General features: G+C 42.4%; 56 protein-coding genes (2 of these 56 cut by a window edge). 23 read left to right on the forward strand and 33 right to left on the reverse strand.

What is annotated here, in order from left to right:
- Positions 1-1,447 carry the final stretch of an efflux RND transporter permease subunit gene (locus JMA39_RS11755; protein ID WP_202722058.1) on the forward strand. It extends 1,646 nt beyond the left edge of the window, so 1,447 of the gene's 3,093 nt are visible here — the last part of the coding sequence; its start codon lies off the left edge, out of view; its stop codon occupies positions 1,445-1,447.
- Between the two features lie 117 nt (positions 1,448-1,564).
- Here JMA39_RS11755 and JMA39_RS11760 read toward each other — a convergent pair whose 3' ends face one another.
- The 14 genes from JMA39_RS11760 to JMA39_RS11825 all read right to left on the reverse strand — a co-directional run bounded on the left by JMA39_RS11760 (position 1,565) and on the right by JMA39_RS11825 (position 14,003).
- Positions 1,565-1,813: a DUF2897 family protein gene (locus JMA39_RS11760; RefSeq protein WP_202722059.1), complete on the reverse strand. Its 249-nt coding sequence runs from the start codon at positions 1,811-1,813 to the stop codon at positions 1,565-1,567.
- Positions 1,814-1,826: 13 nt separating this feature from the next.
- Positions 1,827-2,564: a 3-deoxy-manno-octulosonate cytidylyltransferase gene (kdsB, locus tag JMA39_RS11765; RefSeq protein ID WP_202722060.1), complete on the reverse strand. Its 738-nt coding sequence runs from the start codon at positions 2,562-2,564 to the stop codon at positions 1,827-1,829.
- Positions 2,565-2,632: 68 nt separating this feature from the next.
- Positions 2,633-3,703 (reverse strand): 3-deoxy-alpha-D-manno-octulosonate 8-oxidase KdnB, encoded by a 1,071-nt coding sequence (gene kdnB / locus JMA39_RS11770; protein WP_202722061.1) that lies wholly within the window; start codon positions 3,701-3,703, stop codon positions 2,633-2,635.
- Between the two features lie 80 nt (positions 3,704-3,783).
- Positions 3,784-4,968, reverse strand: coding sequence for an 8-amino-3,8-dideoxy-alpha-D-manno-octulosonate transaminase KdnA (gene kdnA / locus JMA39_RS11775; RefSeq protein WP_202722062.1), 1,185 nt, complete (start codon positions 4,966-4,968; stop codon positions 3,784-3,786).
- 201 nt (positions 4,969-5,169) lie between these two features.
- Positions 5,170-5,784 carry a carbonate dehydratase gene (can, locus tag JMA39_RS11780; protein ID WP_202722063.1) on the reverse strand — a complete coding sequence of 205 codons (615 nt, stop codon included), beginning with the start codon at positions 5,782-5,784 and terminating at the stop codon, positions 5,170-5,172.
- Positions 5,785-6,034: 250 nt separating this feature from the next.
- Positions 6,035-6,856, reverse strand: coding sequence for an alpha/beta fold hydrolase (locus tag JMA39_RS11785; RefSeq protein WP_202722279.1), 822 nt, complete (start codon positions 6,854-6,856; stop codon positions 6,035-6,037).
- Between the two features lie 65 nt (positions 6,857-6,921).
- On the reverse strand, positions 6,922-7,605 hold the full coding sequence (locus JMA39_RS11790; protein ID WP_244999882.1) for a M15 family metallopeptidase: 684 nt from the start codon (positions 7,603-7,605) through the stop codon (positions 6,922-6,924).
- Positions 7,596-8,741: a succinyl-diaminopimelate desuccinylase gene (dapE, locus tag JMA39_RS11795; protein WP_202722064.1), complete on the reverse strand. Its 1,146-nt coding sequence runs from the start codon at positions 8,739-8,741 to the stop codon at positions 7,596-7,598. The genes JMA39_RS11790 and dapE overlap by 10 nt, the downstream gene beginning before the upstream one ends.
- Positions 8,738-9,082: an ArsC family reductase gene (locus tag JMA39_RS11800; RefSeq protein ID WP_237732797.1), complete on the reverse strand. Its 345-nt coding sequence runs from the start codon at positions 9,080-9,082 to the stop codon at positions 8,738-8,740. The genes dapE and JMA39_RS11800 overlap by 4 nt, the downstream gene beginning before the upstream one ends.
- 170 nt (positions 9,083-9,252) lie before the next feature.
- Entirely contained in the window at positions 9,253-9,762 is a 510-nt protein-coding gene (gene crr, locus JMA39_RS11805; RefSeq protein ID WP_202722066.1) for a PTS glucose transporter subunit IIA, read from the reverse strand.
- Between the two features lie 63 nt (positions 9,763-9,825).
- Complete coding sequence (gene ptsP / locus JMA39_RS11810) at positions 9,826-11,529, reverse strand: phosphoenolpyruvate--protein phosphotransferase (protein WP_202722067.1); 1,704 nt, start codon at positions 11,527-11,529, stop codon at positions 9,826-9,828.
- Positions 11,530-11,539: 10 nt separating this feature from the next.
- The gene (locus JMA39_RS11815; RefSeq protein ID WP_202722281.1) at positions 11,540-11,797 is read right to left on the reverse strand and encodes an HPr family phosphocarrier protein; all 258 of its coding nucleotides are present in this window, start codon (positions 11,795-11,797) and stop codon (positions 11,540-11,542) included.
- 79 nt (positions 11,798-11,876) lie between these two features.
- Entirely contained in the window at positions 11,877-12,263 is a 387-nt protein-coding gene (locus JMA39_RS11820; RefSeq protein ID WP_202722068.1) for an ACT domain-containing protein, read from the reverse strand.
- A gap of 99 nt (positions 12,264-12,362) precedes the next feature.
- Entirely contained in the window at positions 12,363-14,003 is a 1,641-nt protein-coding gene (locus tag JMA39_RS11825) for a methyl-accepting chemotaxis protein (RefSeq protein WP_202722069.1), read from the reverse strand.
- A gap of 362 nt (positions 14,004-14,365) precedes the next feature.
- Here JMA39_RS11825 and JMA39_RS11830 point away from each other — a divergent pair, with 362 nt between their 5' ends.
- The gene (locus tag JMA39_RS11830; protein WP_202722070.1) at positions 14,366-15,070 is read left to right on the forward strand and encodes a DUF3334 family protein; all 705 of its coding nucleotides are present in this window, start codon (positions 14,366-14,368) and stop codon (positions 15,068-15,070) included.
- A gap of 67 nt (positions 15,071-15,137) precedes the next feature.
- Here the strand turns inward: JMA39_RS11830 and JMA39_RS11835 are convergent, their stop codons facing one another.
- Complete coding sequence (locus JMA39_RS11835) at positions 15,138-15,788, reverse strand: 3'-5' exonuclease (protein ID WP_202722071.1); 651 nt, start codon at positions 15,786-15,788, stop codon at positions 15,138-15,140.
- A 188-nt stretch (positions 15,789-15,976) separates the two neighbouring features.
- On the opposite strand from JMA39_RS11835, the gene JMA39_RS11840 reads away from it, so the two are divergent.
- Entirely contained in the window at positions 15,977-17,122 is a 1,146-nt protein-coding gene (locus JMA39_RS11840; RefSeq protein WP_202722072.1) for a ribosomal protein uL16 3-hydroxylase, read from the forward strand.
- Between the two features lie 119 nt (positions 17,123-17,241).
- Here JMA39_RS11840 and JMA39_RS11845 read toward each other — a convergent pair whose 3' ends face one another.
- Positions 17,242-18,198: a transporter gene (locus tag JMA39_RS11845; protein WP_237732798.1), complete on the reverse strand. Its 957-nt coding sequence runs from the start codon at positions 18,196-18,198 to the stop codon at positions 17,242-17,244.
- Between the two features lie 231 nt (positions 18,199-18,429).
- Between JMA39_RS11845 and JMA39_RS21410 the strand changes: the two genes are divergently transcribed.
- Entirely contained in the window at positions 18,430-18,927 is a 498-nt protein-coding gene (locus tag JMA39_RS21410; protein WP_202722073.1) for a GreA/GreB family elongation factor, read from the forward strand.
- Between the two features lie 116 nt (positions 18,928-19,043).
- A complete protein-coding gene (locus tag JMA39_RS11855; RefSeq protein ID WP_237732799.1) occupies positions 19,044-19,406 on the forward strand; it encodes a hypothetical protein in 363 nt (120 codons plus the stop codon).
- Between the two features lie 86 nt (positions 19,407-19,492).
- On the opposite strand, the gene JMA39_RS11860 is transcribed toward JMA39_RS11855, so the two are convergent.
- Entirely contained in the window at positions 19,493-21,028 is a 1,536-nt protein-coding gene (locus tag JMA39_RS11860; protein WP_202722074.1) for a DUF3612 domain-containing protein, read from the reverse strand.
- A gap of 150 nt (positions 21,029-21,178) precedes the next feature.
- Between JMA39_RS11860 and JMA39_RS11865 the strand changes: the two genes are divergently transcribed.
- Positions 21,179-21,697: an aldolase/citrate lyase/malate synthase family protein gene (locus tag JMA39_RS11865; RefSeq protein WP_202722075.1), complete on the forward strand. Its 519-nt coding sequence runs from the start codon at positions 21,179-21,181 to the stop codon at positions 21,695-21,697.
- Positions 21,698-21,985: 288 nt separating this feature from the next.
- Complete coding sequence (locus tag JMA39_RS11870; protein ID WP_202722076.1) at positions 21,986-23,203, forward strand: RsmB/NOP family class I SAM-dependent RNA methyltransferase; 1,218 nt, start codon at positions 21,986-21,988, stop codon at positions 23,201-23,203.
- Positions 23,204-23,257: 54 nt separating this feature from the next.
- On the opposite strand, the gene JMA39_RS11875 is transcribed toward JMA39_RS11870, so the two are convergent.
- The 6 genes from JMA39_RS11875 to JMA39_RS11900 all read right to left on the reverse strand — a co-directional run bounded on the left by JMA39_RS11875 (position 23,258) and on the right by JMA39_RS11900 (position 31,402).
- On the reverse strand, positions 23,258-23,677 hold the full coding sequence (locus JMA39_RS11875) for a secondary thiamine-phosphate synthase enzyme YjbQ (RefSeq protein ID WP_202722077.1): 420 nt from the start codon (positions 23,675-23,677) through the stop codon (positions 23,258-23,260).
- A gap of 333 nt (positions 23,678-24,010) precedes the next feature.
- Positions 24,011-24,928 (reverse strand): lysylphosphatidylglycerol synthase domain-containing protein, encoded by a 918-nt coding sequence (locus JMA39_RS11880; protein WP_202722078.1) that lies wholly within the window; start codon positions 24,926-24,928, stop codon positions 24,011-24,013.
- A gap of 32 nt (positions 24,929-24,960) precedes the next feature.
- Positions 24,961-26,277, reverse strand: coding sequence for a glycosyltransferase (locus tag JMA39_RS11885; protein WP_202722079.1), 1,317 nt, complete (start codon positions 26,275-26,277; stop codon positions 24,961-24,963).
- Between the two features lie 46 nt (positions 26,278-26,323).
- Positions 26,324-27,355 (reverse strand): glycosyltransferase family 2 protein, encoded by a 1,032-nt coding sequence (locus JMA39_RS11890; RefSeq protein WP_202722080.1) that lies wholly within the window; start codon positions 27,353-27,355, stop codon positions 26,324-26,326.
- Positions 27,356-27,393: 38 nt separating this feature from the next.
- A complete protein-coding gene (locus tag JMA39_RS11895) occupies positions 27,394-29,139 on the reverse strand; it encodes an ArnT family glycosyltransferase (RefSeq protein WP_202722081.1) in 1,746 nt (581 codons plus the stop codon).
- A gap of 187 nt (positions 29,140-29,326) precedes the next feature.
- Positions 29,327-31,402: a sulfatase-like hydrolase/transferase gene (locus tag JMA39_RS11900; protein WP_202722082.1), complete on the reverse strand. Its 2,076-nt coding sequence runs from the start codon at positions 31,400-31,402 to the stop codon at positions 29,327-29,329.
- A 588-nt stretch (positions 31,403-31,990) separates the two neighbouring features.
- Between JMA39_RS11900 and JMA39_RS11905 the strand changes: the two genes are divergently transcribed.
- The 16 genes from JMA39_RS11905 to JMA39_RS11980 all read left to right on the forward strand — a co-directional run bounded on the left by JMA39_RS11905 (position 31,991) and on the right by JMA39_RS11980 (position 47,014).
- Positions 31,991-33,325 (forward strand): L,D-transpeptidase family protein, encoded by a 1,335-nt coding sequence (locus JMA39_RS11905; protein WP_202722083.1) that lies wholly within the window; start codon positions 31,991-31,993, stop codon positions 33,323-33,325.
- Complete coding sequence (locus tag JMA39_RS11910; protein ID WP_202722084.1) at positions 33,318-33,719, forward strand: helix-turn-helix domain-containing protein; 402 nt, start codon at positions 33,318-33,320, stop codon at positions 33,717-33,719. The genes JMA39_RS11905 and JMA39_RS11910 overlap by 8 nt, the downstream gene beginning before the upstream one ends.
- Positions 33,720-34,261: 542 nt before the next feature.
- A complete protein-coding gene (locus JMA39_RS11915) occupies positions 34,262-34,459 on the forward strand; it encodes a Flp family type IVb pilin (protein WP_202722284.1) in 198 nt (65 codons plus the stop codon).
- Positions 34,460-34,536: 77 nt separating this feature from the next.
- Entirely contained in the window at positions 34,537-35,103 is a 567-nt protein-coding gene (locus JMA39_RS11920) for an A24 family peptidase (protein WP_202722085.1), read from the forward strand.
- A 9-nt stretch (positions 35,104-35,112) separates the two neighbouring features.
- Positions 35,113-36,435 (forward strand): ATP-binding protein, encoded by a 1,323-nt coding sequence (locus JMA39_RS11925; protein ID WP_202722086.1) that lies wholly within the window; start codon positions 35,113-35,115, stop codon positions 36,433-36,435.
- 28 nt (positions 36,436-36,463) lie between these two features.
- On the forward strand, positions 36,464-37,273 hold the full coding sequence (cpaB, locus tag JMA39_RS11930) for a Flp pilus assembly protein CpaB (protein ID WP_202722087.1): 810 nt from the start codon (positions 36,464-36,466) through the stop codon (positions 37,271-37,273).
- A 48-nt stretch (positions 37,274-37,321) separates the two neighbouring features.
- Positions 37,322-38,758 (forward strand): type II and III secretion system protein family protein, encoded by a 1,437-nt coding sequence (locus tag JMA39_RS11935; protein ID WP_202722088.1) that lies wholly within the window; start codon positions 37,322-37,324, stop codon positions 38,756-38,758.
- Between the two features lie 22 nt (positions 38,759-38,780).
- Complete coding sequence (locus JMA39_RS11940; protein WP_237732800.1) at positions 38,781-39,077, forward strand: hypothetical protein; 297 nt, start codon at positions 38,781-38,783, stop codon at positions 39,075-39,077.
- Between the two features lie 18 nt (positions 39,078-39,095).
- The gene (locus JMA39_RS11945) at positions 39,096-40,409 is read left to right on the forward strand and encodes a TadE/TadG family type IV pilus assembly protein (RefSeq protein WP_202722089.1); all 1,314 of its coding nucleotides are present in this window, start codon (positions 39,096-39,098) and stop codon (positions 40,407-40,409) included.
- Positions 40,410-40,417: 8 nt separating this feature from the next.
- Complete coding sequence (locus JMA39_RS11950) at positions 40,418-40,888, forward strand: TadE family protein (RefSeq protein ID WP_202722090.1); 471 nt, start codon at positions 40,418-40,420, stop codon at positions 40,886-40,888.
- Positions 40,885-41,322, forward strand: coding sequence for a TadE/TadG family type IV pilus assembly protein (locus JMA39_RS11955; RefSeq protein ID WP_202722091.1), 438 nt, complete (start codon positions 40,885-40,887; stop codon positions 41,320-41,322). The genes JMA39_RS11950 and JMA39_RS11955 overlap by 4 nt, the downstream gene beginning before the upstream one ends.
- Positions 41,323-41,410: 88 nt before the next feature.
- Positions 41,411-42,643, forward strand: a complete 1,233-nt coding sequence (locus JMA39_RS11960) for an AAA family ATPase (protein WP_202722092.1) — start codon at positions 41,411-41,413, stop codon at positions 42,641-42,643.
- Between the two features lies 1 nt (position 42,644).
- Positions 42,645-43,973 (forward strand): CpaF family protein, encoded by a 1,329-nt coding sequence (locus tag JMA39_RS11965; RefSeq protein WP_202722093.1) that lies wholly within the window; start codon positions 42,645-42,647, stop codon positions 43,971-43,973.
- A gap of 11 nt (positions 43,974-43,984) precedes the next feature.
- Positions 43,985-44,962 (forward strand): type II secretion system F family protein, encoded by a 978-nt coding sequence (locus tag JMA39_RS11970; RefSeq protein WP_202722094.1) that lies wholly within the window; start codon positions 43,985-43,987, stop codon positions 44,960-44,962.
- 1 nt (position 44,963) lies between these two features.
- Positions 44,964-45,923, forward strand: a complete 960-nt coding sequence (locus JMA39_RS11975; RefSeq protein ID WP_202722095.1) for a type II secretion system F family protein — start codon at positions 44,964-44,966, stop codon at positions 45,921-45,923.
- 32 nt (positions 45,924-45,955) lie between these two features.
- Entirely contained in the window at positions 45,956-47,014 is a 1,059-nt protein-coding gene (locus tag JMA39_RS11980; protein ID WP_202722096.1) for a tetratricopeptide repeat protein, read from the forward strand.
- A gap of 107 nt (positions 47,015-47,121) precedes the next feature.
- Here JMA39_RS11980 and JMA39_RS11985 read toward each other — a convergent pair whose 3' ends face one another.
- From JMA39_RS11985 to hyaB, 10 genes are all read right to left on the reverse strand, one after another.
- The gene (locus tag JMA39_RS11985; RefSeq protein WP_202722097.1) at positions 47,122-47,469 is read right to left on the reverse strand and encodes a hydrogenase maturation nickel metallochaperone HypA/HybF; all 348 of its coding nucleotides are present in this window, start codon (positions 47,467-47,469) and stop codon (positions 47,122-47,124) included.
- On the reverse strand, positions 47,469-48,485 hold the full coding sequence (gene hypE / locus JMA39_RS11990) for a hydrogenase expression/formation protein HypE (RefSeq protein WP_202722098.1): 1,017 nt from the start codon (positions 48,483-48,485) through the stop codon (positions 47,469-47,471). The genes JMA39_RS11985 and hypE overlap by 1 nt, the downstream gene beginning before the upstream one ends.
- A complete protein-coding gene (gene hypD / locus JMA39_RS11995; RefSeq protein ID WP_202722099.1) occupies positions 48,482-49,603 on the reverse strand; it encodes a hydrogenase formation protein HypD in 1,122 nt (373 codons plus the stop codon). The genes hypE and hypD overlap by 4 nt, the downstream gene beginning before the upstream one ends.
- Positions 49,603-49,851 carry a HypC/HybG/HupF family hydrogenase formation chaperone gene (locus tag JMA39_RS12000; protein WP_202722100.1) on the reverse strand — a complete coding sequence of 83 codons (249 nt, stop codon included), beginning with the start codon at positions 49,849-49,851 and terminating at the stop codon, positions 49,603-49,605. Before JMA39_RS12000 ends, hypD begins: the two co-directional genes overlap by 1 nt.
- Complete coding sequence (gene hypB, locus JMA39_RS12005) at positions 49,851-50,612, reverse strand: hydrogenase nickel incorporation protein HypB (RefSeq protein ID WP_202722101.1); 762 nt, start codon at positions 50,610-50,612, stop codon at positions 49,851-49,853. The genes JMA39_RS12000 and hypB overlap by 1 nt, the downstream gene beginning before the upstream one ends.
- 100 nt (positions 50,613-50,712) lie before the next feature.
- On the reverse strand, positions 50,713-53,100 hold the full coding sequence (hypF, locus tag JMA39_RS12010; protein ID WP_202722102.1) for a carbamoyltransferase HypF: 2,388 nt from the start codon (positions 53,098-53,100) through the stop codon (positions 50,713-50,715).
- Positions 53,101-53,118: 18 nt separating this feature from the next.
- The gene (locus JMA39_RS12015) at positions 53,119-54,873 is read right to left on the reverse strand and encodes a Kae1-like domain-containing protein (RefSeq protein ID WP_202722103.1); all 1,755 of its coding nucleotides are present in this window, start codon (positions 54,871-54,873) and stop codon (positions 53,119-53,121) included.
- Positions 54,860-55,417: a HyaD/HybD family hydrogenase maturation endopeptidase gene (locus tag JMA39_RS12020; protein WP_202722104.1), complete on the reverse strand. Its 558-nt coding sequence runs from the start codon at positions 55,415-55,417 to the stop codon at positions 54,860-54,862. Before JMA39_RS12020 ends, JMA39_RS12015 begins: the two co-directional genes overlap by 14 nt.
- Positions 55,418-55,429: 12 nt before the next feature.
- Positions 55,430-56,098: a Ni/Fe-hydrogenase, b-type cytochrome subunit gene (cybH, locus tag JMA39_RS12025; RefSeq protein ID WP_202722105.1), complete on the reverse strand. Its 669-nt coding sequence runs from the start codon at positions 56,096-56,098 to the stop codon at positions 55,430-55,432.
- Positions 56,099-56,112: 14 nt separating this feature from the next.
- Positions 56,113-57,671 carry the 3' portion of a nickel-dependent hydrogenase large subunit gene (gene hyaB, locus JMA39_RS12030; protein WP_202722106.1) on the reverse strand. Its footprint extends 145 nt past the window's final position, so 1,559 of the gene's 1,704 nt are visible here — the last part of the coding sequence; its start codon lies off the right edge, out of view; its stop codon occupies positions 56,113-56,115.

The following is a 57,671-nucleotide window of genomic DNA, read 5'->3' on the forward strand; positions in this document are numbered from 1 at the left end:
ATTTGCACCGAGAGAAGATAGAGGCTCAATGTTCTTAATCGTTAATGGCCCCCAAGGGGCGAGCTTTGAATATATTGAGTCCTATATGGATGAGATTGAAAATCGCTTGATGCCGCTAGTTGAGGCGGGGGAAATTAAGCGCCTGCTTATTCGTGCTCCCCGTGGATTTGGCCGTAGCGCAAACTTCTCAAATGGTATGGCGATTATCGTCTTGGAGGATTGGGCGGTCAGACGTAGTGCTTTTGAGATTATCGGTGATATCCGCGGTCGCTTGTCAGATTTAGCCGGTGTGCGCGCCTTTCCTGTAATGCGACAAGCCTTTGGACGAGGAGTGGGTAAACCTGTGCAGTTTGTCCTAGGTGGTCCAAGTTATGAAGAACTGGCTAGGTGGCGTGACATTATTATTGAGAAAGCGAAAGAAAATCCAAATCTAGTGGGTTTAGATCATGATTATAATGAGACGAAACCGCAGCTTAGAGTGGTGATCGATAAAGATAGAGCCGCAGCACTGGGTGTGTCGATTTCCCATATCGGTCGTACACTTGAATCGATGTTAGGCTCACGCTTAGTGACGACTTTTATGAGAGATGGTGAAGAGTATGATGTGATTATCGAAGGTAACCGAGATAATCAAAATACCGCCAATGATCTAGAAAATATCTATGTGCGTTCCGATAGGAGCAAGGAGCTTATTCCTCTATCCAACCTTATCTCTATAGAGGAGTTTGCGGATGCCAGTCAGCTAAATCGTTACAACCGGATGCGGGCTATTACCATTGAGGCCAACTTGGCCGATGGCTACAGCCTAGGCGAAGCGTTAGATTACCTCAATGATTTGACCCATGCGTATCTGCCTACCGAGGCGATTGTTAGCTATAAAGGGCAATCACTGGATTATCAAGACTCAGGCAATTCGATGTACTTTGTGTTTATCTTAGCCTTAGGCATCGTATTCTTAGTGCTTGCGGCGCAGTTTGAAAGTTACATTCATCCACTGGTGATTATGTTGACAGTGCCCTTGGCTACGCTTGGGGCCTTAATTGGCTTATGGCTAACAGATCAGAGTCTCAATATTTACAGTCAGATAGGCATTATTATGCTGGTGGGCCTGGCTGCAAAGAATGGTATTTTAATTGTCGAATTTGCGAATCAGCTAAGAGATAAAGGATTTGAATTTCAGCAAGCGATCATTCAGGCTTCGAGCCAACGGCTTAGACCCATCTTAATGACGGGGATTACCACTGCTGCGGGTGCTGTGCCGCTAGTACTTGCCGAGGGGGCGGGGGCGGAAACTCGCTTTGTTATTGGTGTGGTTGTGCTTTCTGGGATCACCTTAGCGACATTTTTTACACTGTTTGTCATTCCTGTCGCTTATTCGTTATTAGCTAAAAATACCAGTTCTCCAGAGGCGATAGCCAAGCAACTTGAAAAGGAGTTGTCTCAATAGCGTCGAGTTAACCCAAGATGAGTTTTTGAGAAAGAAAAAAGGCGCTATGAGCGCCTTTTTTGTGAATAAAAATTTAACTGGCTACTATTTGTTGCCTAGTTACAATGACTTATCTCTTTATGACTTGCCTGTCTTATCGCTCTGACCTGAGTGATTATTAGTGGGCGTATCATTACTTGTTGTGGTATCACGGCTTTGAACACTTTCTTCCTGTTCAGATCCTTCTTTTTCAGAAAGTTTTTTGTCGTGATGATTTTTACCAAATTGCGTCATCTTGTGTTTAGCACTGTACTTTAAGACCGCAAGGTTACTGGCGATCACTCCGAGCACCAGTAAAATCAATAAACCCACTTCAAGATCTGACATCACTTAACCTCAATTAGTCTACAGCAAGTCTAGCTTCGCAAATGCGGATATCTTCAGGGGTATCTACTTCAGGTGAATCGAAGGCGCTGATGGCAACTTTGATTTTGTAGCCGTATTCGAGCGCTCTAAGCTGTTCAAGTTTTTCAAGATCTTCTAAGCGGCCAAGTGGAAGCTTTGCGAATGTCTGAACAAATTTGCGTGTATATGCGTAAATACCTAGATGCTTGTATACCGGGTAATCGCTGTTGTCACGACCAAAGGGAATCGTTGCACGAGAAAAATAGAGCGCATTAAAATTATTATCGAATACCATTTTCACATGGTTAGGATCATTAATCTGAGCTTCGTCAGTAATCGCAACACCTAATGTTGCCATATCAAATTCGCCTGGGTGGCGTTCACAAAGGCTAACAAGTTGCTCAATAGAGATTGGATCAATAAGTGGTTGATCGCCTTGCAAGTTAATGACGAGATCATCATCAGCAAGACCTAGCTGAGTAATTGCATCGTCGATACGGTCTGTACCCGATGCGGCATCTGCACCTGTCATAACAACTTTGCCACCAAAACCTTCTACAGCGTCTTTAATGCGCTCATCATCGGTGGCGACATAGATGTCTTTAAGCCCTTTTGCTAAAGCAGCGCGCTCGTAGACATGCTGGATCATTGGCTTGCCGTTAATCGGCGCCAATGGCTTGCCAGGGAAACGGCTAGAGCCGTAACGAGCAGGGATTAATAAGGTTACATTCATTCAATTTACCTACTTAAAAAAGTATCATGGGCTTCTTTTTGAAGCCCATTCTATGCTTACGCTAGAGTTTAGATACGACGGAATAGCTTAGTCAGCATTTCGTCGGTGACTTTTTCTTCCCAGCCCTCACCGTAAACATTGTCCCAAAGTGGCCCCATGCTCTTGGTGACGGCAACCATCTTAGCGATAGTTTCGTCAGGAAGATCCTTACAGATGTTCTTCGGCAGAACGATATTGTGTTTATCCATCATCTTACGGAATTCAGCAACACCTTCTGGGTAGAACTCTTCAAGTACATCAAATGCTAGGCAATTACCGATCCCATGATGGTAGCCTAGTACATAGCCTAGACCATAAGATACGGCATGACACGCGCCAACTTGGCTATAGGCGATACTCATACCACCCATATAAGATGCCATCATCAGCTTGTCGTCTTTCTCTTCATGATCGTCTAGGAAGACTTCACGGCAAAGATCCATCGATTTTTCGGCAAATGCTTTAGCAAATTCGTTTAAATATGTGCCTTCGAGTGACTCAACGCAGTGGATATAGCAATCCATACCTGTGTAGAACCACTGGTCTGTTGGCACGCCAGCGATAAGCTCAGAATCCATAATGATCTGATCAAACACTGTGTAATCAGAGTTTAAGCCTAGTTTACGTACTGGTCCACAAAGTACCGCAGTACGTGATGCTTCTGCGCCTGTTCCCGATACCGTTGGAATACCAATATGGTGAATAGCGGGGTTCTTAATGAGATCCCAACCTTGGTATTCGGCACTTCCGCCGGGGTTTGTTAGCATCAGCGATACAGCCTTTGCCAAGTCTAGGGTCGAACCACCACCAAGGCCAACAATACTGACTGGTAACTTGTTATTAAAGGCTTGAACTTGCTCAGTTAGAGCATCAACTTGTTTTGTCGTGGGTTCGTCGTCCACATTGACATAAATGAGTAAGTCTTGTGCTTTGGCTGGAACACGATGACCTAGTGGTTTTGATTGATGTGCATCATCAACTAAAAATACCACAAAATCATCTTCTAGCTTACGCTCTTCTGCTAGCACTTGATCTAGCTGAACAAATGAACCGCGACCAAAAATCATTTTTGGTACACATTTGAAATTCTTAAAACTCATTCCGACATTCTCCGTTGGGCCATTAATTTAAAATGTGCCATCGCGTCGAAATCCTCGGCGCGACGGATACTCGTTGTTGCTTAAGCGAAAGCGCGTTTAATATTTTCGATGCGCTGCTTAATTTCTTCCTCAGTCCATGACAGTTTGATAAGCATTGAGATAGTACGACTCATAATTGCATCAGACTTAGGCACAGACACGTTAGTATAATCCGGTCTGTCTTCAATAAGTGTTATCGGGAGCGCAGAAGGAGATTTAAGCTCCTGGATATGCTTCCAATTTGATAAATAATGCCAGTTGTTGATATACCAGTAGAAGCAACCATCGACGCCATTTTCAGCCAATCTCTTATTGACTTCGATAGTACGTTCTTCAGTTGGCATAAAGAAGGTTAGGAAGCCTGCTGAATCGCCTTCAACATCGGGGATCTCGCGGAAAGACACTTCGGAGATCTCAGCCATCGCATCTTTAATTAACTTTTTGTTGGTGCGCTGGATGTCGATGATCTTGTCTAGCTTACGTAACTGCGCTAGACCCATTGCCGAGTTCATCTCAGAGATACGGAAGTTCAGTCCCATAATGGGGTGGCCTTCGGCGCCGCGGTCATTACCAACGTGATCGTGACCATGATCAGAAAACATATGCGCATAGTTGTAAATGGTTTCATTGTTGGTAATAACGGCACCACCCTCACCGCAGGTGATGGTTTTCACCGAGTCAAAAGAGTAACAGCCGACATCACCGATAGTACCGAGTGCTTGACCTCTGTAACTGCCACCAATAGCTTGGCAGGCATCTTCGAGTAGCACTAAGTTGTGCTTGGCACAGATGGCTTTGATCTCATCCATTTTAGCCATAGAGCCACACATATGAACTAAGTTAACCGCCTTAGTTTTTGGTGTGATTGCCGCTTCGATACCTTCTGGAGAAAGACATAGTGTTTCATCGATCTCAGCAAATACTGGAACAGCCCCCGCCATAAAGACGGCTTCAACTGATGCGACAAAGGTAAATGGCGGCACGATAACTTCGTCGCGGGCACCAATACCAGCTGCAGCCATTGCCGTTTGTAAGGCAGCTGTACCACTAGAGACTAAATGCGCATGCTTGGCATTCATCTTTTCGCACAGCAGAGCTTCCATTTCACGGGTTTTCCAGCGGTCGTTGCGCATATGATCAAAGTTATAACGGAAGGTAAAGCCATTCTCCATTACATCCGCGACTTCTTGTTTCTCTTCAGGACCAAATAATTCAAAACCAGGCATGGATATTTCCTTAGTGTTCACTGCGCTAAATTACGCCAAAAATAAATAACCGATTATAACTGTGTAGGAGAGGTAACTGCGAGAATTCTTACGATTTTTCTCATATTTAGTAAAAATTTAGTAACGATTGCTAAAAAAAAGGGCTATCTCAGCAAATCGCTTGAGATAACCCTTTTTATTATGTTTAAAAACTAGGCGTTGCTAGCTATCTTGTTTAGCGGTTTCTTTATTAACGGTAACATCTAAATCGGAAAGCAAACCGTTTTCTACGCTGTAGATCCAACCATGGATGGCGACATCTTGACCTCTTGCCCACGCTTCTTGAACAATCGTGGTGCTGGTTACATTGGCAACCTGTTCCATAACGTTCAGTTCGCACAAGCGATCGAAGCGCTCAGACTCGTCCATATTATCAAGATCGGCGTTATGCAAGCGATATACGTCGCGAATATGACCTAGCCAGTTATCGATAAGGCCTAATCTGTCGGTGCCCATTGAGGCCTTAATACCGCCACAGCCATAGTGGCCAACAACCATAATATGCTTTACTTTAAGCACCTCGACAGCATACTGCAGTACCGATAAGCAGTTTAAATCGGTATGAATGACCATATTGGCGATATTACGGTGGACAAAAACTTCGCCTGGCATCAAGTCAATGATCTGATTGGAAGGGACACGACTATCGGAGCAGCCAATCCATAAATACTCAGGCGTTTGCTGTTTGGCGAGTTGTTCGAAGAATTTTGGATCTTCTTCTAAGATCCGGCCTGCCCAGCGACGATTATTTTCAAAAAGCGGTTTTAGTAGTTTCATTTGGGCCTTATATTTGCTCAGTTAAGATTAACTTGAATGCAGGCTAAGTTTATCACTGTAACCTAACCTAACCTAGCTGGTCTATTCAGTACTATAGAATAGTAATCTTAAATATTTGTTAATAATGTTGCTTTTGGTGTGCGAGTGTTGCAAATATCTTAATATAACATTGTGCTTAGGCTTGTTTGAAAATGCCTTGCTAAAACTGAACCTAAGCACTGAGTGAAAGCGTTGCTAGCCGCAATTGTGCTCAGGAATTAGTCGATAAAAAATGGCTAAGACGTTGATTAATAAATTCTGCTTGCTCTAAGCTTGAAATATGACCGCAATCGGGAATATGTACGTATTCGCTACCATCGATGGCATCATGCATCAAATAACCTTCTAATACGCTGCGCGCTTTATCTTCGACTCCAGTCATGATTAAACAAGGTAGGGTAAGCAGGTGGGCATCATCCATGGTGTCACGGCGTCCGAAAATCATTCTGCCTATCTGGTATAGGTTGTCGATATTACCGCTGTCGAAGTGCGTTAACTTCTGCTTGAAAGTCTCGACTAATTCGACTTTGGCTTGATTAGCAAAGAAGAGCGGCGTAATCGTGTCGATGATTTTGTTTGAAATTGTTTGTTCATTCTTGATGACTTCGAGCATGGCGTAATATTTATCACGTGTGATTTCAGGCTCATAACCGATAAAGCTGCCTAACATAACTAAGCTTTGCACGCGAGTAGGGGCTTTAAGCGCAAGTTCTGCTCCCCACATGGCACCAACTGATAAGCCAATTACTGAGAATTTTTCGATTTGAAGATGATCCATAAGCAACAGCATATGGTCGGCTATATCTCTTAGGTTACGAGTGTTGCTAGGTAGCGCGCCTGAAAAGCCATGTCCCCAAAGGTCCGGTACGATACAGCGGAAGTGCTGACTGAGGTGAGCTATCTGCGGCGCCCACATATCGCTATCCCACAGGTAACTGTGCCCCAAAAGCAATACAGGTCCTTGGCCTATATCGAGGAAGCTTAGCTCGCTGCCATCAATGGTTAATTGTTGTCTGTATTGAGCGTACGGGATGGTTGTTTCTGTCATGTTCACAGTGTGATCTCAAATATGTGTGAATAATTTAAATTTAAAAGGCTTTACTGGCTGTTAGGGATAGGAGCGACTCTGATGACGTATTCGTTAATGAGTGACTCTAGCTGGGCCAATATCGTCTCTTTTTCTAGGATGTCTGAAGATGCCAGCACCGATTTAACCGACTGCAAATCATAAGCTTCAAGATAAGCAGCAGAAATAGGAAAATAGCTTAAGTGCCAAGGTTCGGGGCTTACGCCACTGAGCTGTGGTTGATAAGGACGGTAAAACCCGTAATCTTGTGCGTGCTTGTTTAGCCACTGGTTTAATTCAAAACAGGGGCCATTAACCTGATACTCGGAGGGAATCAGACGAAGTTGTTCACGGCTTATTTTATTGGCATCAAAAATATCGATATCTGTTCCCCAGTGATGACGGGACATTCCTGGAATAGCAGACCAAATAAGGATAAGGTTGATCAACTGATTTGAAGATAGGCTCTCTATTGATACAGGTTGAGACTCTCTATTTAATAAGACTCTTTTACCGCTTGCCTTGGCATTCCAAATGGATAGTTGCTTTTCGAAATTACGATAGCCGGAGCAGATTTGAAGGTCGATACCATCGCTAACGGCTGCACGCTGCATTGTTAAAAATGCAGCGGCAGTATTGGTTTCCAGAAGATGCCCTAAGCAATTGACAAGTCCTTGTTTGTCAAGGCCGTATAAATGGGACTGAGTTACTTGCACAGTAGGTTTTCCAATATCGCTTCATAGCAGTCGGTGAGTAGCTCAAGATCTGAGACTTTCACGCACTCGTTCACTTTATGGATGGTGGCATTGACCGGGCCTAGTTCGATAACTTGTGCGCCAGTTGGTGCAATAAAGCGTCCATCAGAGGTGCCGCCAGAAGTTTGAGGATCGGTATCTGAGCCTGTCACTTTTTTAACCGCAGCCTTTGTTGCTTCTAATAGAGGGCCTTCTCCGGTTAAGAAAGGTAAACCGTTATAGACCCAATTGATATCATAATCTAGGCCATGAGCATCTAGTATATTGAGTACACGCTCAATTAAAATCTCAGCGGTAACTTCAGTGGAGTAACGGAAGTTAAACATCACCTCTAGTGCGCCAGGAATAACATTTGATGCGCCTGTGCCGCCATTAATATTGGCTATTTGGAAGCTAGTCGGTGGAAAGAACTCATTGCCATTATCCCACTTCATTCGGGCTAATTCATCCAGTGCCGGAGCGGCCTTATGAATAGGGTTATCGGCTAGGTGAGGGTAGGCAACGTGCCCCTGGATCCCTTTCACTGTTAGGTTACCTGTGAGGCTGCCACGGCGACCATTTTTAACAATATCACCGAGCTTATGGGTCGAAGAGGGCTCGCCGACCAGTGACCAAGTGATTTTTTCGTTGCGCGCTTCTAGAGTATCGATGACGCGAGTGGTGCCATTGATAAACGGCCCTTCTTCGTCACTGGTAATTAGAAATGCAATAGAGCCTTGATGATCAGGGTGTTTGCTCACGAAGCGCTCTGTGGCTACAACCATGGCTGCCAATGAACCTTTCATATCGGCTGCGCCACGACCATGAAGATAGTCGTCAATAACGACTGGATCAAATGGTGGCGTGTGCCAGCGGTTTAGATCACCGACAGGAACCACATCGGTATGGCCCGCAAAGCAAAAGAGTGGAGACTGTGTTCCTCGGCGAGCCCACATGTTAGTGGTATCTTCAAACACCATGGACTCAATTTCGAAGCCAACTTGCTGTAGCCGCTCGGCCATCAATGGCTGACAGCCTTCGTCTAAAGGCGTGACTGAAGGGCGAGAGATAAGATCTTTGGCGAGTTTTAGTACTGCAGACTCGTCATGCTGGCTCATAGATTGAACCACACACGGTAATCAGCCTCTTTGAATCCAACCTGTACTTGATTATTTGCCACCAAAACGGGACGTTTGATCAAAGTTGGGTATAGGGTCATAAGTGCGATGGCTTTCTTCTCATTCAGATCGCTCTTTTCCGTCTCGGTAAGGTTTCTAAAGCTAGTACTACGCTTATTGAATAACGCTTCCCAGCCAATAGCTGCTACCCATTGCTCTACCTGCTCACTGGTGAGTCCGTCTTCACGAAAATCATGAAAAGCCACATCAATTTGATTAGCTTCTAGCCATTTACGCGCCTTACGTACGGTATCGCAATTCTTAATCCCAAAAAGTGTCAAAGGGTACTCCAATCTGTTTTTATAAATTTTGTGCATTGTGGCATTGCTTTAGACTCGGCTCAAGAGCGAACTGAGGCGATGCTGCCGTTGTTGAGTGTTATTCAATGCATATTGCTGTTTGACGGTATTTGTTGAGCAAAAGCAATGGCGATTACTCTGCACTACAAAGGTTACAGCATGACAGAAAAGATCACATCTTTACCTGCTTCGATATGCCCCTGCTTCTTGTCTAAGCCCTGTATGTCTTCCATATTGGCAATGAGCACAGGTGTCAGTAGGCTATCGGCGTGCTCGGTTAAGTAGTCAAGATCAAACGCTAAAATGGGGTCGCCTACTTTAACCTCTTGCCCCTCTTCGGCTAAGCGCTTAAAGCCATTACCTCTAAGTTCAACTGTGCCGATGCCAAAATGGACAAAGATCTCAAGCCCTTGGGGAGATTCAATACTAAATGCATGGTTAGTTTCGAAAATTTTTCCGATTGTACCGTCAATAGGTGCGAGGATCTGCTGACCTTTAGGCTCGATAGCCAAGCCGTCACCAACAATTTTCTCTGAAAAAACTGCATCAGGTACTTTTTCTATGGCAACAATTTTTCCGGAAACAGGGGCATAGACATTCACAACACCTGCGATGTCAGTTTGACCTGAGATCAGTCGTCGAATTCGGCTTAAAAATCCCATCTATATTTTGCCTCTTGCTATGTTCATTGGTGATTGATGAAGGCGATAGCCATTATATCGGTATTATTTGAAACCGTTAATGTAAAGATATAATTCCTCGATTCTTTTTATCTTTAATGCATGCTTAGCTAGGGTTAAGCATGTTTGATAACTTATATCACGTAATCCTGATTTTACCTCTAATAATGAACTTAAATTCACACTAAGCTCATCGATCCCCATCCCAACTAATAAGGGAGCAACTTTGGGATCGCTGGCGAGTTCACCACACAATGAAACCTTAATATTGTTTTCCCTAGCGTGGTCAATCGCAGTTTTAATGAGTTGCAATACCGCAGGAGAAAGGGAGGGGTAGGTTTTTGTTAGTGATGGGTTGGTTCTATCTGCTGCCATTGTATACTGGGTCAGATCATTGGTGCCTATGCTTATAAAGTCCAGTAACGGTAACATTGAGGATAGATTGAGCACTGCTGCAGGAGTTTCGACCACAATACCGTAGCTTAGCTCACCAAAGCCTTTTTCCTCTTCGATAAGCTCAAGCTTACACTCTTCAATGAAGCCAAATAACGCCTCTAGTTCTTCAACTTGATTGATCATTGGGAACATCAGGCGAATGGCGCCATGGTTGGCAGCTCTTAAGATTGCCTTTACTTGGGTGTTGAAAAGTTCTGGGTTTGCAAGACTATAGCGAATGCCTCTTATGCCCAATGCTGGGTTATCCTCGATTAAAGGCGTTAGACAAGGGAGTTCTTTGTCGGCGCCGACATCTAAGGTTCTGATGGTAAAAGTCTTACCTTCCATCAAGTGCAGTGCATCGCAGTAAAAGTGGTATTGAGTTTTCTCATCGGGCAGTGTGCTGGTGTTCATTAACATGAACTCCGTTCTGAACAGACCTATTCCTTCAGCTCCGACGTCAGCTAAGTGACTAATCTCGTTTAAGCTACCGACATTTGCTAACAGAGACACACTATGACCATCTAAGGTTTCGGTCGGCAGATCTTTAAGGGTCAACAGTTGCTGCTTACGCTCGACATCGTGCTGCATCAATTGCGTTAATTTAACCCGATTTTCATCACTTGGTTCGACAACCAACTCACCGTCGATAGCGTTGAGAACAACTTGAGCGCCGTTTTCAATATTAGCCTGTTCATACTCGCAACTAAGCAGTGCAGGTATGCCTGCACTACGGGCTAGAATGGCTGTATGGCTGGTGATCCCGCCTGTATTGAGTACTAATCCATTAATATAATCTAACGGCAGCATGGCAAATTCAGCAGGCGTTAAATCATGAGCAAAAATGATGGTATCCTGCTTAAGCTGGCTAACATCTAGGTGCTGTGCGCCATTGAGTCGTGCTATGAGGCGATGACTTAAACAAAGCATGTCTTGGGCACGATTAGCTAAGTAGGGGTCTTCTAATTGCTCTAGCTCCGATGCTTGATGAGCAAATATACGCTCAATCGCGGCGGCGGCTCGGATCTGCAGTGTAGAAATTGCGTCCTCGATTTGGCTAAGCAGTTCTTCATCTTCTAATAGCAAAATATCGGCTTCGATGAGTTCAAAATGACTTGTTTTAGGCTCTAACTTTATAAGTACTTGGTGTAAATGATGTTTTTGAAGCTCAAATGCTTTTTTGAGTTTTTGAATTTCGATGGGAATTTGCGCTGTGTTGATCACCCTATAATCGATTTTCTCGTGATGTAAGTTAAGATGTAAGGCGTGGCCAAAGGCTATTCCTGATGAAACAACGATTCCCGTAATCGACATAGCAAGACCCTTAACTTAATGTAATGAGTAATTCAGACACTTCTTCCACAGCTTGCTCAGCATGTTCTCCTTCGGCGATAACCTTAACCGAAACGCCTTGATAGAGGCCTAATGTTTGCAGTTTAAATAGACTTTTTGCACTGGCCTGCTTGCCATCGCACTCAACTATGATGTTACATTCGAAAGACTTAGCTTTTTTAACCAAAAGTGCAGCTGGGCGGGTATGGATCCCGTGCTTAGCGGTAATGGTAACTATTTTTTCATACATCATCGTGGGACTCTTCGAAGTAAGCGAACAACCAGCCAGTGCTTATTATTTTTGAATGATTAATCTAAGAACAATTGAGCTAATAATCAATGATTTGATAGTTTTTCTTTTTTAGGGCCTTGGTCGCTGCTTCTAAGGTCTCTTTTTTCACCAGAATATAGTCAGTATCGAAGGTGGAGATAGCAAAAATACTGATCTTTTCATTTGCAAGTGTGCTGGAGACGTTGGCGAGGATCCCTGTCATTGAGAACCCTAATGGACCGATGACTTCAAGGCAGCGCCAGTCATCTTCCTGTTCAATGCTATCAAGGGCAAGTTTTGATGAAACGACAACGGAGATCTCATCCTTGGTTTTGCCGATAAAGAACATCTCCTGCTGAAAAATTTCAGCTGGTATAGTGCAATCGGATGAAAAGCTATGAATAGTGTAGAGTTCAGGGTGACTAGCTAGGGTCATACGAGCCATAAATTAACTCTTAGATAAGTTCCATCTGTGAATTTAGCTTATCACAAATGGCTAAGAGCGCGAGGGTCAATATTACCCTCGCATCTTAAACGCTAGTTGTTAATTAACTTTAAACTGACCTAATGTTTGTGCACAATCTTTGCTGATAGCCTGAAGCGATATTGCCGCATTATGGTTACTCTCATTGGCTTTTACCGAGACTTCGGTAAGCTCGGTGATGGTACAAATATTACGGTTTATCTCTTCGGTAACGATCGATTGCTCTTCTGTTGCACTGGCAAGGTGAGTATTCATATCGCTAATGTGGGCGATAAGGTTAAGGATATCGTTCAATGACTCACTGACACCTTTAGCTTGCGATTGAACTTGTTGTGATTGATTCTGATTCTGCTCATTACTGGCGACAACCGAATTGACACCAGATTGGATATCTTTGATGATCCCTTGAATTTCATTAGTGGAGTCTTGAGTGCGATTAGCTAATGCACGAACTTCATCTGCCACAACGGCAAACCCTCGTCCATGACTTCCTGCACGTGCGGCCTCGATGGCGGCATTAAGCGCGAGTAGATTCGTCTGCTCAGCAATGGCTCTGATCACATCCAAAATGCTGCCAATTTGTACCGATGATTGACCTAGAGCATGGGTGAGTTGTTGCGCATGTTTCAGCTCATCGGCAAGATGTTGAACGTTATCTAGAGTCGAGTTCATCATCGACATGCTTTGTTGAGCTTGCTGTTTTACGCTGTTCGCCGCATCAGCTGCTTGGTTAGTGCTGCTCGCCATCTCTTGGGTGGTGGAGAGCATCTGATTTATTGCAGTCGCCACACTAGATGTTTCTTGATGTAGGTGTTCAACACTACTATTAGACTCTTCTACTGCGGTTAGCAAACCGATAGCATCTTTATCTAAGTTTTTGCCTATAGGTTGAAGTTGAGCAACCATGTCCCGAATTTTGACAACAAACAGGTTAAAAGCCTCTGCTAACTCTGCGACTTCATCTCTTCCTTTTGTTGGAAGCTTTTGGGTTAAATCGCCTTCCCCTTGTGCTATGTCCTTCATCGCCGCGATAGCATCTTTTAAGGGCGCAGTGATAGACACATTGAGTACTAGGAAAAAAAGAAAGATGGGAACAGAGATCATCAACATAATAATCAAGTAATCTAGGGCCATTGAATACATTACATCATAAATATCACTCATCAAGCTGCCTGTAATCACTGTCCAACCCCAAGGCTGATAGAGTTTAGCTTCCACTAGCTTGGCTTCTAATTGACCATTACTTGGGTTAGGGAAGCTTATCTGCGCTTTAGCCGACGATTGGCTCGCTGCAAGGTCTATTAAGGCGTTTAGATTGGGTCTATCTTGTGAGTGAACTAGGCTTGTGACATTTTGTGATATGGTATTAGCATCAGCGCCATTAGCGATAATATTTCGTTGTTCGTCTAATATGATGAAGTAACCATCATTTCCGAAATGGATCTGATTAATCAATGCCGCGGCACTTTGTTGTGCTTTAATTGTATCGAAGATTTGACCATCAACTTGTTTATTCTTAGCTTCAATGATGCTGAGCGCCGTACTAATTTGAGCGTCATTTTGTAGCCACTTTTGAGTGATAATATTGTTGTACTGCTCATTGATCGAAAAACTAGCGAAACAAACGGTGCCGATTGCGGCGAGCATGAGCATTAAAATTAGACGTTGTAGAATAGTCAATTGTCTTAAAATGGCGGTCATTGCGTTGTTACTCTGTTAACGAATACTTAAATTAAATCTACTCTTAATATCGGCGTGACGAAACCGTAAGTCTATGTTTATTTAAAAAATGTTAACTGTATCTATTCGGACTATAGCGGGCGAGATCAGCTAGATATAGAGCGAGCCGTGAGTGATGTCATATAGTCAGGTTTGTATCACTGTATATGGGTTTTTGTATAGCGGGATATGCTGGTAAGGTTGATGAGGCGATATTAAATGCTGTAGGTGTCGGCTGATAAACTTATCCAGTGGATTACTCGTTTAATTTGTTTTCTTGTTTTACTTTGTTTTGTTAATTGGCTGGGGCAATATGTCTCGACTATTTTAAAAAGGTTAATTTTATGCAGGCCACAGTATCAGTTACCACCGATGATATTTTGTTAAAGCTATGTCACTCAGTATCTCATGTGCTGTTTAGTACTACGCATAGCCAAGTTACCCACGCAGGTATGGTGCAATCGATTACCCGTACCTGTTTGAAGCCTGACTTAGGCTGTTTCTCCATTTTTGACGGCGGTTTTTCTGGCTTGGTGGTGATTAATTTCTCGGCGCCAGCTGCGCTAGAGATCTACCGTGAATACATGCTTAATATGGGCATGCCAGAGTCTGAGCTTGCGTTCTCACATACTTCGGATGAAGTCGGCAATGTGATGGGGGAGTTGATGAATCAGATCTTAGGGGATTTCATCAACAAAATAAGCAAGGAGTTGCAAACGAGTATCAGCCAAAGTCAACCTAAGATGTTGACTATTAATAAAGAACTGACTATCTCTATCGATACTAATCTAGATGAAGCTGTCGCGAGAAGAGTATCGTTTAAGACCAAAAATAACCATATTTTCTATCTTGAATTTGCAATGGATAAGACGGAGTTCATCAAGATAAGTGAATTCGAAGCAGATGACGATTTTGATTTAGATGAGCTACTTGCAGAACATGGACAGCTACTCGCATCTTCTAATAGCGAACGAAGTGCTAGTAAGGCGCCAAAGGCAAGCGTAAGCAATACAGATGCAGATGATCTGCTCGATGAGCTCGGGTTATAGACGCTCCGCGGCGATAGAGTGGTTTATTAGGTACACTGCTTTACCTATAAAGCAGTGTACTGTTTGATTATTTTTGGCGCTGTAGATACTGGTTGATGTTGGCTTTACTCTGCTTGGCAATGCTTTGCAGTAAGCCAAAGTTAGGACTAGACAACTGGTAGTCTCTGTCTAAGTCTTCTAGCATGGCTAACCATAAGCTCGCGGTCATTTCACTATCGGCTAAAGCTCGGTGAAACACACCGTCATGCTCAATATTCTTATAGCTAACAAGGCTCCCCAACTTATGGTTTGGGGCGGCTTGGTAGAGTCTTCGTGCAATCAGCATGGAGCAAGCAAATTGACCGATATAATGACTGCCCACTCGCCTAAGCTCTGCATCTAAAAATCTTTGGTCGAAAGAGGCGTTATGGGCAACCAGATTATAATCTCCGATAAAATCTGCAAATTGTGCCATAACCTCTTCGCATGAAGGCGCACTGGCTAACATGGCATTACTGATCCCAGTATAGCTTTCGATAAAGCCGCTTACCCTAAACCCTGGATTCATTAGCTGCTGAAAACGGTCGATAACTTTGCCATCTTTTAACATGACGGCACCAATCTCAATCGCTCGGTCGCCCTGTGTTGGAGACAAGCCGGTGGTTTCAAAGTCGAGTACGATAACGGTATCGGCTGGGCGTGATAAGTTGGCGTGTTTGCTATTGGTCAATTTAATCATTTATCTGTGATGTTTGCTTGGTATTGTATTGATCCCGCCATTGCAGTCAATTCTCTTTGTGCTCCTGACTCTGCTTTTAAAGATTTTCGTTAATAGCTGCGCAGAATAAGCATGTTTTCATGATCTCACCGTGATTTTTATCTAGCCGTATTTGATAAAATGCACACAAATTTTCGTGAGTTAATAGCATGCAATTAGATATAAATGGTTTAACGCCAAAGGAATTTCTTGAGCAGTACTGGCAAAAGAAACCACTTGTGATCCGTCAAGGATTTAAAAACTTTCAAGATCTGCTTTCTCCTGATGAGATGGCTGGACTTGCTTGTGATGAAATGGTTGAGTCTCGTCGCGTTTACCGAGAGAAAGGGGAGTGGCAAGCTGAGTTTGGCCCATTTGAATCTTATGAGCATCTAGGTGAGACGGATTGGACCTTGATTGTTCAAGCCTTGAATAATTGGGTACCTCAAGCCGAAGATCTACTTAAGTGTTTCGACTTTATTCCGCGCTGGCGTTTAGACGATGTGATGGTCAGTTACGCTGTGCCAGGCGGCGGAGTCGGTCCACATATCGATCTCTATGACGTGTTTATCTGCCAGGGTTCAGGAAGACGTAGATGGCGTGTAGGAGACTTAGGTCCTCACAAAGAATTTGCAGCTCATCCTGCACTGCTTCATACCGAAGCATTTGAGCCGATCATCGATGTAGAGTTATTACCTGGTGATATTCTTTATCTGCCACCCGGATACCCCCATGACGGTGTTACTCTTGAGCCATCAATGAGCTTCTCTGTTGGTTATCGCACGGCATCTGCACGCGATATGGTGAGTGCTTTGGCCGATCATCTTATCGATAACGAACTCGGTACTAAACAGATCACCGATCCAGATCGTAGCCTTAGTCAGCATTCTGGTTTAATCGATGAGAAAGATCTTAACCTTATTAAACAGCAACTTGTAGATAGTTTGGACGATACGCTAATTAGTGAATTCAGCGGTCGCTATCTGACACAATCTAAGTGCGAACTGGATCTGCCTGAGGCTAACCTAGGTTTCGAGGTGGAAGATATTAAGGCTATCATTGCCGAGCAACCTTTGATTCGCTTAGGTGGTTTACGTTGCCTTTATTTCGCCGCAACCTTAGGTTCTGGTGTCATGTACATCAATGGTGAGCAAGTTCAGTTTACCGACGGTTGCTCAGAGATTATTGAGACTTTCTGTAACAAACAGATGCTTACACTTGAAGATATTCAAACTTGGTTTGATGATGACGCCGTTATGTCGCAGTTAACACAGTGGGTTAATGCGGGCTACTGGTATTTTGACGATTTAGATTGAGCGTGATTATCCCGTGTATTATCCATAGCCGCGATAAATAATATATTAAGCCCAATTGCAGTTGAAGCGATTGGACTTTTTTATTAGCTAACGTTAGTTTAGAGTGTGCTAGTTATTGATTAAAAACGATATTGCCATAGTGCGCCAAATGTATTGAAGTCGTTTCCCACTTCGGTTATCACTCCTGTGTTGGCGTAGAGCTTGACGCTATGCTGGGCGCTAACGGGTACCGAATAGGTGATACCGAAGCGCGAGTTACGCTGATCATCTGATGACGCAATTTTATCTTTTCTGGTTTCACCACCAAAAAACAAATTTGCGTTTAATGAGATCCAATGTCCACGACTAATGTTATAGATGAGGTGACCTTGGAGAGTATATTGTGGCTCTTGCTCCAAGCTTGTGTTGTTAAAATATTCGTCATTATCACCGTATAGTCTAATTGAGGCGATAAGGTCGTAATACCAGCGCCCTAGCTTATGTGACATACCTATCCCTGGACGAAAAACCCAGCGATTAGTCCCTGCATTGAGCAGTTTATCTGAGTCATAACTGCCGATTGGTAAAGTGATCTGCATACTGGCACCAATGACAATGCCTTGTTGCCATTTGGAAAAATCCTTCGGCTTTAAAGCTGGTGCGCCAAAAAAGTTCCAGGTTAGCCTTATTGTCGGATCACCATATCCACAGCGGTCAGCATAGAGCCGCTCAGAGTTAAATGTTGCACTACCTTCAAAACAAACTCGGGTCGTGGAAAGATCGACCTTTGATGAACTACCAGCTAAATTGAAGGTGTGAGCGTACCCTATAACGGCTGCATCGATAGTTAAGTTGGCATCGGTAATGGGGGCGGTAGGTGCAGGAGATAGATCGCCCTCGGAGTGTACAATACCCGCAGCTAAGAAGTGCATGCCAATAGGGATATTGGTGTAACTACGGGGCTCAAGATCTTGAGCCAAACTAGGTGTACAGACTAGGAGCAGAGGAGGCACTATTAACCACTGCCATTTAACTAGGTTACAGGCAAGAAAATTGGTGAATACCTCATCCCAAATAAGCTTGTATTTATTCTTCAATCTTATTCCTTTACGAACGTCGATATAACACTGGTGCTTTTAAGGTCAGTTTAACTTATAAACACAGAGATCTTGATTTAAACAAACTCAAACTATTAACACTAAGTTAACGAATTCACAGTGTTTATCAAGTGGATTTTGTTCAGACATTGAAATATTAATGCATCATCTGAGTGTGGCTTTGGTATTCTAAGTGTAGTGGTAAGTTTATACTCAGGATAAGTAAGAGAAGTGTTATCTATTAATCGGTTACATCACCTCATTCGACAAGAGCTTGAAAAAGCACTCACAAGTGCCATTGCTGCTGCAAAGCGGGCCCATGAAACGGCAACTGACACCGAGAGTATTGCTAAGAGTAAATATGAAACCTTTGGTTTAGAGGCATCCTATCTTGCCCACGGGCAGTCTGTGAGAGTAGCGCAATGTCAAGCCGATATAAGAGACTTTGAAACCATGTTTACTCGGTTAAGTGATGTTTCAGAGACAAATGCGAAGGTGGAGGTAGGAAAGCTGGTAGAGCTGATGGACACCGAGGGGAAATGTCAGTTTCTGTTTGTTGGACCGAGCGCTGGAGGCTTAAAGGTAACCTTTGATAAATATTCGGTTATGATTGTTACGCTTGCCTCTCCACTAGGCCAAGCCATGATTAATAAGCTTCAAGGAGATGAATTTAGTCTGTTGGTCGCGGGTAGACGCCGGGATTATGAGATTGTAATGGTGAGCTCGTAAGGTCTAGGTAGGTGAGGGCGTTTTGCTTATCTTCTGCCACTACATTAGGTTGTGAGGGAGGGGGTCTAGTCTTAGGCTCTCGTGTTAATCGACAATAGCGTTTAAAGGAATGGGTTATGGCAGAAATGGGTCGTAAATTAGTATTAATATCGGCAGTGTCTCTTACTATGATGGGGTGTAATATCGCCAATCATGGCTCGTTTGTGACTAGTACTTACCAAGATAAATCGACTAATGACCATCTCGTCAAATTAGGGCCTGTTTTTGGTGAGAGCTGCCAAACTCAGTTTTTATATCTTTTCCCTGTCGGCGAAAGTGTTTCATCTCCTAAGGCCATTGAAAACGCTAAATCGGCTGTTCAAGGTACCGTGATCATCACCGATGTGACCATAGACGATTCACTGTCGTTTGGTATTGGCTACTCTGAGCAGTGTATTCAGGTTCAAGGTGTGGCATTCGGAGTGCAGCCGCTCAAATAAATATTTAGATAAACAGAACACAGTCAATTCTGTTTATCTTTTTAATTACAACAATTACTAAGTCAGTTGGGTCTTTCCGGCTAATATCAGTTCTCACTGCACTGCGACTTTCCCGCTTGATAACAACTTGGTTGTCTTGGACAAACGGCTCCCCTAGAACAAATCAGTCTAGCTTCGTTATCTATACCTCTTTCAATCCAGTTAATATTCAATATTTTTGCAACGCTCATTAGGCTTTTTTTAATGTTTGTTGGCATCTCTACTGTACCGTTGTTAGTTGCACAAGATTGTTTTAGGTCGGCTGCAATGCTTGCTGCATCACCACCTTGAGCATCAATAGCTGGGTTAAGATCAATACCAGCGCATAAGACGTGGTTATTACCGGCCATATCTTCCACTTTTACTGACTCACAGCAGTAGATCCTGGGTTTTTCAGCAACATCGAGAATTGAGATCTGTGCAGAGGTACCTACTTTAGGCTCGTTAATCATCCTAAATACGGCCCAGTGCTGGCAAGGATCTTCAACAACTCGCATATTGCCCCAAGGTAGTGGAATACCATTACCGCGATAGACAGCTTTTAACTTTCCCGGTGCATAGGCATCAAAGTAATGCCAGTGTGGGTAGGGGGACACGACTGTCATGCGGCGCATTGCAACAGAAGCCGACACTCCTAAGGTTTTATTCACTTTGATCTCATAGCCGTGGCGATCGAGTAGCTGTCTAAAAGGCACTTTAGGGCAAAGTAGTGCTCCTGCAAAAAAACTAGATTCAAAATCTCGCCAAGCATGCAAGATATCTTGTGCATTGAGCGTCGATGAAACTGGCGCGGTAGACTCTTCATGAGCGGCTGTATGGCGTCTTCCAGCGGTCAAGACACACTTTAATCCATCTTTATTATGTAAAACACAATGACCTATATGCACTGCCAAGTCGTATTTTAAACGTGTTGGGAACGACTTAAGCATCTTGTTTAAGTAGATTGTCGAAGGTGGTTCAAAAAAAGAGGTGACAACATGTGTGGTGCTTACGCCCATCTCATCAACGACCTCTTGGGGCGTCCTATCGATCCACTTTAACCTTAGCCCGATTGATTTGGCGATATCTTTAAGATCATCAATCGCCAACGGCAAGCGTTTATGACCAACCTCTTCGGCAGCGCGCTCCAGATCAGGAAAGTGGTTCTGGTGGTGCTCTTGATGAGCACGAATTAAAAGGTGGGCAAACTCTCGTCCTGTCGTCCCTGTTTGAGATAGCATCTCTGGGATCGCAATTTGTAAAATATCATTGGAAAAGAGAAAGCTTGGCTCTAACGCCATGCCGCTTATACCACCACGTCGTCCTTTATTCGGTGTAATGGCATCATCTTCGGGTACATCATCAAGAAACCAATCGATCTCTTTTTGGAACACCGCTGCGATGACTGCAAGCATCCCAGAACTTGGTACACGTTTACCACGTTCAATCATGGATAAGTAAGATACAGAGGGAGCAGACTCAGGATCTACACGTACACAGCGCGCAGAGAGATCCTCCATAGTGAGGTGATTTCTCTTTCTCAAGTTGCGGATCTTTGTGCCCAAGAAATGTGACTTTCTAATCAAGCTCTGATTGTTTTTCATTCTGTAAAATTCACAATGTAAAATTTTTATTGTGAAATTGTAATGAAATTTACACTAGACTACAAATCAAGCAATCAGGAAATAGTCTTGTTTTCGGTTGTGACAACAAAAGATAACGACCCACGATTTCAAAAGTAAGAGGATAGGGCCATGGATATATCAACAATCAATAGTACTCAAGTAAATCAAAACAATAACTTTATTGGTGCAGAGCTTGTTGATGTGGATCTTGTCAAAGTGGCAACGAGCTGCGATACAACGGCCCCATGCGCGAAAACGTTCTTAGATGCAAAGTTTCCTTTAGCTAAGGGCTCACATAAAAATGCTTGTAGCTACGTGGTTTACTATTCACAGCTGCTGATTTTTATGGCTGACGGCTCCCAAACAGGTTTGCGCTTTCCAAAGCAATTCGTTGCGCTGACGGGTCATAAGAGTGAACCGAGTGCAATTCTGCTACGAGACAGAGGGACACACGTTGAATTGAGTTTTGATAGAAAGCAACCAAATAGAGGTCAAGACTTAGCGAATATCAAAGATATTCAGTTACAAGGGCATGACTATTGGATTAGCTTAATCAACATTGAGAACACGGCCACTGTTACCGCAATTCAGGAGCGTGAGTTTACCGCAAAAGATGGCAGTGAATACTTAGTTAAGAATCAGTATTAACAGGTAAAGGGAGCAGAGGTACAGCTCCTTAAGCTTTAACGATACAGACAAAGCCGCTAAGTCAACTTAGTGGCTTTGACCTTTTTTGGGCTTTAAATTTGTCAGTCAACTTTATATATTGAATTGGGGTTACAGGACCTTTTGAGCTATTTTAGTTACACATAGTGAGTAGCTTAGCTATTATTGTACTCGAGTTTCTATAAATTCCCCCTTTTCACAGGGCTTAGCTTGCGTATTTCTAACTTTACTCCTATGATCGCAGCGTTTTCTTTCTAGGGTAACTTTTTAATGTTGAAATCTCCGCTTTCTCCCAGCTCAAATGAACTTGCGATAAGTATTCTTGATCTTGTTTTATCAGAAGGTAAGCCGTTAGATCGCGCCTATTCTCAGCATTTCTCTGGGCTAAAATTAGAGCCTACCGAGCAGGGCCGTATTACCTTTGTTGTGGGTGATATCCTGAGACGACTTAACTTATATTGTTACCTATCAGATGTTAAACCTGAAGAGATGGCGCGTTTAGGTACCCGTTTACTCAACGTGTGGCATCTGTTTAATGAATTACCTCTGCCAAAAATGCAGTATTCGTTACAAGTCGATGCTGCTGAGCTAGCTGCGCGAATTGAGCAAGCAAAACAGCAACCTGTTTTGTGGGATGGATGCCCAGATTGGTTAAATGAGATGGGTGAAGCGCAGATGGGTGATAAGTGGCCGGCAGAAAGAGCCGCCTTAAATCAGCCTGCGAAACGTTTTTTGCGTACTAACACGCTAAAGTGTACTCGTGATGAACTCGCAAACGCCCTACGTAAAGAGGGCGTGCAGACTGTCGCTGTCGAAGGTGTCGATACCGCTTTGGAAGTGACCTCGGATTCTGCGCTATTTAGAACTGAAGCGTTTAAAAATGGCTGGTTTGAGCAGCAGGATGCGGGGTCTCAACTGGTTGCGCTAGCACTGGATGCAAAACCTGGAATGCGAGTCGTAGATGCCTGTGCTGGTGCGGGTGGTAAGACACTTTCTATTTCTGCACAAATGCAGGGTAAAGGTCGTTTGCTAGCGATGGATGTTGAGCAATGGAAATTAGATAACCTTAAACAACGGGCACGCCGCGCGGGAGCGCATAATGTTGAAACTCGAATTATCGCCAGTAGCAAAACCATTAAGCGCTTAAAGCTAACTGCTGACCGAGTGTTATTAGATGTGCCTTGTTCAGGTCTTGGCGTGCTGAAACGTAATCCAGACGCAAAATGGCGTGATACCCCAGAGCGTCTACCTGTACTGGTTGAGCTTCAAAAGCATATCTTGCAGAGCTATAGCCGTATGGTAAAAGTAGGTGGCATATTAGTCTACGCGACATGCTCGATCATGCCTGAGGAAAACCGTGACCAAGTGGATGCGTTCCTTGCTGAGAATAAACACTTTAGGTTTATTGAAGATGAGACAATTAGTCCAGCTGAAACCGGTTTTGATGGTTTTTATTTAGCAAAACTAGAGCGGATAGCAGAAGCATAATTCACTAACGGAAGAAATAGTCAAAAAAGAGCACCCTAGGTGCTCTTTTTGTTTTTACTCACCATGTAACGTAATAAGTAGTCTTCTATTGCCGCCATTATCTCTATGCTCACCTAAATAAATCCCTTGCCAAGTGCCTAAGTTGAATCTGCCATTGGTAATTGGAATAGTAATCGACACTCCTAAAAGGCTAGACTTAAGGTGTGCAGGCATATCATCATCCCCCTCATAGGTATGAGTGTAATAGGGGGCATTTTCTGGTGCGAGTCGATTGATATAACTTTCAAAATCAGCTCTTACACTAGGATCGGCATTCTCGTTTAGTGTGAGGGATGCCGATGTGTGCTGAAGTAACAGATGAGCAATGCCAATTTTGATATTTGATAATTCACTGAGGGATTCTTCAATCTCTTTAGTAATTAAATGGAAACCACGAGGCTGTGGTTTTAATGTGATTAATTTTTGTGTCCACATGGCTAGCTTCCCTGGTATTGGCTTATCGTTAGCATTGTAAACTGATGCTAGGTGAAAATTAAATAAAGCGAAAATTTGTCTATTTTAGAGTGAATTTCGAGTGGGTAACTTTAGTCGCTGGATGTGTGTTGCCATCATTGATTTGTCGTATATTTAGACTAACCCTCCGATAGAAATCATTCAGTAATCTGAGTCAGTCATCGAGGGGACTCTCATTGGCAGCAAAACTCACAGTTATGCTGTTTAAGCATTCAGTTCCCTTCATAGGGCTTGTTGTTAATGGGGGTAATAAATTGCTGCGATCTAAGCTCTATAGGTTTAATAACGAAATTATCAACTAGGCTTGATACTTCGAATCGTTAAGCCAAGTAAGAGTCCTAGTCCATCTCCTAATGTCGTTATCATACGTAGCGTTACCGCAAGTGATAAAGCCAGTCCACTGCCATAGACTGGTGCGATTAACGCTATCAGTACGGTTTCTCTTATCCCTAGTCCTGCGGGCGCGCCTGGAGTAATAAAGCCAAGTAGCCAAGCGATTGAAAATGATGAAGTCAAAAACCAATAGCGGGTGGCTTCTGTTTCAGGATAAGACAGAGTTATCAAATACAGAATTTCACCAAAAACTAAAAAGCTTACTGTATAAAGTAGGTAGCACTCAGACAGTGCGCGTTTAGGGGGGAAGCTTAATCGCGAAAGATAAAGCTTTGCATAGCGATATAGTTTTGGCGCAAATAGTACTGAGATTATGAGTATGGATACCATAATCAGTGATAGAGATGGACTAAATTGTGTAATGCTTGGCATAGAAGACAGTAATAGAGAGTGATTTAGTAGTAATGCTGTGGTACCGATAATAGCTGCAGATATGATGACAATCATAATCTCGTACGTCATTGTGATGACAATAGACTGGTTCGATAAGCCTATTCTATGAGCCAAAACCGCGCGACCAACATGGTGAGAAAAATTGCCAGGTATATACTTGCCAAATTGAGAGATTAAAATAATGATCGCTATTTGACGCATCTGAGGATGCTGGCCAATAGAACTGAGTAAACGATACCAGGCTATCGATGTAATCGCGAAGCATACAAGATATAAGATCAAGGATATCGTTAATATAGAGATATTGTCTTTGGCAAAGAAAGACATTGAAAGCAGTGACCAATTGTCGTGTAGATACATGACGAAGAAAATACTACATATTGTAACTAATATCCCTCCTGCCCAGTGATATCCTTTCTTCAACATAAACTCCTCTGATATTTTGCCGCAAGGCTTGGCTAGTCTTTGAAGTGACTCGGTGTCTTTTTTGGGGTTAGCAGCCGATTCAATTTTTCATTGTTAGTTTTTATACAGCTGTTGAATACGTTAGCGATTTTCTCCGCAGAGCCTAGGCTCGTTAAGCTTTCTGCTTTCATTTTTGCGGCTCGAATCAACTTAGCTTCCAATTCTTTATTTTGAATTAGTCTTAATACGCTACCGGCTATCTGCTTCGGATTGCCCTGTTCGACGAGTAGTCCGGTTTCCTCATGTTGAATGACATCAACAATTCCGCCCACATTGCTCGCGATAACAGGGGTGCCAGCTTGCATCGCTTCTATAAAACTGATCCCTTGAGCCTCTACACTGCCATCTTTAGTCGATTTAGAAGGGCCAATAAATATATCGGCTGCGGTTAGGTAGTTGATAATGTCATTTGATTCTATCCACCCCATAAACACGACATTCTCAACGAGGTTTAACTCCTTGGCTAAGGATTCTAGGGCGCTTCTTAACGGCCCTTCACCTAAGATGAGTAATCGAATATTTGAAAGTTGAGCTTTTAAGATTGATAGAGCATTAAGCAAGTCATCTACCCCTTTTACGTCCACTAAACGCCCGACAAAGATTAGCAAAGGGGCGTTCCCTACCTTATATTTATTGCGTAAATCTTCACATCGATTTGGGGTGGGTTGTGCACGAGTTACTCCCATAGGTATTAAGTTCAAGTTTGCTAAGTTAGGTGCAATGCTAAGCACTTGCTGTTGAGTCGCAGAACTGTTTACGGTAACGGCATCAGCATGAGTTAAAGAGAATTGCTTGAATTGTGATAACACCTTTCCTTTTAGTGCAAATGCATCGCTACCATGGACTGTAATGACATGGGGGATCCTCAAGGGGATAGATGCGAGTACGCCATTGAAGCCTTGAGGAAGGATCCAGTGGGAGTGCAAAAGGTCATATTTACCACTCATCAGTAACTTCATGATCGCTAGCCACTCACACATAACTAATAATGGTAATTTTAAATAATTTAAATGATTCTTCTGCAGGTTCATTAATGCCCCGCCTTGATAGCATATAGTTTGAGCTTTCTCTGGTAACAAGTAGCGGAAACGTTTTACTGAAACACCGTCGTAAACCTCTTCTCGGGCTGCACCTATAAAGTGAGGCGCAAGTACGTCAACTTCCCATTCGAACTCCTTTAGGCTAACGGCTAAATGATGGACAAAGGGAGTAGTACTATCTCCATGCCACCTTGGATAATTTGAAGTAACGCATAACACCCTTTTTTTCACTGGATTATGGGAGTGAGTTTCTGAGATTATATTATCCAATCTGCTTCCTTTATATTGCTGTTGCATATAGGGAAAAAACGAAAAATTATTGATTAACGATCTTATTTGACTGCTTGCTCTCTTTTGTAAAAGTAGAGGAAACTTCAGATTTGGAAGAAACTTCTTGCTCAACCTTAATGACCCTTTCATCCATTCTCTCCATTTTATGAAGCATTTTCTCTGTTAATTTACGGTTGAAGTTGATCAGGTCTGCAATTAAGCCCACTAAAAGTGTAATCACACCTAATGTCATGAGTGTGGAGCCTAGTATGAGTGACTGCATATGCCCATCGCCGTTGCCATGAGCGTAGAAGTACACGAACCTTATAATGGGTAGCATTCCGACTAGGATGGCGATTAAACCTAAGGAGAGAAATACCCGTAGAGGTCGGTACATGGTGTACATTCGTATCAGGGTTGTGACGGATAAGTAAAGAAACTGCGGAATGGATTTAAATAGCCGTGACTCCCGAAGCTTTTGATTTGTTTGAATTGGTACAGACTTTATACTCATTCGCTTTGCACTCGCTTGAACTAACATTTCAAGGGTATAGCTAAACTCTGAAACGATATTTATCTGTCTTGCTGCCTCACGTGAAATAGCACGAAACCCACTGACGGCATCTGTAATATCTAGTTTGAGAATCGATCTGACGACAAAGCTTCCAAAGACCTGAAGGCTGCGCTTCAATAGTGAAAAGTGGGGGTTGTTGAATCCTCCGCGATCACCAACAGTAATGTCAGCTTCCTTATTTATGATGGGTGTAACCAATAGTGGAATGTCTGCAGAACGGTACTGATTATCGCCGTCAATGTTTACAATTATATCGGCACCTTGCCGAAGGCACTCTTCAATGCCGATGTGAAATGAGCGAGCTAAGCCTTTATTCGTTGTGCTAGTTATTATGTAATCGGCCCCGGCTTGGCCTGCGACATCAGACGTGTTATCTGTTGAGCCATCATCTATAACGAGTATTTCAATGCTATCAATTCCGGATATTTGCAATGGAATGCTATCGATTACATCACTTAGATTCTCAGCCTCATTAAAACAAGGAATTTGCACAATTAGTTTCATCTTTTGATACCTTTTTATATTGTCAGGCACTTAAAGCGCTAGAACCCAGTGAAAATCGGTTGGAAATGGGATTGCAACGGTGGTCGATATAAATGATTCCCCCAGCGGAAGCTGACTTCTTGATTAAGTTTAGTCGGCTTTGCTATATGATTCCCCTTGACTAAGAATAGTGTCTCTCCGGGAGACAAGTTCTGCTCATTAACGATTATGGGATGAGTCGCTTCGAGGGTATATTCGCCTGGAATGTTAATCGAAAAATGAGTGTTCCTAGCCCGTAATTGTAGTTGCTTCCCAGCGACATAAAGCGCTCCCCAGTGAGGAATATAATTTTGTTTTAAAGCGGCTAGATCTGCTGGATGTAATTGCTTAGAGAACGTTTCAGATGCGCTTGAATGGTTTAAAAACCGATTATTGGCGATAACAAAAGCTGGCTCTTTCACAGCAATAACACTTTTTAAAACAGGTTGCTTAGCTTCCAAATAAGCTTCCATCCCCCAACTGCTCATAAAAAAACCTTGTTTAGGATATGAAGCGATCATGGAGCAGCAATCTATGTAGCTCGTAGGCGAAGGGAAAAGTCTGTGGATCAGTTCGACAAAGTTTTGTTGTGTCTGCAAGGTTTTCTTCATTGGAATAAAAAATCCGTGATAGGTAATACTTACCGCTATGAAAAGTAATAAGCAGCTGGTAATTACACTCGTTTCTCTATTATTTCGAGGATTAAGTCTAAATCCATCCCATGCCACACCACACAAAACCGTTACCGGAGCGAGCATAAATGAATAGAAATAGGGAAAGGCATTTCGATAGAAAAAAATTGTACAAAGAGGTAAGCAGAAACTTAATAGAATGAGTCGATCGCTTTGGCTTAGCTGCCTATGAGGTAAGCGAGCGAAATAGGCTACTTTAACTCCATATATCAAGGTTAACCAGAACAAAAAATCGTAGAAAAACGAATACTTTAAGTAGATAAAGCCAGGCAAGAAGGTACTGGTTTTGATCGTTTTATCGAAACTTACACTAACGATTTCAGCTGCTACTTCAGAGTTAGGCAATAATAAAAATGTGCCATGAAGAAGGTATAAAGCGTAGAAGGAGAGCAGAGCGCAGGATAATACAATAATTGGCTTATATAGAAACCGACTTTTTATCGGTGCTTCTAGGTAGAGTGCTAAAGCAATGAGTCCAAAAGTAGGCAGATATAGAAGAGATTTGATGGTAATAAGTATTGAAACCGCGATACATAAACCTGCAATGAGCAAATGTCTAAATTGAAGTCTCTGGGATAAAATAAGCGTAAGGCTGCTCATTAAGAAGAAGGTTGTTAACGGGTCGGCCCTAAAGCTCGCGCCCATCCGGATATTAAAAGAAAATGCAAAGTAGCAGAGTACAGAAAATAGCGCGGCAGGAGTACTTACAAAGCGACGAGCGATGCGATAGATGAAGTAACCAGTCAGGATTTGAAATAGTACTAAAACTAAACGAGCGGCTTTAATCTGAATGACTTCGTTTGAGGAGACCCATTTTAGCCAGTTAAAGAAGTGAACATGGAAGGTCTGTAATTGAGTAGAGAGTGCTCCGGATTCATATTGATAGACAAAGGATAAGTAATAGAACTCATCCCAGTTAACCTCATAGAATAGGGCCACATGAATACGAGCGACAACGGCAAACGCAAGTAACAGTGACAGTACGGGTATTTGACTGAGTCTACGGCGCTCACTCCCTACATCAGAGGGGGAAATTTCTTTGTCATAAGAGACATCAAATTCTTTGCTTGTCAAAAGGTTACCTGAAAAAATCATCTTTAAGGTAACTGTAGTACATATTTTTGTTCTTGTTAGTCTTCTAACAGATTTGTTTATTTTCCATTAACATTGCTCGTTGTATAACTTTCTTGTAAGGCTGAACGCTAGATTTTACTTCTATTTCCTTAAATACAAAATTCTTACCGCTATGACTAAATAGACATTAATTTCGAGTATTGTGGCTAATAATAAATTCTGTACAACTTGCGTGGGGGTCAAATCCAGGATCCTCTTTGTATTGAGAACAAAGCGCTCTCATCATAGGCTGCCAATTAAAATCACCACGGTAATTATCAGTGTCGTAAATTTCATTTGTTGCTGTGTTTAAAAGCACGGGGGAGTCATAATCTGGTAACAAGCTTAATTGCCAATTCTGGAAATAAATTGCCCGCTGTTTTTTGGCTATTAGCTCTATGTAGTTTTTAGTGCGCATGTAAGCTTTTCCATCATCTCTGACTTCATAGTTTGAAGCCGTCTCGGACATGACCTCTTTTTTATCAATAAAGCTCTTATTAATGGACTTTACCGGGACAGAAGATTCAACAACAACATATCTTTGATGCGATACCTGTTCTGCAGTCCAAGGTAGAGTTATACCGTCGAAACTAGCAGTATTTAATCTTGAAGCGGATGCACTTGAAATACCTGTACTTGAAATAGCTAGTGAACTCACTAATGTAGGTACTATATCCACCAGCGAATAAAGTCCGTCAATCTTTTGTGCTGGGGTAACTACAGTCCCATTTTTGAACTCAGCCCGCGCTAGCAGAATAAGGGATTGCTGCTGATCCAAGATATTAGTGCCATGACCCCAAGACTTCGTTTTAGGGAACGCCTTAAGGTTTTGTGGGACAGGAGTTTTGAAGGTGGGAAGCTTAAAGCTCTCACCATGATCGGAGATAATATAAACAATTGCGTCGTCCAGCATTCCTTCTTGGCTTAAGCGAGCAAACAGATCTGCCACCTGTTTATCTACACTTCTTATCATCTCTTTATACATATAGTGGTTGTAATTGCCATCCCAGTTTTCCAGAGGCTGAGATATAAAGTCTTTAGACGTATATGGCCAATGCAATTGACAATAATGTAGGGCAAGAAAGTTAGGGGCTTCATGAGCAAGGCTCTCGATTACTGCCTTATTAAATGCAATAGGCGAGTAAGCTTTACCATAGGCCCTATTATTGTATAAATAAGGCAGTATATAGGAGGAGTAGGGGTGCAATAGTAGTATATTTAGGTAGGGGAGATCGCCTAATCCTGATATGAGTGCATCTGCTGCACCAGCCTTTGGACCTACTGTATTATTAAAGCCATAGCTAGAGTCAATTTGGTTGAAGCGACGCTCATCAATTGCATAAGTCGTGTTATAGCCTCGCTCTTTTAACAGCTCGATAAACGGAAGTGTTTTATTGACCATTTCTGGTGGAGCTAAATTAAACCTAATGCCGTTATTAACCGGATACTTTCCAGTAAGAAGGCTCATCCAAGCAACGTAAGTTCGTCCCTGAGGCGTATAAGCATTCTTGTATACAGTCATACTATCGAGTACGCGGTTCAAGTTAGGGGCAATTTTAGGGTCTGCTCCAAGGTATTTCAAATGATCTGGCCTAAGACCGTCAATGCCTAAAATAATAATATTTGGATCTTTTTGAGCTTGTGCTCTTGTTTGACTGATTGAGATAAAAGGGCTTAGGACCCCAGCTATCAATAACAGAGAAATGCAGAGTGCGACAGATTTTGTAGTTAAATGGAATAAGCCTCGATAGAAACTGATAACTAAAAAGCTTGCTAAACCTCCCCATACAAGTGGTTCGCTGACAGGCGTATGCCTAAAGTATGAAACTAATGAAGTTGGGAAAAAGTATGAGTTAACTGCAATCAAACACGTAATGTTAAGAACAACAAATAGCATCCAGTAAAGTTCTTTCTGGTTTTTGCTCTTTAGAGGAAACCAAGGAGAACGGGTTGAAACGGTAATAATTCCTGACCAGATGATGTGTATGGCGATGAGTACACAGAAAAAAAATATAATATCGTATAGCAGCCCATAAGCAGCTAAAGAATCACTATCTAGGCTGTTCATCGTGGAAGCTAGAGACATTACCGAATAGACTTGAAGCGAGGACTTGAAGTTAAACAATATGACGGTAAACAACATTAAAATAGCAAGCGTCCTAAAGAATACCCTTAATAACAGTGCTCTTGCTCTGGAGTCATTAGAATCACGGTTTTTGCTCATTCTCGCTCCTTTTGTGAAGCGTTATTACTATTTACTCTGATGGGATAATCGATATCAGATGATACAAAGTCATGCTCTTTTGATGCTGGCCATCCCCCTAGAATAAGATATCGCTCAGCTAAACTTGAACCTGACGGGGTACTTGTTCTAATTTCTTTGGTGTAAAGATAATCCTGATACATCGCATTTGCGTTCAGCAATAATAAAACTGTAACGCCTATCGTTAATAGTGCGGATGTTGGGCTGAGTCTATACCATCCTCGCTTCATTATATTTATCCTAGCTTTTCAGAACATCATCAGAGCATCAATAGACGATTTTTAAAGTACTGGTCAGCTTGAGTATAGAAGAGTGTAGGCAAAAAGCTGAATATATTATGGGCTACAATAGAAGCTTTAGTTGTGGGTCAGCGACCTAACAATACAAAATAAATCACGTTAACACCTTGCCTAATCGTCTTTTTTTGTACTAAACCTAACAATTAGTTGTTTGCCGAAACGTAAACTTAGTTTATTGACTCGTTTCATTCTTTTTTCTGTTTCGGCTTCATGGATGTTAACTCTTTTATTGAGTTAATTAGGAGTCAACTTGTTAATCAAACTTAAATGGGTTGTATATCATTTACTTGTTACTCTTCTAATCATTCTAACTTCGGCTCAGGTCGGGGCGGAAACTGCTTTTAATAAGGTATCCAATAATTCTGAAGCCTCTCGTCAACTCAGTTCGTTAGCTTATGACCTCGGTGCAGGAGTGAGAGTGAATGAGACTATGAATAAGACGGGTTTGGCAAGGCTATTAGATAACCATGTTTTTGGCGAAGATTTTAAGCATCAATCTTTATCTGCTGAACAGTACCTGACTTTAATTGAGCGTAATGATGTAGAGCGTTTAAGGATGTTAATCAAGCACTATAAGTCGTTAGAGCGCTATCAATGGCCGACGGTAGCTCCTATAGAACTGAGGTTAGGTTTAAGAACGAAAGAGGTTGCAAAGCTTAGGTGGATACTAGCGCAGCTTGGAGATATAACACCCTATTCTATGCCTGTTTACCGAGAGAGTATTTTTGACCCTAGCATTGAGGAAGGCCTTAAGCTGTTTCAAAGACGGCATGGCCACACTGTTAATGGTAAGTTGGTACCCCAAACAATACTAGCGCTTAATACTGAACCCTCTATAAGAGTGGCTCAACTACAGAATGCTTTGAAGGAAACCCTGATAGAGTTCGACGGAACGAAGGATTATGTTTCTGTGAATCTAATGGCTCAAACCTTACGTATTACAAAAAACGGTGTTGTGAAGTTAGTTATGCCGGTAATCGTGGGGAAACCTACCAGTAAAACGCCAGAGTTAAACACAACGATAAGTGCTATAACAGTGAATCCTTCTTGGACACCACCAGCAAGTATAATCTATCAAGATATTTTTAAATATATTGAAAAACAACCAAATTATCTCAGAAATAATGACTTTGTATTCAAGAGCTATACAAGCAATAGCATCGATAATAATGTGGGCGGAATGGATTCAAATAGCTTAAAACACAAGTTAAAGAACAGTGCCCTCGTACAGTTACCCGGCACGAAAAATGCCCTTGGAAAATACCGATTTACAATACCAAATTCAGAAGCAATTTTTCTTCATGACACGCCAGGAAAACATTTGTTTAAAAGAAGTAATCGAGCCCTTAGTCATGGATGTATTAGACTTTCGCAACCAGAGTTATTTGCAAATTACTTAATGAGTAAAGAACCTGAAAATACGAGGTTTGTATTTAAAAATGCGATAAAAAACAAACAAACAAGGCATTTTAATCTTACGAGTAAACTACCTATTAATGTGTCTTATCAATCAGTTTGGATTGATAAAGCTGGTCGTTTACAGGTAAGAGCTAACACATTAGCTATAAGGGGGAAAGATGGATAGTTTTTGTCACGATAATGCAGCGTTATCCAAGCTCATACGCAAAGAGAAGAACGCCAGAATGAAACTTAAGTTGTTAGCTGTTTTACATTTTCAAGATGGGAAATCAAGATACCAAATTGCAGATTTTTTGAAAGTTAGCCGCACGAGTGTTAACCGTTGGGTTAGCCTCTACCTATCAAGTGGCCTTGAGGGATTAAAAGATAAACCCCATTGCGGTAGGCCGAGTATTTTAAGCCAAGATCAGCTAATACAACTCAAACGCTACGTCGACAATAAGAGTAATCATGGAGAAAAGAGAAAGTTGACGGGAGGTGATATTCAGCTATACATAGAGAAGCAATTTGGGGTTAAATATGAAATATCGAGCGTTTATAAATTGATGGAGCGATTTTAGTCCATACTATCTAATGTATTATCTGAAAGTGATTAAACTTATACATGCTAAATGAGTGATTATTTAGTATTGGAACTATTTTTATTCTTTAAAATTCCCAACGGTAACAAAAAAACATCAAACTCCTTGGTTTTCCTCTTGTAACCATAGTCATTCTCGATTTTTATGGAATAATAAAGTGGTCTGATTTTACAATGCATTTACCTTTTGTCAGCTTGTAAAAACAAAAGATACCAATATCAATTTTATAGTGTCTAATGGATTAAGGAACTATTCCCTACCAAATTTAAGGACATTGAAACTAATTCTGAGTTAAATGGTCTCTGCAATGACATAAATTGAATAATACTTTTGTATATTTGATGGGCATTGACGTGCTGACATAGCAAATGAATAGACCAGTAAATTATTCCACATGGTGAGTTAACCCTGCCTTTGCTACCTTTATATACAGCGTTACTTAAGCAATGAAAAACTTTGCGTCTGTAGCCGAACTTGTTAAAGCTAGTTTTGAGATAGGACAACAATAGGTGGATAAAATTATGGATATCAAAAGTTTACTAAAAGAGTTTGTTGAGGACGAAAGTGGTTTGACTGCTGTTGAGTATGCGATTGCTGGTGGATTAGTTGTTGGTGGCATGATCGCTGCGTTTAATACCTTAGGTACAAATGCTACGGATAAAATTGATTGTCTAGCTTCTGCGGTAAATGGTAATTCAGCTGATTGTACTGCACCTTAAACTTTGGATGAATAGTTGGAATAAAGATTGCTCACTTTCAATGTGAGTAATCTTTTGCTGAAAGTTAAGGGAATAATATGGCTGATTATCAATTGTTACTTCAAGTTGTCATTGCTGGTGTATTTTTTATATTAGCGATTATCGTGGATTTAACAAAGGAGAAAATACCTAATTGGCTATGTTTATTGGCAATATTTTGTGGGTTTTCAATAAATAGTTATTTTGCTCAGTTAAGTGGTTTAATGATCTCATTTATTGGGTTTAGTCTTGCATTTATTATTTTATTTCCAACCTTTATTTTTAAAATATTAGGGGCTGGTGACATCAAGCTAATGATGGGGATTGGCGCTTTAATGGGGCCACAATTGTTAGTGTGGAGTATTGCCTATGCAATCGTTGCTGGAGCAATAACCAGTACCTTACTCATAATATGGAAGTCGGGATTTTCTGGTTGTTTTAAAACAGCGAAAAGATATTGGGACTGCTTCTACTTAAGAACGTATTTCAAGCCAGAAGTAGGTGAGGCCGCAGGGCAAAAAGTGCCCTACGCACCAGCCTTAGCTATGGGGTGGCTGTGGGCATGTTCACTGAATCCGGATATTACACATTTATACTCTTCTGTTAGTCACTCTCTATTTTCTTAGGATATGCGCATGAATATAACTAGAGAAGAGCAGTCTCCTGAATCTATTGCTTCAATTAACACGGTTTTGCCAATGGATACTCAGCTTGCTCCACGTCCGAAAACAATCAGTGAAACAGGGGTGTCAGAGTCTGTACTTCTCGATTTAGTGACAAAGCATCTTTTAGCCGCTGGAGTGTTAACAAGAGAGCAACTCGTTAATTTGGTGGGTGTAACAGGCGGAATTATCCAACAGTTATTGGATACTGCAAAATCTTTAGCCTGGGTGGAAAATAGACAAACAACCCCTGATGGCCAGATGCGTTATGCACTAAGCGCTGGTGGGGAAGTACATGCAAAGCAAGCTTTGTCTAGAAATGGCTATTTGGGTTTGGCCCCTGTGCCATTAAAGCAGTACGCAAATATTTGTAGAAAGCAATCTAGCAGGGCCAAAGCGATTACTTTTGAAATGTTAGAGGCCGGCTTATCCGCTTTAGTATTGCCTAAAGACCTTCTCTTTAAGATCGGGCCAGCGATGAACTCTAGTCGACCAGTACTTATTTATGGGCCTCCTGGTACAGGAAAAAGCTACTTGTGTCGCCATCTTAACTTAACTCTAGGTGACAGCGTTTTAATTCCTTACGCTTTAGCAATTGGCAACGAAGTAATTCAAGTGTATGACCCAGAGCTACATCATAAAGTAGAAGGCAGTGCCGAAAACAGTAGTTTGAATCTATCAGAGGGGCATGATCCCAGATGGATAAAGTGTGAAAGGCCGTTAAGGATCACTGGTGGTGAATTGACAGCTGAGATGTTAGAGGTTCAGTTTGACAGTCATAGCCGCACATATATGGCTCCACTTCAACTCAAGGCAAATAACGGAATTTTGTTATTAGATGATTTGGGAAGGCAGAAAATCAGTGCGAAACAGTTATTTAACCGCTGGATCATACCTATGGAAGAGAGAAGAGACTTTTTAAGTCTACAATCTGGTGAGCATTTTGAAATTCCATTCGAACTCATTCTTCTATTTTCAACTAACCTTGATCCAAAAGAACTTGTAGATGAAGCCTTTTTAAGGCGACTTGGATACAAAATTCATTTTGATGCCTTGGATGAGGAGTTATATAGAAAAATATGGTTTCAAGTCTGTGAAGACTTAGGTTTAAGTTGTACTGAAGAAGTTTTTCAGTATCTCTTAGTTGAGTATCACAAGAGGTACGATAAACCACTGATTCCATGTTATCCGAGGGATTTGTTGGGGATTATGTCTGATCAAATAAGTTTCATGGAGTTTGAACCTGTGGTGACACCCTCCTTAGTTGATTCTTCTTGGTCGATATATTTTGTATAAAATTTTGGAGTTTGATTAGGAGCGACAAATGAATAATAGAACAGTCTTATTTGTCATTTTGTCATTAGTGTTTGGAGTTACCGCTGTGTATCTTGCACAAAACTGGCTCAAAACAAATACTAAAGCAGAAACAGTTGGAACAACATCCAATGTCATTACCATGGTTACGGAGGTGCCCTTAGGAACCATTATAGAAAGGAAGCACCTTGCCTTAACTCCTGTTCCTCAAAACCTTGTCCCAGAAGGTGCAATTACAGAAATCACCCAGGCTGAAGGTCAAGTTGTAAAACATCGACTCTATCAGGGAGAGGTGTTACGTAAGGAGCGGTTAACACCAAAGGGAGAGGGAAGTACATTAGCGAGTTTAATTACGCCAACGATGCGGGCAGTCACCATCAGAGTTAACGATGTCGTTGGTGTTGCAGGCTTTCTTTTGCCAGGCAACAGAGTCGATATTATCAATATAATTAAAACGCCAGGGCTAAAAACCGACATCGTTCTTTCAAACGTAAAAATCTTAGCGATCGACCAGAAAGCGTCAAATGATGAAAATAAGCCGGTGTTGGTTCGAGCAGTCACATTAGAGTTAAGTCTAGAGCAAGCCGAAACGCTAATGATTGCTAAGAGTCGAGGCTCTTTGCAATTAGCACTGCGTAACCCTAATGACACTGCGGTTATAGAGCTTGCCGATATACAAGAAAAAGCAATTGAAACAGATAAAGAAGAGCCGGTTAAACAAGCTGAAGCGGTAAGCGTTGCTAGAGTTTCGGAAGCGAGTTCAAAAAAAGTTCTTTTGCTTAAAGGCATGAATGAGCAAGAGATTAAAGTCGACAACTAATAATTAGTTGATAGCAAGCATAAAGTTTCATGTTTTAAGGAGAATAACATGTCATTCCTTCGTTACCTTTCGATTGTTTGTTTATTGGCGTTATTAGAACTGTCAACGGCATATGCAGGAGGCCCAACAGCTGGGGCGAGAGCAGATGTTCAACGGATCCCTATTTTTAAATCCAGAGTTTTAATGCTCAACGGACCTGTACATCGTGTTTCGGTCGGCAACCCTAGTATTGCCGATATTAAGTTACTCCCTAATGACGAGCTTTATATTTTAGGAAAGCAGTTAGGTAGTACTAATGTCATGATTTGGGATAAAAATGAGCAGCTTGCAAGAGTGATGGATATTGAGGTCACTCATGATCTGAATGGCTTAAAGACAAGGCTATATCAATTTCTTCCCACTGAAAAGTTAGGCGTACAAACCTCTCAAGGACAACTGTTATTAAGTGGTCAGGCATCTAATCTTCAAAAAATGAATACTGCTGTTGAACTTGCTCAGGGCTACGCTGAAGCTGCTGCTGGAGGTCGCGCACCGAGTAAAGTGCTCAATATGATGACGATAGGTGGAGATCATCAGGTCATGCTTGAAGTCGTTGTCGCCGAGGTACAAAGAAATGTAGCTAGACAGTTCGACTCTAAGTTTTTCATATTTAATCAGGGATCTAACCTATCTGGTGGTGTTGTTGGGGGGGGCGGAGGCTTTGACCCTGGAAGCATAGGTGGTATCGATGCCAAAGGTATATTTGCGCAGTACATCAATGGTGATTTAATGATGAATTTTGCGCTAGATGTCGCTAAACAAAACGGTTTAGCTAAAGTCTTAGCTGAACCTAATGTTACCGCAATGAGTGGTCAATCGGCTCAGTTTCTTTCTGGAGGAGAGTTTCCTATTCCGGTTCCGGGGGAGAATGGTAATACAACTATCGAGTACAGGGATTACGGTGTTGGCGTGAAATTTGTTCCAACTGTTCTTGACTCTGGTCAAATTAATTTGAATTTAAATGTAGTGGTTAGTGAAATTAGTACTGCAAATAGTTTTGCGATTTCAGGTAATACCTCAACGACGTTAGTTGTACCATCGTTGGTAAAAAGAAGTACTGCGACAACGGTTGAGTTAGCTGATGGGCAAACAATTGCAATCAGTGGCTTAATTAGTGACACACTTAGAGAAAATATCGATAAATTACCTGGTTTGGGAGATGTTCCGGTTTTGGGGCAGCTATTCACGAGTAAGAGCTTTCAAAGTGGTCAGAGTGAACTGGTGATTTTAGTGACCCCTAGGCTAGTTAGAGCGTTTAATCGCAAAGATATTTCCCTACCTACTGACGGTTTTGTATTGCCTTCCGATGTAGAGTTTTACCTACTAGGAAAACTCTCTCACAAAGAAAAGAATGACGATACTAGCGAAACACCTTATGAGCCTGTCGAGTCAGATGCAAAATTAGATGATTCAGGAACTCAGCAAAAATATGGTCATTCACTTTAAATCTAAAAAAGGAGTAGGGCTCATGAGAGCAAATATAAACGGTACCTGTAATATTTTCTTTGCAGTCTTAGTTGTTTCTTTTTTTAGTTTGACGGGCTGTACGAAAGTCAACGACTTCCCAATGGGTGAGAGTCATTACCAGATTAAACAAGTACAGATATTGGACCCTGGGGCAGCAGAACGTAACGACGGTATTATACTTAGTCTGGAAGGTAACTATGGGCGTGAGGTTATGCAGTCTTACCGGGCAAGTTCTGCGAAGCCTGAGAAAGCGAGGCATATGGGCTCGATAACCGCTATTGGCTCGGGTGGCAATTAGATTGTAGAGGCTACAGTTATGGCGAGTAAATTCAGATTATTAGTCCAACTTAGACGTCCTAAAAGAAATCAATCTGGGGCGATTATCGTCATGTTTACGATAGGACTGTTTGCGATTGTTGCCATGGCAGCCTTAGCATTAGACAGTAGCCACATGTTATTGAACAAAGGTCGGTTACAAAATGCTGTCGACTCAGCAGCTTTATCTGCGGCTAAAAAGCTTCAGGATGGTGGAACGCTTTATGATGCAAGACAAGTTGCCGTAGCTATTCTTGCTCAAAACCTTGGTCATGCCGAAAATAGTGAAATTGCCGATGTAGTCACTTTGTCATCACCAGACTACAACTCTTCTCAAGTGACAAGCCATGTAGCGATAGAGTTTTCGGCATTACCTGACCCGTTTGTCCCCGGAACAGATAACAATTATGAATATGTGCGAGTGAGAGTTGAAGGCATCAGCTTAGATAACTTTTTAGCGCAAATTATGAATTTTGATAAAAAAGTTCGTGCTTCTGCTGTTGCGGGACGCAGTACCGATATCGAGTGTTTGAATAAAGTGGTTCCCTTATTAGTTTGTGGTGATATGACAAAACCCGACGATTACGGAATGGCTCACGGTGGCCTACATGTCATGAAAATTGGCTCCAAACAAAACCCTACAGATCCCGATGTAACCTTAGGGCCTGGTAATTTTCAGCTACTCGATCTTGGTGGCTCTGGTGGTAAAAGTATTGAAGAGGGGCTTGCCGGAGAGTTCTCTCCTGGAGCATGCGTCAGTGTTGATCAGCAGATACCAACAGAGCCAGGAAATAAAGTTGGCCCAGTTTCAGATGGACTTAATACGCGTTTTGGTGAGTGGCCAAACGGTAATCAATTGAATTCACTCGATCACCCTAGAGACATTAATACTTGCCAGGGAGATAGGTTATTGGTCGATGAAGAGGCCAATATCACTAACCCAGCAGCAGAGTATTATAGCTATGCGGCTTATTACGGGCAGGATATTAACGAAAACCCTGTTTCGCATACTCAACACTGTAAAACTGGAAATATTTTAGACGCGTCAGCATATAACAAGGCCGATAGGAGAAAGTTGCCGGTTGTTATTGGAGATTGTACCGGAAAGATTAATGGTAAAAATGTTGTAGAGGTTAAAGCTATTGGCTGCTTTTTCTTAACGCAGACTGTAGCGCACGAGGGAAATACATCGATTATCATCGGAGAGTATATTTCTGAGTGTGGCTCTTCTGGGAATGCTTCGTTAGACCCTGATTTCGAGAGTGATAACTTCACAATTGTACTCTATCGTGATCCTGATAGTCCTGATTCATAGGTGGTCTTATGAATTTTAAAAAACAGAACGGAATTGCAGCCATAGAATTTACACTTGTTTTACCGATTCTTCTGCTGCTTATCTTCGTTACAGTAGAATTTGGTCGAATACTTTACCAGTATAGCGAATTAACTCGAATGGCACGCAGTGCGGGGCGTTTTATTTCAAATGCAGCAATCGTCGATACAACAGGTAATTTACCGGATGTTTTATCTGATGAAAATTGCGATTTTTGTATAAGTAATATGAAACGCATGTTGTTAAGTGGAGATACACTAAACACAACTTCAAATCTATCTGGATTGGCAAGCACTGATATCACTGTGACAGAGTTTCCTGCAGATAGCGGTATATTAGTAATACAGGTAAGTTATGACTGGCAACCATTATTTACCGATAAGTTATCGACACTTTCTTTTGGAGAGGGCATAGATCTTACTTTTAATTTAAATGCCTCCTATGCGGTAACGGCCTTATGAAAAAGCAAAAGGGAGTTTATGCTGTTGAATTTACATTTGTTGCGGGGATATTTTTTGTTGTACTTTTCGCTGCAATAGAGTTTGGACGTCTATTATTTACCTACAATGTACTCCATGAGGCTTCGAGAAGAGCCGCAAGGTTAGCTGTAGTATGTCAAGTTGATAGCGATATAAACTCTAGAGCTCTGTTTAATGATGCCTCTATTTTGCCTAATTTAAGCGCAAGTAACCTAAGTATTAGCTATTTGGCTTTTGATGGAACGCCTGCTACAGGAATAGACATCGATCTAGTAAGAGCCGAAATCATAGGTTATAACCATCAGTTTCTTGTGCCTGGTTTATATCGCACGATTAATTCCCCTACTTTTACCACAACACTTCCTAGGGAGAGTCTTGGTATATTTCAAGGAGGAACAACTGACTGCAGCTTGTGATTAAAAATATAACCAAATAAATAAATACCCTAGGGATTATTGTCTATAGTAAATATAGACGTGTTTAAAAAGGGAGGTAAGTAGCATAATGGATAAGCCGCTAGAGCTATGTGTCTCGAACGATAATCAACAGCAAGAGCAGCCTATGCATTTTAGTCTACCATTTCCTGTTCGTGCTGTAGTGCTATCTAATGCCAGTGAGTCTCTTGCTTGGTTTAGTGAAAACTTAAATCAGCTCGAAAACTTAGACTGGCAGGCCGTCTCTTATGATGAGCGGAACTTACCAAAAGAAAAAAGCTACTTTAACCTGGTACTATTGGTATTACCCTCTGATGAGGTTGAAGCTGCCAAAGCACTAACATATGCATCAAATTTTGACTGTGACACGATATTAATAGGCTTTAATACTCCGCAGAATATCTTAAGATTGGCTTTTCAATATAATGTAATTGATTTTATCCCCTCAACCTCTCCCTTAAATGAGATTTTTACCTCGTTAGAAAAGGTGTCAAACCGCCTTGTTCAAAATGCAGATTTAGCTCCTGTTATTGCGATTATTAACGGTAAGGCGGGCTCCGGTGCCAGTTTTATATCAGCAAGCTTGGCGGATGTTGTATCTCAAAGAGAAGGGGCTGATTTAGCATTATTAGACATGGATCTACACCATGGCACCTTGTCACATATTCTTGGGTTTGACTCAAAATATTCTGTTTGCGATGTACTCGGCTCTATTGAAGAACTCGATGAAATAGCGTTGAAAAGTACTATGAGTAAGAAAGGCAATTTAAGCCTACTTGCAGCCAAACCTTTTGAACTACTTGGACTAGATAAAGAAGTAGACTTTAGTCGGATTAAAGGTTTGATTTGGAAATATCGTAATTTTTATAAACAAGTCATTTTGGATTTCTCAAGAGGTCCGGAGTACTGGAATTGCGATCTTCTTTTAGACGCGACAATCTTAATCGTGACTCAACAAAATATAATGCATTTACGTCAAACAAAGGATTTGGTAAATCAATTGACGAAAAGATTAGGGGTTTCTCCAGATAAAATAAATCTTGTTGTAAATCGATATAATAAAAATTCAAATATAAAATTAGAAGATATCAAAGAAGCAATTGGAATACCGAGTATTAGCACTGTTATTAATGATTATAAGTTGTCCAATGAGTGTGTCGACCTTGGACGACCGTTAACTGATGTTGGAAAAAAACAAAGGATCGTCACTGACATTCGACTTTTAGGGGACAAAATACTCCCCGTTAAAGCTGACGAAACTAATAGTAAGCCTAGTTTTTGGAAGCGTCTTTTAGGGAATTAATATGGAAATAATACAGGAAAGTAAAGGGGTAAGTGATTTCCAACCTTTAACTCAAGAAGAGCAGGATATCAAGGTTACGCTTTACGATAAGTTATTGAGCGTGATGGACTTGTCTCTTATTGAGACAGTCTCTAAAGAGCAAGCCAAAATCCAAATAAGTGAAATATGTGGTCAGATTTTAAATGGCTTGAATCTACCAATTAATCTATCCACTCGAAAGAGGCTAATCGGTCTTATTATCGATGAAGTGTTAGGACTTGGCCCGCTAGAGACGCTTTTAGCGGATCCGTCTATATCTGATATTCTTGTTAATTCTTATGATCGTGTTTATATCGAAAGAAGGGGTAAGTTAGAGTCAGTCAATATTAAGTTTCACAGTGACGCTCACCTTTTAAATATTATTGATAGAATTGTTTCAAGTGTGGGTAGGAGAATTGACGAATCATCTCCTATGGTGGATGCAAGGCTTGCCGATGGTTCGCGTGTGAATGCAATTATTCCACCTCTAGCTCTAGATGGCCCATCCCTTTCAATCAGACGTTTTGCCGTTGATAAGCTTAATGCAAAACAGCTTATTGATATTGGTTCAGTGACAGAGTCTATGATTGAACTGCTTAAGGGGGGCGTTAAAGGTAAGCTAAATATCTTGGTATCAGGCGGAACGGGTAGTGGTAAAACGACCTTACTTAATATGTTATCTGGATTTATTCCGAGCGATGAGCGCATTGTTACAATCGAGGATTCAGCGGAGCTTCAACTTCAACAACCCCATACCGTACGTTTAGAAACACGCCCTCAAAATATTGAAGGAAAAGGAGAAGTTACTCAGCGAGATCTTGTTAAAAACTGCTTGAGAATGAGGCCAGACCGTATCGTTATTGGTGAGGTTCGTGGTGGAGAGGCCCTCGATATGCTAACAGCGATGAATACCGGCCATGAAGGTTCTCTAACGACTTTGCACGCTAACAGTCCAAGAGATGCATTGGGTAGACTGGAGTATATGGTTTGTATGGCTGGCTTCGATATGCCCGTCAGTAACATACGAACCCAGATTGCATCGGCAATTGATTTGGTTGTGCAGTTAGAACGTCAAGAGGACGGCCGCAGAAGAGTCACCAGCATTCAAGAGATTAATGGTATGGAGGGGGATATCATCACTATGTCTGAAATATTCCGCTTTACTCGTAAAGGGTTAGATAATGAAGGGATGATTATTGGTGAGTTTCAGGCGACAGGAGTTATTCCAAGTTTCCATACCAAGCTAAAACAACATGGTATCGATCTCCCGTATCACCTTTTCAATTGTGGCGATCCATTTGCTGAATTTTAGGGAGTCGACACATGTTTTCTAATCAAGTTATTTTCTTAGGCCTAGTGTTTGTTGCAGTTCTATTCTTGTCACAAGCACTATTTTTACCTGTTTACAGTCCGCAAAGAGCGAACACTGCACTAGTGCGCAAGCGCCTAAAGAAGCTATCAGAAGAGTCCGGTGATATTACCTATGAAACGTCATTACTTCGTAAGAGCCGTTTAGGGAAATTAGGCCCTATTGGGCGTTGGTTAGAACATTTCCAGGTTGTGGAAAATCTAAGCTATCGATTAGAGTTGGCCGATTACAAATTGATGGGGCATCAATTTATCTTTCTTGCGGTTTTATCTGCATCTATTGCTGCATTCTTGGCTTGGGCTTATTTAGCGGAACCTATCGCAGCAGCTCTTATGTTTGTGGTAACACTTTTTCTATTTAACTTTAAGTTAAACCGCGATACAGCGAAGCGAATGGATAAAATTGAGGAAAGTTTTCCTGATGCTTTAGATGTATTGCGCCGTGCTCTCCAAGCTGGTTATTCATTCTCTGATGCAGTTAAGTTAGTCACCGAAGAGATGGAGGGGCCGCTTGCGAAGGAATTTAGCTTAATGTTCGCTAACATTAACTACAGTAAAGATACGAAAAGAGCACTCTTAGGGTTTATTGAGCGGGTGCCCAGTGTTTCAGCCATGGCTTTCGCTAGCGCGGTTATGGTTCAAAAAGAGACTGGCGGTAATTTAGCTGAAAATATTAACAACCTGGCAAGAGTCATTCGACTGCGTTTTACGTTTAGGCGCAGAGTGAGAACACTCTCAGCCGAAGGGCGTTTGTCTGCATGGATCCTTATCTTACTGCCGTTTGTGCTTTTCGCTGTTATTTATATTCAAACACCAGGTTATGTTGGTGAGCTAACCGGTACAGAAGAGGGTAATCAGTTGCTGATTTGGGGGGCTATCGGAATGTTTATCGGTGGCATGTGGATTAGTAAGTTAATAAGGATAGATATGTAATATGGACTATCTAATTGGTTTATTTGGTCAGTGGTTTGATGATCCTCAACATGTTGAATGGGCTATTTACACCGTTGCTGCGATTGCCGGAGTTACCCTTGCAATATCTGTTTCTTACTTGATTAGCGGTGTCTACTCTCCTATTAGAAAAAGGTTGAAATCACTTAATGATGAGGAAAAACCAGTAACTCAAGATGTGACTGGCACTTTGGAGCATGGCATAGACGAAATGGCTAAGAAGCCATTCCTCAACTTTTCTAATCATGAAACAAGACGCCTACTTATTCATGCTGGATTCCACTCTCAAAATGCTCTCGCAGTTTTTAACGCTTCGCGCCTGCTTCTTATCTTGCTCGGATCCATTATTTCTTTGGTGGTTTTGAATCTGTTTCCTAATATTTCGGGTATTTGGACAATTTACATCTTTTGCTTATTTATTGGTGGCGCATTTATTATTCCATCAATCGTATTGCAGTCTTTAGCAAATCGTCGTATGCGCCGTCTTAGAGTCGGGTTTCCTGATGCCTTAGACTTACTCGTTGTTTGTTGTGAGGCAGGTCTTGGTTTAATGGCGGCTATGCAGAGGGTTGCTAAGGAGTTGGCATTCAGCCACCCGAACTTGGCTAGTGAACTGGATTTAGTATGTAGTAAGGTGAGAGCGGGCTTAACCATTAAGGTCGCGCTACAGGAGTTTACCGATAGAACAGGTCTAGAAGATATTAAGGGGCTCAATTCAGCAATTTCTCAGAGTATGCGCTTGGGTACGGGGATTGCTGAAACGCTAAGAGTATTTTCAGATGAATATCGTAATAAGCGATTACAAGCGGCCGAAGAGCAAGCCGCAAAGCTTGCGGTGAAAATGATATTTCCAATGATGTGTTGTATCTGGCCTTCGTTCTTTATCGTTGCTGTAGGCCCTGCGGTATTAAAAGTAATGAAAGTATGGGGACAAGCGTTTTAAGCGCTAGATTGAAGGACATATAGGGGATGGATATGAGCATAAGATTGATACCATTTAATACTAAAGGTCTAAAATTTTACTGTTGGGGATTGGTTAAAGCCTCAGCAATGCTAGGCATATTGCTTTTTGTAACTGCTTGTAGCTCTACCCCTGAAGAGGCTCCTGTAGAGGTTAAAGAGCCTGAACGCCAAGATTTACTGGATGTTGGGACACTCTCATCTGTAGCATCAGACTTCTCTGCCCCAAAAACGGAAGCAGACGCATTAACTAAAGCACGCACAGAGGAGCAATCCGGCAACCTTGAAAAGGCATTATATGCTTATATCCAAGCGTTAGACTTTAATGCTAAAAATGCGGAAACCTTTTATCAGATAGGCCGCATTCATACTATGAGAGGTAATATTGATATTGCTTTTAGAGCGTATAATGAAGCGCTTAGTCTTGATCCTAATCTAATGAGGGTTCATGCAGATCTTGGGGTCATCAGCATGGATAAACGACAGTACAGGGAAGCACGTTTATACTTAGAGAAGGCGATAGAGCTAGATCAATACAGACTCGAACAACTGGAAAATAAGCAGGTTATGAGAGAATTTTTGGTACCAGATCAAGACTCACCAGCACGAGTTTATAATGCTATAGCCATATTGGAGGATGTCGAGAATAACCATCAACAAGCCAGAGAGTACTTCAAGTTAATATTGGAGCTTCAGCCTCATTCCCCAGTACTTATTACCAATTTGGGTTATTCATATTACCTAACGGGTGAACTAAGCATGGCAGAAAAGTATTTGCGCCAAGCAATTCGCCAAGATTCAAACTTTGATCGAGCTTGGACTAATTTGGGGCTAGTCTATGTACGTAAAGGTTTGTATAAACGTGCACTAGCCACATTTGAACGAACCATGTCTCCGGCTGAAGCATTAAATGATTTAGGTTACTTCTTAATGCTAGAAGGGCAGTATGAAAAGGCTATTGCGCTGTTTGAGCGAGCAATAGATACATCGCCTAGTTATTTTGAACAAGCTCAGAAAAACTTAAGGAGAGCTAAAGCTGAGATTTCTGATGAATTTCAGCATGCGGGTTATTGATTATCAAGTTGGGAAATAACCCTGTGTTAATGTCAATCTTGGCAACACAATGCTCTGCAATAATAAGCCCTACAATATGACAAGTAGGGCTTATTAAGTTATCGTCGTTAAGCTTGCTCCAACTCAAGTTGCATTAACAGCATATCTTCACCGTCTAGTACTTTCGTTTGGCCACTTTGACAGTGACTGCAAATGACACTTCGTTCACTATGTTCTGTGCTCTGCCCACAGTCCAAACACATAAGTATTAATGGTTGGATATTCATCACGAGCTCGGCTTCACGGCAGATCCCTTCTAACTTGAAGGTTTCAAAAGCCGTCTTGAGTAGCTCTGGCTCTACACCACTTAAGATCCCAAGTTTTATCTCAACTCGACTTATCTTAATAGCGTTATTCGCCTGAGCATGACGTTCACATTCTTCGATTAATGCAGTAACAATGGAGTATTCGTGCACTAGCAGATCCTCGGCAGTAACTCACCCTGAGGTAAGTCTAAATATCGAGTACTTCCCCAAGGAGTGTTTAGGATCACTTTTCCTTTTCGGTTCTGATTTACATCTCCAATTATGGCTGCTTGCTCGCAGTGGCAAAAACGCTTCATAATCTCTAATGTTGCATCGGCACTCTTCTTCGGTACAGCAAGGATAAAGGTACCCTCATTAGCGAGATCAAACGGCTCGAAGCCATAAAGCTCACATAAGCCTCTTACTTCATCGCAGACAGGGATCGCTTCCTCATGAACATTAATCTCAACATCAGATGCCAGAGCCCACTCATTAAGAACCGCAGATAATCCACCACGGGTTGCGTCTCTCATTGCGTGGATTTCGATGTTGGCAGCAATGAGTTGCTCGACAATAGGCCAAAGCGTAGCGCAGTCACTTGTCAGCTCAGAGTCTAGCGTCAGGCCTTCTCGCGCCATCAAAATTGCGGCGCCGTGGCGACCGATGTCACGAGAGACGATGATGACATCATCATCGGTTACGCTTTTTACCGATATACCTTTTTGTAAAATCCGACCCACACCAGTGGTATTGATGAAGAGCCCGTCGGCACAGCCTCGTGGAACCACCTTAGTGTCTCCGCAAACAATCCTTGCACCGGACTGTTTCAGCTCCTTTGCCATGCTTTCGACGATAGTTTTTAACTTGGCAATCTCAAAGCCCTCTTCGATAATAAAGCTACAACTGAGATACTGTGGTTCTGCGGCCATCATCGCCAAGTCGTTAACGGTTCCAGCTATAGAAAGCTTACCGATGTCGCCACCAGAGAAGAATAGTGGTGCTACAGTAAAGGAGTCGGTAGTAAAGGCGACATCGCCGTTAAAATGTAAGACCGCGGCATCTTCTTCACTTCGTAAAATGGGATTATCGAACGCTTTAAAGAACAGGTCTTTAATCAGGTGGTTCATCTCTTTACCGCCGCCGCCATGACTGAGCTGTACGACTTTCTTGGAAATGGTTTGATTCATTCTGTGACTCCGTTATAGCGGTAGTAGGCGTTACAAGCACCTTCTGAGCTGACCATACAGCTGCCTAATGGGGTTTCAGGGGTACAGCCACGTCCAAATACCTTACAGTCTTTGGGTTTGCATAAACCTCGAAGAATGTCGCCACACTGGCAGGCTTTATGATCGTCAATTTCATCAGTTGGAAGATGGGCAGCAAAAACAAGTTCAGCATCTCGATGGGCATATTCCTCTCTTAACATCAATGCAGAAGAGGGGATTGGACCAAGACCGCGCCAGCGGAAATTGTCTCTTACTTTGAAATAACGGTTAACCATTTTTTGGGCCGCAAGATTGCCATCTTCCGATACAGATCGGCTGTACTGATTTTCCAGTTCTGCCTTCGATGCTGCTTTTTGTTTTACAATCATTAAAATAGACTGCATGACATCCACTGGTTCAAACCCTGAAACCACGACCGGAGTATTGTAATCGGTCACGGCTGGGCGGTAGACCTTCGCGCCACTGATCACGCTAACATGTGCAGGACCAATAAAGGCGTTCACCTTTACATTCGGGTCGGCCATCACGGCATCAATCGCAGGCGGTACCAGAACGTGATTGATATGAAATACCAGATTATTAATCTGTCGTTGCTCGGCTTGATCGATAAGCACTGCGGTCATCGGGGTGGAAGTTTCGAAACCTATCGCAAAGAAAACAACCGTTTTATTGGGGTTATCGATAGCGATCTGTAAGGTATCTAGAGGGTCATAAATAGGTCTGATATCACAGCCATTTGCACGATAGTTTGCCAAACTGCCTTTAGAACCTGGAACACGGATCATGTCGCCTAGGGTTACCAAAATCGTATTAGGTAAACTTGCCAGAGCAGCAGCATGATCGATTCGCTCTTTTGGCATGATGCAAACTGGGCAGCCCGGACCATGAATAAAGTCGATATTATCGGGCAATAGCTGATTTAACCCATACTTCATGATGGTGTGAGTATGTCCGCCGCACACCTCCATAATATTAACACTGCCGTCAACCAAACTTGCATAGTTAGCTATCTCTTTGGCTAAAGAGCGAATGACCTCGGGATCTCTGAATCCTTTGTAAAGCTCTGTTAGGGCTATCATTAAGACTCCTGCTGTTCTTGTTCGAGTTTTTCCACAATTTCTCGATACAGAGCTAAACTTTCCATAGCGTCGGCTTTATCAATTTTATTCATAACGAAACCAATATGGATCAGAACATAGTCACCAATTTCTAATGCATCTGCCATTAGGTGACTGCTGACCTTACGTTTGACGCCCATAGTATCGACGGTTACCGCCTGCTCATCTTCATGTAGCGCAATAACTTGTGATGGAATAGAAAGACACATTAGGCGCGGACTCCTGCTTGTTGAAGCAACCAGTCAGCCACTTTGATTAGGGATTGAGGATCTTTAACTGATACCTCTAATAGCTCAACATTAGGGTTTAGTTTCTTTAGCTGAGCACGGGACTCTTCCATGCTGAAGTCAAAGTAGGGCATGAGATCAGACTTGGTGATCAAAACTAAGTCCGCACGGCGGAACATCACCGGATACTTCTCAATTTTGTCGTCCCCCTCTGGTACAGAAAGCAACACGATATTCTTATGGGTGCCCACATCGTAACTTGCTGGGCAAACTAAGTTACCGACGTTTTCGACGAAGCAGATATCAATCGGGTCTAAGTTAATATGATGAAGGGCGCTGTGCACCATGAAGGCATCTAAGTGGCAAGCTGCACCAGTTTGGATCTGATAGGCATCGATGCCTTTTGCCTTTAGTCTGTCTGCATCTCGGGAGGTCTCAAGATCTCCTTCGATAACCGCATATTTGAGGTCGGTATATTGATGTAAATGCTCAAGTAACGTGGTTTTTCCGCTACCAGGACTACTCATCAAGTTAAATGCTTTGATGCCTTTAGCATCAAAGTGCGCTCGGTTATGCTGCGCCTCAATATCGTTCTTATCCAAAATTTTATGAATGATGGATAGGGTCTTTTTGTCATTGAGTTGAGGGTTGCTAGCGATATTATCGTCAGTTTTAGAATGCGAATGACCTGAACTTAAAAGATGATCATGACGAGTGATCGAACAACCACAGTCTTGGCACATAGGTAACTCCGTTTTTTTATCGTTTTAATGATTGTCACTTAGGACGATTGTATCGGCCTTGATGCAAATCAGATTTGTGTTTGTTGTTTGGTGATGTTTGTCACACATGTTTGTTGTGCATTGCATACCATAATTGGCCGAGTGCAATGCCAGCATCGTTTATCGGTACCTTATGACTCGAAAGCAGCTGATTTCCTTGTGCGGTAAGTTGTTTCTCACAGCGCTCAAGTAAATACCGATTCTGAAATACCCCGCCGCAAAGTACGATTGGTGTTTCTAAATGAGCTTTAACGCTTTGACAAACCATATCGCATAGAGCATCCATAAACGCTTTGGAAATGAGTGCCACACGTTGAGGAGTGGGCGGTTTCAAGGTCATTTGCTCTACGATTTGGCATAGCAGATCTGAGGAGTCCCATTGCCCATTTGTCAGCTTGATTACAAACCTAATTGACTCATCGTGCTCTGCTATAGTTTCACGGGCTTTGCTGTGTAGCGGTTGAAGCTTAGAATGGCTTTCAAAAAAATTCGGTTTATAAATCGTGTTCACTGAGTTGGCTGCGGTTTCAATTAAGATCCCGGCTTCGCCTTCATACTGAGTATCACTAATCATCCCTAGAGCCACTGCTACCGCATCAAACAATCTTCCGATTGATGAGGTTTTAATACTTGTCTTCGCCTGCCAAAGCTTAACTAAATTATTAAACATCGTCGGTGACAGCGTTTTTAGCGCCGGAATATCGAGTAGCTTGATCTGCTCTGGTGAATATTTTTCAAGCAAAATGGCAAGTAAGAGCCTTACCGGTTGCTTAATCGCTTGTTCACCGCCAATCAATGCAAAGGTACTCAAGTGGCAAAGACGCTGATATTTGTGAACATCACAGCTCAAAAGTTCTCCGCCCCAAAGTGTTTTATCATCGCCTAATCCCGTACCATCAAAACTAAAACCCAGCACGGGGGTGGTGATCTTATTGGCTGCCATCACACTTAACACATGCGCATAGTGATGCTGAATTGCTGCAGTCCTTTTTACATCTTGGGATTGGGCCCAGCGACTAGTTGCGTAGTCGGGATGGTTATCATGGATAAGGCAGTTGGCATCGAATCCATATAATCTTGAAAAAGTATTTAGGGTGTGATGGAAATACTCCTCAGCCTCAATCGACACGAGATCGCCAATATGAGGACTAAGAAACAGGTTATGATTAAAACCGAAACAGATACTGTTTTTCTGTTGGGCACCAACAGCAAGAATGCTTTCATTTAATGCTTGCTCGCTATAGAAAGATAGCGGCGCATAACCTCGTGCTAAACGAAGCACCTGTAGATTATCGTTTATAACTTGTACAACGCTGTCGTCACAGCCATTCAATATCGGACGGTTGTGATCGAGGATATTGTCGATAACATGACTCAGTTTGCTATTGATTGCCACGCTATCGGTGATGATAGGTTCGCCGGAGAGGTTTGCACTTGTCATGACTAAGGGGCGTTTTACGCCATTTAATAAGAGTTGGTGCAAAGGCGTATAGGGAAGAAAGATCCCAAGTCTGTCGATTCTAGGTGCAACAAGCTGACTAAGTGATGGCTCGACATTGTGAGCATCGATTTTGCGCATCAAGGTTATAGGGCGCTCGGCGCTGCTGAGGACTTGCCATTCTGCCGTGCTGCCTGTAACGAGCTTTTTAGCAGCCTCAATATTTTCAACCATCACCGCAAATGGCTTAGCCGGGCGGCTCTTTCGCTGGCGCATTAGACTCACGCAGCTATCGTTTGTGGCATCGCAAACGAGGTGAAATCCACCTATACCTTTAATGGCAAGTATTTTCCCGTTTAATAATGCCTCTATCGCATCTTCAAGCGCGCTTTCTTTGCTGCTGACTAGCGTCAGATCGGCTTGTTTAAAGCTTAATTGTGGACCGCAATCTGGACAACTGACGGGCTGGGCATGGTAACGTCTGTCCATTGGGTCTAAATAGGCTGACTTGCATTCAGGACACATATCAAAGTCTGCCATGGCAGTATTGGGTCTGTCATAGGGCAGGGCATTGATCAGTGAATACCTTGGTCCACAATTAGTGCAATTGGTGAACGGGTATCGAAAATGGCGGTCATTAATATTGGCGATATCGTTAAAGCAGTCATCACAGGTACATTTATCGGACGAAACGGCCACAACGGCAAGACTCTCTTTTTCGCTATGTACAATACTAAACAGACCACAATCATCCATTATAGGTAGTGGCGTGACCTCAATACTGTCAATGCGAGCGAGAGGAGGCGGCTGCTTCCTAAACGCCGCTTCAAACAGAGCAAGTTCGGCAGGGTGCCCCTGAGCCTCTATTGTTACTCCTTCACTATTATTTAGTACGTTTCCGGTTAGGTTGAGCTCATGGGCCAACCGATATACAAAAGGTCGAAAACCGACACCTTGAACGATGCCGGTGATCTTTAGCTGTAAACGACAATTTGTCAGATTTTTAGTCATATATGCTAGCACAGCTAGTTAGTGTCTACGCTGCTTAAGGTATAAAGCACCCGCTGCGATATTTAAGCCATCTAGATCCATTTGTAGATTGGTGTTGAGGGCAAAGTTTTTACCGAGCCGTAGAGCAACTCGTTGTGCTAAGATCTCATTGGCAAAGCTATCTCCAGCGATAACGACTGACTTAATACTGATATTTTGATCAAGGTGCTCAATCCAGTTACACAGATAATCAGCAAAGGAGTCGTGCATACCAAAGGCAAGTTTATCGATGTTTTCCTCTTCGGCGAGTCTGAAACTGATAATAGTACCTAATGTTTTACACCAGTTTAGGCTTCTAAAGGCTTCGCCCCGCGTTAACGGGAAATCGACTCTAGGTGCATTAGCCCCTTTATGGCACATAGCTCGTGCGACAACAAAATCGCAAAGTTCAGTTTTGCTTAAGTCTCTTGGCTCATCTATTTTGCTGGCGGCACCGAGGAAGATCGCCGAGATCGCCCAAAGTGTTTCGATATTATCGGTTGGCTGCGCAAGCTTTAAGGATAAAAGCTTCAGATAATCATCGGGGTAATGAGCCTTAAATTTATCCAGTAAATTCTTTTGAGGTGAGAGCTCAAGCTGATGAACTATGTCATAACCGTTGTCTGGTAAGTTTGGAAACTCGAAAAATAGCTCTAGTTGCTGTTTACCATCCAAGGTCACTATCTGCGTCTTATTGGAGCGGCTAAAGTATAAAGCAGCGACGTTCTTAGGTTTATTGTCACCGATTGTCGCGCCATGTAGTGCGCAGCTAGCAGCACTATTAATCGGCTCGACTTCATTGTCAGCTTGTTTGTTAGTTAAGATCTCAATTTGCTTGCTTGCCCATCTTGCTTGATAACTTCCAGCCTTGGCATCATCGTGTAACGGTTGTCGTGCGGCTTCAATCAGGACCTTATGAGGAGTTGGCGGCGTTGCAATCAATGACCATTTTGCATCTATCATGGTAATTCTGGGGTTTTGGGCATTTGCGATATAGATATAATCGGTACCTTGCTGCCTAAGAATTTCGCAGATCACCAATAACAAACGTGAATTTGCAAAGCTAATTTCATATAGCGGTTGTTTCAGTCTTGGATGGTTATTGATAGACCTTGCTCTAATAAACGGCTTTTCTATGCTTGAAAGTGCGAGTATTTGGCTATCGTTGACTGAAAAGTGCGCGTGAAGATTATTAGGATTACAGATCACCAACTGGTGGCGGTTTTCGGGCGGTTGATTTTCTATGGGGTGGAAACTGATAATCGGGCCCGTTTTATCTTTATCCTGAGGTAGCTGAATTGAGCCTAGCGTATCAAGCTGTTTAACCAGTGCTCTAGCGTCGGCTAATGAGATGGCTTGCTCAGCAGTCGATATACGAGTATGAGCCTGACAGCAGGGGCAGTTAAATCCAATGTCACCAAAGTGCTTGGCTTGATTATCCCCAAGTTGTGGTTGGCAATGCTGACAGTACTCGATTTCTAGAGCCTCAACTGGAAGTAATTTTTTTCTCCCGATAGGCTCTTCGATGGCTTTTATCTGTGGTTTTACTAACCAAGTTGAAATTAAAAAGTCATTAGCTATCGCATCGGCGAGTTGTTCAAGCTGTGCTTGCTCACCTAAGGCCTCTATGTAGTAAAGGTTATCTTTTTTACCAATCGTTACATCAAATTGTTCGTTTTGCAGGTACTGATTGCACAGGTGCCCATAAAAAGGCACATCGCGGGTACAATTAAACTCAAATCTAATATTCTTCATCTAAAGTTAAGCCACGTTTGTATGAGTCGGGAATGAGACTGTTAATATCAATGTTTGCAATACGTTGGTGAGTAAAGCCTAAAGAGTCAAAGTGATTCAGTAGTGTCTTTTCCATCAAAGGCACAGCGGCCAAGATCTGCTCGGTTAAACCAAGCGTCATAGGTTCAAGAACCGTTGGGGTAACACCTAGAACGAAGGTTTTTGGTCTATCTCCGACCATCTCCATCATGATTAGTGTTTGTAACATCTCGACTTCATGGGCACTGCCTTGCCAATCAATTTCGGCGGGGGCCTTGTCGAAGTCAAAGAAATAGACTTCTCCTGGAGCGACACCATTAGCGTTGACGGTATCAACGACGATGAGGTAGTCGTAATGACAAAGTGTTGGGATAAGACCTTGGGCAAGTGTTCCACCATCAAGCATATCAAGCTGATCGATTGGATGGTGGAAGCTGTAGTTTTCTTGGATGTAATTGACGAAATGTACGCCGATGCCCTCATCGGCGTACAGGACATTGCCAATACCAAGTAGCAATATCTTCATGTTTTCCTTTTATTATTTTTTCTTATGGTAATCATAACCAGAGACGATAGAGTCAACGGAGTTATGTTTAAAGCGAATACCAGACCAAACTGCCATATACACGTGTATTACCACAAAGATGATAAATACCCAGGTAAGGTAGTGGTGCCAGATCCGAACCGGTGCTAATCCACCCATCATTGCCGTGATCCAATTAGCCACTGGCGCAATTAGTCCACCAATACCTTCGTGGTATACATTGGCATACAAGACTAAGCCTGTAACGCAGATCAAAAGCGCAACGACAGATATTGCAAAGTAAGTCACGAACTGTAGCGGACCATATACCCCAGCTTTGTCTAAATGTCCCATCCATAGATAAGACTTAAGCTGAGTAATCCAACTCTTAAGACTCATAACATCTTTAAAAGAGCGGCGTTCAATATCACTCTTACCGAAAAAGAACAGGTAAGCGCGCACCACAGTGATTGCGATTAAAACAAATCCGAAGATCTGATGAGCAGCTCGAATATAGCCCTGTACCAATACATCTGAGTTATCTGGCGCGACCAAGAAAGGCCACGCGATATAAAACCCAGTTACTATCAATACAAGAATGGCTAAGGCTCTTAGCCAGTGAAATATCCTTATCGCTGCACCAAAGATCAGTTCCCTTTGATAGCACTCAGATTGAGTAGCCATGTTATCCCCCTTGATTAGAATCCGTTGGGATCAATTTTGAATTCACCTAGGTTTTGTCCCTTGTAGTCCATAACGTGCACTGCACACGCCATACAAGGATCAAAAGAGTGAATTATGCGGATAACTTCTAAAGGCTTAGTTGGATCTTCAAGCTTTAAGCCGATAAGAGATGCTTCATATGGCCCCATTTTTCCTTGGGCATCAACAGGGCCTGCGTTCCACGTTGTCGGCACGACAGCTTGGTAGTTCTCTACTAGCCCACCTTTGATTCGGATCCAGTGACTGAGCATGCCTCGCGGCGCTTCAATCATGGCGTGACCGATATATTCTTTACTTGAGTCAATCTCAGGCTTAGTGTAAGTCGCTTCATCCGATTGCATGTTGACTAGCATTGCATCGAAAGTTTTAAGACCTTCTTCGGCAACGATAACGGTTTGTAACATACGTGCTGCGGTGCGGCCCAATGTGGTAAAGAGTGCTTCAACGGGTAGACCTGTCGCTTCAAGTAAACCATTTACCGAGTCGACTACGACTTGATTACCACGAGCGTAGCTCACAAGTAAGCTCGCTAGAGGACCTACTTCGACCGGTTCACCGTTGTAACGTGGTGACTTAACCCAAGTGTACTTGCCGTCGCCATCGACAGTCGGTAACTTACCGTAAACAGTGTCTCTTTCAACAAAGCCGGTATAGTCTGGTATTGTTGTACCATCATATGGGTGTTGCGGCGCATCAGCTTTGTACCAAGCGTGAGTCGCATCTTCTGCAATCATGTCTGGGTCTAGATCACTGACGTTGGCAAGATCGCCATTCATGATAACACCTTGGTTAAACATGTACTGGCCGTCACTTAGTAAGAAGTCCTCGGTTGCAAGGAAGTTCTTAACGTTTACGCCACCGAGTACACTCGGCTCATTACCAAATGCCGCTGCGGCCATCACGATATCAGCTTTATAAGCGCGAATAATAAAGTCTTGTACGGTTTCATGTTTTTGCTTCCACTCTTGTAAACGAGCAGGGCTTAACATGTCGCGTACTGAAGTGACGCCACCAACAACGATTGATTGAGGGTGAGGTGACTTACCACCGAAGATAGCAAGCATTTCAGCGGCGATACGCTGGATTTCAAGTGCTTTAAGGTAATGTGATAAAGCGATTAGGTTTTGTTCTGGTGTGAACTTATAAGTGCCATTGCCCCAGTATGCGTTAGCAAATGGTCCAAGTTTACCGGTTTCAACTAGACCAGCAACTCGCTCCTGTACTGCTCGTAGATCGCCTTCACCTGCCGCAATAGGGTTCTCGGTATACTTCATCGCTTCTTGTGCGGCTAATGCTGGATCGGCGCTCAAAGCAGAAACGACATCAACCCAGTCTAAACCGTGAAGGTGATAGAAGTGTACGATATGGTCGTGCATATAAAGCGAGGTTTGCATCAAGCTTCTAAGGTACTTGGCATTGAGTGGGATCTTTACCCCTAAGGCATTTTCTACTGCTTCAGTACCACAGCGATAGTGTGAATAGGTACACACACCACAAATACGTTGTACGATTAGGCCAACATCCATAGGTGTAC

Source organism: Shewanella schlegeliana, from assembly GCF_016765635.1.
In the GTDB taxonomy this organism is placed as follows: Bacteria; Pseudomonadota; Gammaproteobacteria; order Enterobacterales; family Shewanellaceae; genus Shewanella; species Shewanella schlegeliana.

Excerpts from the sequence above, each read along its gene's own strand:
- kdnB (WP_202722061.1), bottom strand. The coding sequence starts at position 3,703 with ATGAGTTTTAAGAATTTCAAATGTGTACCAAAAATGATTTTTGGTCGC.
- JMA39_RS12015 (WP_202722103.1), bottom strand. The coding sequence starts at position 54,873 with ATGAAGAATATTAGATTTGAGTTTAATTGTACCCGCGATGTGCCTTTT.
- can (WP_202722063.1), bottom strand. The coding sequence starts at position 5,784 with ATGAAACTACTAAAACCGCTTTTTGAAAATAATCGTCGCTGGGCAGGC.
- cpaB (WP_202722087.1), top strand. The coding sequence starts at position 36,464 with ATGAATAATAGAACAGTCTTATTTGTCATTTTGTCATTAGTGTTTGGA.
- JMA39_RS11840 (WP_202722072.1), top strand. The coding sequence starts at position 15,977 with ATGCAATTAGATATAAATGGTTTAACGCCAAAGGAATTTCTTGAGCAG.
- hypF (WP_202722102.1), bottom strand. The coding sequence starts at position 53,100 with ATGACTAAAAATCTGACAAATTGTCGTTTACAGCTAAAGATCACCGGC.
- JMA39_RS11835 (WP_202722071.1), bottom strand. The coding sequence starts at position 15,788 with ATGATTAAATTGACCAATAGCAAACACGCCAACTTATCACGCCCAGCC.
- JMA39_RS11855 (WP_237732799.1), top strand. The coding sequence starts at position 19,044 with ATGGCAGAAATGGGTCGTAAATTAGTATTAATATCGGCAGTGTCTCTT.
- cybH (WP_202722105.1), bottom strand. The coding sequence starts at position 56,098 with ATGGCTACTCAATCTGAGTGCTATCAAAGGGAACTGATCTTTGGTGCA.
- JMA39_RS11960 (WP_202722092.1), top strand. The coding sequence starts at position 41,411 with ATGGATAAGCCGCTAGAGCTATGTGTCTCGAACGATAATCAACAGCAA.
- JMA39_RS11860 (WP_202722074.1), bottom strand. The coding sequence starts at position 21,028 with ATGAAAAACAATCAGAGCTTGATTAGAAAGTCACATTTCTTGGGCACA.
- kdnA (WP_202722062.1), bottom strand. The coding sequence starts at position 4,968 with ATGCCTGGTTTTGAATTATTTGGTCCTGAAGAGAAACAAGAAGTCGCG.
- dapE (WP_202722064.1), bottom strand. The coding sequence starts at position 8,741 with ATGAGCCAGCATGACGAGTCTGCAGTACTAAAACTCGCCAAAGATCTT.
- JMA39_RS11825 (WP_202722069.1), bottom strand. The coding sequence starts at position 14,003 with ATGACCGCCATTTTAAGACAATTGACTATTCTACAACGTCTAATTTTA.
- JMA39_RS11955 (WP_202722091.1), top strand. The coding sequence starts at position 40,885 with ATGAAAAAGCAAAAGGGAGTTTATGCTGTTGAATTTACATTTGTTGCG.
- JMA39_RS11760 (WP_202722059.1), bottom strand. The coding sequence starts at position 1,813 with ATGTCAGATCTTGAAGTGGGTTTATTGATTTTACTGGTGCTCGGAGTG.
- JMA39_RS12000 (WP_202722100.1), bottom strand. The coding sequence starts at position 49,851 with ATGTGTCTTTCTATTCCATCACAAGTTATTGCGCTACATGAAGATGAG.
- JMA39_RS11980 (WP_202722096.1), top strand. The coding sequence starts at position 45,956 with ATGAGCATAAGATTGATACCATTTAATACTAAAGGTCTAAAATTTTAC.
- JMA39_RS11920 (WP_202722085.1), top strand. The coding sequence starts at position 34,537 with ATGGCTGATTATCAATTGTTACTTCAAGTTGTCATTGCTGGTGTATTT.
- JMA39_RS11900 (WP_202722082.1), bottom strand. The coding sequence starts at position 31,402 with ATGAGCAAAAACCGTGATTCTAATGACTCCAGAGCAAGAGCACTGTTA.
- JMA39_RS11830 (WP_202722070.1), top strand. The coding sequence starts at position 14,366 with ATGCAGGCCACAGTATCAGTTACCACCGATGATATTTTGTTAAAGCTA.
- hypD (WP_202722099.1), bottom strand. The coding sequence starts at position 49,603 with ATGATAGCCCTAACAGAGCTTTACAAAGGATTCAGAGATCCCGAGGTC.
- JMA39_RS11865 (WP_202722075.1), top strand. The coding sequence starts at position 21,179 with ATGGATATATCAACAATCAATAGTACTCAAGTAAATCAAAACAATAAC.
- JMA39_RS11820 (WP_202722068.1), bottom strand. The coding sequence starts at position 12,263 with ATGGCTCGTATGACCCTAGCTAGTCACCCTGAACTCTACACTATTCAT.
- kdsB (WP_202722060.1), bottom strand. The coding sequence starts at position 2,564 with ATGAATGTAACCTTATTAATCCCTGCTCGTTACGGCTCTAGCCGTTTC.
- hypB (WP_202722101.1), bottom strand. The coding sequence starts at position 50,612 with ATGTGCCAAGACTGTGGTTGTTCGATCACTCGTCATGATCATCTTTTA.
- JMA39_RS11945 (WP_202722089.1), top strand. The coding sequence starts at position 39,096 with ATGGCGAGTAAATTCAGATTATTAGTCCAACTTAGACGTCCTAAAAGA.
- JMA39_RS11925 (WP_202722086.1), top strand. The coding sequence starts at position 35,113 with ATGAATATAACTAGAGAAGAGCAGTCTCCTGAATCTATTGCTTCAATT.
- JMA39_RS11915 (WP_202722284.1), top strand. The coding sequence starts at position 34,262 with ATGGATATCAAAAGTTTACTAAAAGAGTTTGTTGAGGACGAAAGTGGT.
- JMA39_RS11890 (WP_202722080.1), bottom strand. The coding sequence starts at position 27,355 with ATGAAACTAATTGTGCAAATTCCTTGTTTTAATGAGGCTGAGAATCTA.
- JMA39_RS11940 (WP_237732800.1), top strand. The coding sequence starts at position 38,781 with ATGAGAGCAAATATAAACGGTACCTGTAATATTTTCTTTGCAGTCTTA.
- JMA39_RS11950 (WP_202722090.1), top strand. The coding sequence starts at position 40,418 with ATGAATTTTAAAAAACAGAACGGAATTGCAGCCATAGAATTTACACTT.
- JMA39_RS11965 (WP_202722093.1), top strand. The coding sequence starts at position 42,645 with ATGGAAATAATACAGGAAAGTAAAGGGGTAAGTGATTTCCAACCTTTA.
- hypE (WP_202722098.1), bottom strand. The coding sequence starts at position 48,485 with ATGAATCAAACCATTTCCAAGAAAGTCGTACAGCTCAGTCATGGCGGC.
- JMA39_RS11875 (WP_202722077.1), bottom strand. The coding sequence starts at position 23,677 with ATGTGGACACAAAAATTAATCACATTAAAACCACAGCCTCGTGGTTTC.
- crr (WP_202722066.1), bottom strand. The coding sequence starts at position 9,762 with ATGGGATTTTTAAGCCGAATTCGACGACTGATCTCAGGTCAAACTGAC.
- JMA39_RS11975 (WP_202722095.1), top strand. The coding sequence starts at position 44,964 with ATGGACTATCTAATTGGTTTATTTGGTCAGTGGTTTGATGATCCTCAA.
- JMA39_RS11870 (WP_202722076.1), top strand. The coding sequence starts at position 21,986 with ATGTTGAAATCTCCGCTTTCTCCCAGCTCAAATGAACTTGCGATAAGT.
- JMA39_RS11880 (WP_202722078.1), bottom strand. The coding sequence starts at position 24,928 with ATGTTGAAGAAAGGATATCACTGGGCAGGAGGGATATTAGTTACAATA.
- JMA39_RS11815 (WP_202722281.1), bottom strand. The coding sequence starts at position 11,797 with ATGTATGAAAAAATAGTTACCATTACCGCTAAGCACGGGATCCATACC.
- ptsP (WP_202722067.1), bottom strand. The coding sequence starts at position 11,529 with ATGTCGATTACGGGAATCGTTGTTTCATCAGGAATAGCCTTTGGCCAC.
- JMA39_RS11970 (WP_202722094.1), top strand. The coding sequence starts at position 43,985 with ATGTTTTCTAATCAAGTTATTTTCTTAGGCCTAGTGTTTGTTGCAGTT.
- JMA39_RS11910 (WP_202722084.1), top strand. The coding sequence starts at position 33,318 with ATGGATAGTTTTTGTCACGATAATGCAGCGTTATCCAAGCTCATACGC.
- JMA39_RS12020 (WP_202722104.1), bottom strand. The coding sequence starts at position 55,417 with ATGAAGATATTGCTACTTGGTATTGGCAATGTCCTGTACGCCGATGAG.
- JMA39_RS11935 (WP_202722088.1), top strand. The coding sequence starts at position 37,322 with ATGTCATTCCTTCGTTACCTTTCGATTGTTTGTTTATTGGCGTTATTA.